This is a genomic window from Paracandidimonas lactea, assembly GCF_021653995.1.
GTDB classification, from domain to species: domain Bacteria; phylum Pseudomonadota; class Gammaproteobacteria; order Burkholderiales; family Burkholderiaceae_B; genus Allopusillimonas; species Allopusillimonas lactea.
Genome location: NZ_JAJJOZ010000005.1, coordinates 229,066 through 285,426 on the forward strand (window position 1 = coordinate 229,066; position 56,361 = coordinate 285,426).

At 59.7% G+C, this 56,361-nt stretch carries 50 protein-coding genes, 1 tRNA gene and 6 pseudogenes (2 of these 57 cut by a window edge); 29 read left to right on the top strand and 28 right to left on the bottom strand.

The features are described from left to right. Together fauA and LOL23_RS11275 are read left to right on the top strand one after the other, a co-directional pair. Positions 1-254, top strand: the 3' end of a protein-coding gene (gene fauA, locus LOL23_RS11270) for a TonB-dependent alcaligin siderophore receptor FauA (protein WP_202411792.1). 1,945 nt of this gene lie to the left of the window's left edge; only the last 254 of its 2,199 coding nucleotides appear in the window; the start codon falls outside the window, past its left edge; its stop codon occupies positions 252-254. A gap of 188 nt (positions 255-442) precedes the next feature. Next, positions 443-1,615, top strand: a complete 1,173-nt coding sequence (locus tag LOL23_RS11275) for an MFS transporter (RefSeq protein ID WP_255772751.1) — start codon at positions 443-445, stop codon at positions 1,613-1,615. A 379-nt stretch (positions 1,616-1,994) separates the two neighbouring features. Here the strand turns inward: LOL23_RS11275 and LOL23_RS11280 are convergent. Then, a tRNA-Gly gene (locus tag LOL23_RS11280) sits at positions 1,995-2,070 on the bottom strand. A 307-nt stretch (positions 2,071-2,377) separates the two neighbouring features. On the opposite strand from LOL23_RS11280, the gene murB reads away from it, so the two are divergent. Continuing rightward, positions 2,378-3,427, top strand: a complete 1,050-nt coding sequence (gene murB / locus LOL23_RS11285; RefSeq protein ID WP_439652096.1) for a UDP-N-acetylmuramate dehydrogenase — start codon at positions 2,378-2,380, stop codon at positions 3,425-3,427. Between the two features lie 136 nt (positions 3,428-3,563). Here murB and dapB read toward each other — a convergent pair whose 3' ends face one another. After that, positions 3,564-4,355 carry a 4-hydroxy-tetrahydrodipicolinate reductase gene (gene dapB / locus LOL23_RS11290; protein WP_160981300.1) on the bottom strand — a complete coding sequence of 264 codons (792 nt, stop codon included), beginning with the start codon at positions 4,353-4,355 and terminating at the stop codon, positions 3,564-3,566. A gap of 268 nt (positions 4,356-4,623) precedes the next feature. Beyond that, positions 4,624-5,022: pseudogene (locus tag LOL23_RS19155) on the bottom strand (outer membrane protein assembly factor BamE); the annotation flags it as partial. 160 nt (positions 5,023-5,182) lie between these two features. Here LOL23_RS19155 and fur point away from each other — a divergent pair. Beyond that, the gene (gene fur, locus LOL23_RS11300) at positions 5,183-5,623 is read left to right on the top strand and encodes a ferric iron uptake transcriptional regulator (RefSeq protein WP_160981295.1); all 441 of its coding nucleotides are present in this window, start codon (positions 5,183-5,185) and stop codon (positions 5,621-5,623) included. A 27-nt stretch (positions 5,624-5,650) separates the two neighbouring features. Here the strand turns inward: fur and recN are convergent, their stop codons facing one another. Next, the gene (gene recN / locus LOL23_RS11305; protein ID WP_160981293.1) at positions 5,651-7,294 is read right to left on the bottom strand and encodes a DNA repair protein RecN; all 1,644 of its coding nucleotides are present in this window, start codon (positions 7,292-7,294) and stop codon (positions 5,651-5,653) included. 3 nt (positions 7,295-7,297) lie between these two features. Further along, the gene (locus LOL23_RS11310) at positions 7,298-8,197 is read right to left on the bottom strand and encodes an NAD kinase (protein WP_160981291.1); all 900 of its coding nucleotides are present in this window, start codon (positions 8,195-8,197) and stop codon (positions 7,298-7,300) included. A 130-nt stretch (positions 8,198-8,327) separates the two neighbouring features. Between LOL23_RS11310 and hrcA the strand changes: the two genes are divergently transcribed. The 5 genes from hrcA (at position 8,328) to dnaJ (ending at position 14,611) form a co-directional block, all read left to right on the top strand. Beyond that, positions 8,328-9,335 (top strand): heat-inducible transcriptional repressor HrcA, encoded by a 1,008-nt coding sequence (gene hrcA / locus LOL23_RS11315; RefSeq protein WP_160981289.1) that lies wholly within the window; start codon positions 8,328-8,330, stop codon positions 9,333-9,335. Then, complete coding sequence (hemH, locus tag LOL23_RS11320) at positions 9,328-10,407, top strand: ferrochelatase (protein ID WP_237173602.1); 1,080 nt, start codon at positions 9,328-9,330, stop codon at positions 10,405-10,407. The genes hrcA and hemH overlap by 8 nt, the downstream gene beginning before the upstream one ends. A gap of 313 nt (positions 10,408-10,720) precedes the next feature. Then, the gene (grpE, locus tag LOL23_RS11325) at positions 10,721-11,299 is read left to right on the top strand and encodes a nucleotide exchange factor GrpE (protein WP_160981285.1); all 579 of its coding nucleotides are present in this window, start codon (positions 10,721-10,723) and stop codon (positions 11,297-11,299) included. A 122-nt stretch (positions 11,300-11,421) separates the two neighbouring features. Next, a complete protein-coding gene (gene dnaK / locus LOL23_RS11330; protein WP_160981283.1) occupies positions 11,422-13,344 on the top strand; it encodes a molecular chaperone DnaK in 1,923 nt (640 codons plus the stop codon). A 148-nt stretch (positions 13,345-13,492) separates the two neighbouring features. Next, positions 13,493-14,611, top strand: a complete 1,119-nt coding sequence (dnaJ, locus tag LOL23_RS11335; protein ID WP_160981281.1) for a molecular chaperone DnaJ — start codon at positions 13,493-13,495, stop codon at positions 14,609-14,611. 285 nt (positions 14,612-14,896) lie between these two features. On the opposite strand, the gene LOL23_RS11340 is transcribed toward dnaJ, so the two are convergent. The 4 genes from LOL23_RS11340 to LOL23_RS11355 form a co-directional block, all read right to left on the bottom strand. Next, positions 14,897-17,836, bottom strand: a complete 2,940-nt coding sequence (locus LOL23_RS11340) for a M16 family metallopeptidase (protein WP_160981279.1) — start codon at positions 17,834-17,836, stop codon at positions 14,897-14,899. Positions 17,837-17,931: 95 nt separating this feature from the next. Continuing rightward, entirely contained in the window at positions 17,932-19,104 is a 1,173-nt protein-coding gene (locus LOL23_RS11345) for a vWA domain-containing protein (RefSeq protein WP_160981277.1), read from the bottom strand. Continuing rightward, entirely contained in the window at positions 19,094-19,714 is a 621-nt protein-coding gene (locus LOL23_RS11350; protein WP_160981274.1) for a GNAT family N-acetyltransferase, read from the bottom strand. Before LOL23_RS11350 ends, LOL23_RS11345 begins: the two co-directional genes overlap by 11 nt. A 13-nt stretch (positions 19,715-19,727) precedes the next feature. Next, the gene (locus LOL23_RS11355) at positions 19,728-20,621 is read right to left on the bottom strand and encodes an AAA family ATPase (protein ID WP_160981272.1); all 894 of its coding nucleotides are present in this window, start codon (positions 20,619-20,621) and stop codon (positions 19,728-19,730) included. A 165-nt stretch (positions 20,622-20,786) separates the two neighbouring features. Here LOL23_RS11355 and LOL23_RS11360 point away from each other — a divergent pair, with 165 nt between their 5' ends. Together LOL23_RS11360 and LOL23_RS11365 are read left to right on the top strand one after the other, a co-directional pair. Beyond that, the gene (locus tag LOL23_RS11360; protein WP_160981270.1) at positions 20,787-21,146 is read left to right on the top strand and encodes a c-type cytochrome; all 360 of its coding nucleotides are present in this window, start codon (positions 20,787-20,789) and stop codon (positions 21,144-21,146) included. A 15-nt stretch (positions 21,147-21,161) separates the two neighbouring features. Then, a complete protein-coding gene (locus tag LOL23_RS11365) occupies positions 21,162-21,521 on the top strand; it encodes a c-type cytochrome (RefSeq protein WP_160981268.1) in 360 nt (119 codons plus the stop codon). A gap of 108 nt (positions 21,522-21,629) precedes the next feature. Here the strand turns inward: LOL23_RS11365 and LOL23_RS11370 are convergent, their stop codons facing one another. Continuing rightward, positions 21,630-22,058, bottom strand: coding sequence for a DUF1841 family protein (locus LOL23_RS11370; protein ID WP_160981266.1), 429 nt, complete (start codon positions 22,056-22,058; stop codon positions 21,630-21,632). A 299-nt stretch (positions 22,059-22,357) separates the two neighbouring features. Here LOL23_RS11370 and icd point away from each other — a divergent pair, with 299 nt between their 5' ends. Further along, on the top strand, positions 22,358-23,614 hold the full coding sequence (gene icd, locus LOL23_RS11375) for an NADP-dependent isocitrate dehydrogenase (RefSeq protein ID WP_160981264.1): 1,257 nt from the start codon (positions 22,358-22,360) through the stop codon (positions 23,612-23,614). 171 nt (positions 23,615-23,785) lie between these two features. Next, positions 23,786-24,997 (top strand): tyrosine-type recombinase/integrase, encoded by a 1,212-nt coding sequence (locus LOL23_RS11380; RefSeq protein ID WP_160981262.1) that lies wholly within the window; start codon positions 23,786-23,788, stop codon positions 24,995-24,997. Here the strand turns inward: LOL23_RS11380 and LOL23_RS11385 are convergent. The 3 genes from LOL23_RS11385 to LOL23_RS11395 all read right to left on the bottom strand — a co-directional run bounded on the left by LOL23_RS11385 (position 24,982) and on the right by LOL23_RS11395 (position 26,552). Then, positions 24,982-25,230 (bottom strand): helix-turn-helix transcriptional regulator, encoded by a 249-nt coding sequence (locus LOL23_RS11385; RefSeq protein WP_160981260.1) that lies wholly within the window; start codon positions 25,228-25,230, stop codon positions 24,982-24,984. The two genes, LOL23_RS11380 and LOL23_RS11385, sit on opposite strands and share 16 nt — an antisense overlap. A gap of 45 nt (positions 25,231-25,275) precedes the next feature. After that, positions 25,276-25,524, bottom strand: a complete 249-nt coding sequence (locus LOL23_RS11390) for a helix-turn-helix transcriptional regulator (RefSeq protein ID WP_160981258.1) — start codon at positions 25,522-25,524, stop codon at positions 25,276-25,278. A 671-nt stretch (positions 25,525-26,195) separates the two neighbouring features. Next, entirely contained in the window at positions 26,196-26,552 is a 357-nt protein-coding gene (locus LOL23_RS11395; RefSeq protein ID WP_160981256.1) for a helix-turn-helix domain-containing protein, read from the bottom strand. Between the two features lie 360 nt (positions 26,553-26,912). On the opposite strand from LOL23_RS11395, the pseudogene LOL23_RS11400 reads away from it, so the two are divergent. The 3 genes and pseudogenes from LOL23_RS11400 to LOL23_RS11410 all read left to right on the top strand — a co-directional run. Continuing rightward, positions 26,913-27,347 (top strand): annotated as a pseudogene (locus LOL23_RS11400) (transposase); the annotation flags it as partial. Positions 27,348-27,485: 138 nt separating this feature from the next. Further along, positions 27,486-27,824, top strand: a complete 339-nt coding sequence (locus LOL23_RS11405; protein WP_160982621.1) for a GntR family transcriptional regulator — start codon at positions 27,486-27,488, stop codon at positions 27,822-27,824. Continuing rightward, positions 27,821-28,147, top strand: coding sequence for an FCD domain-containing protein (locus LOL23_RS11410; RefSeq protein ID WP_160982622.1), 327 nt, complete (start codon positions 27,821-27,823; stop codon positions 28,145-28,147). The genes LOL23_RS11405 and LOL23_RS11410 overlap by 4 nt, the downstream gene beginning before the upstream one ends. Positions 28,148-28,223: 76 nt before the next feature. Here the strand turns inward: LOL23_RS11410 and LOL23_RS11415 are convergent, their stop codons facing one another. Together LOL23_RS11415 and LOL23_RS11420 are read right to left on the bottom strand one after the other, a co-directional pair. Continuing rightward, positions 28,224-28,859: a response regulator gene (locus LOL23_RS11415; RefSeq protein ID WP_160982623.1), complete on the bottom strand. Its 636-nt coding sequence runs from the start codon at positions 28,857-28,859 to the stop codon at positions 28,224-28,226. A gap of 13 nt (positions 28,860-28,872) precedes the next feature. Continuing rightward, entirely contained in the window at positions 28,873-29,865 is a 993-nt protein-coding gene (locus LOL23_RS11420) for a tripartite tricarboxylate transporter substrate binding protein (protein WP_237173603.1), read from the bottom strand. A 201-nt stretch (positions 29,866-30,066) separates the two neighbouring features. Here LOL23_RS11420 and LOL23_RS11425 point away from each other — a divergent pair, with 201 nt between their 5' ends. Further along, the gene (locus LOL23_RS11425; RefSeq protein WP_237173604.1) at positions 30,067-31,212 is read left to right on the top strand and encodes a PAS domain-containing sensor histidine kinase; all 1,146 of its coding nucleotides are present in this window, start codon (positions 30,067-30,069) and stop codon (positions 31,210-31,212) included. On the opposite strand, the gene LOL23_RS11430 is transcribed toward LOL23_RS11425, so the two are convergent. From LOL23_RS11430 to LOL23_RS11445, 4 genes are read right to left on the bottom strand one after another with little or no spacing between them, the layout of a single operon-like run. Next, positions 31,199-31,984, bottom strand: a complete 786-nt coding sequence (locus LOL23_RS11430) for a crotonase/enoyl-CoA hydratase family protein (RefSeq protein ID WP_160982626.1) — start codon at positions 31,982-31,984, stop codon at positions 31,199-31,201. The genes LOL23_RS11425 and LOL23_RS11430 overlap by 14 nt on opposite strands. A gap of 52 nt (positions 31,985-32,036) precedes the next feature. Next, complete coding sequence (locus LOL23_RS11435) at positions 32,037-32,834, bottom strand: enoyl-CoA hydratase (protein WP_160982627.1); 798 nt, start codon at positions 32,832-32,834, stop codon at positions 32,037-32,039. A 36-nt stretch (positions 32,835-32,870) separates the two neighbouring features. Continuing rightward, positions 32,871-34,751 carry an acyl-CoA synthetase gene (locus tag LOL23_RS11440; RefSeq protein ID WP_160982629.1) on the bottom strand — a complete coding sequence of 627 codons (1,881 nt, stop codon included), beginning with the start codon at positions 34,749-34,751 and terminating at the stop codon, positions 32,871-32,873. 28 nt (positions 34,752-34,779) lie between these two features. Beyond that, complete coding sequence (locus tag LOL23_RS11445; RefSeq protein ID WP_160982631.1) at positions 34,780-36,573, bottom strand: acyl-CoA dehydrogenase family protein; 1,794 nt, start codon at positions 36,571-36,573, stop codon at positions 34,780-34,782. A gap of 130 nt (positions 36,574-36,703) precedes the next feature. On the opposite strand from LOL23_RS11445, the pseudogene istB reads away from it, so the two are divergent. Then, positions 36,704-37,363 (top strand): annotated as a pseudogene (gene istB, locus LOL23_RS11450) (IS21-like element helper ATPase IstB); the annotation flags it as partial. 103 nt (positions 37,364-37,466) lie between these two features. Here the strand turns inward: istB and LOL23_RS11455 are convergent. Both LOL23_RS11455 and LOL23_RS11460 read right to left on the bottom strand, forming a co-directional pair. After that, positions 37,467-38,489 (bottom strand): annotated as a pseudogene (locus LOL23_RS11455) (IS256 family transposase); the annotation flags it as partial. A gap of 11 nt (positions 38,490-38,500) precedes the next feature. Continuing rightward, the gene (locus LOL23_RS11460) at positions 38,501-39,397 is read right to left on the bottom strand and encodes an HNH endonuclease (protein ID WP_237173619.1); all 897 of its coding nucleotides are present in this window, start codon (positions 39,395-39,397) and stop codon (positions 38,501-38,503) included. 638 nt (positions 39,398-40,035) lie between these two features. On the opposite strand from LOL23_RS11460, the gene LOL23_RS11465 reads away from it, so the two are divergent. Next, entirely contained in the window at positions 40,036-40,845 is an 810-nt protein-coding gene (locus LOL23_RS11465; protein WP_160982430.1) for a DUF3560 domain-containing protein, read from the top strand. A 66-nt stretch (positions 40,846-40,911) separates the two neighbouring features. Continuing rightward, positions 40,912-41,370 carry a single-stranded DNA-binding protein gene (gene ssb, locus LOL23_RS11470; protein WP_237173605.1) on the top strand — a complete coding sequence of 153 codons (459 nt, stop codon included), beginning with the start codon at positions 40,912-40,914 and terminating at the stop codon, positions 41,368-41,370. 116 nt (positions 41,371-41,486) lie between these two features. Here ssb and LOL23_RS11475 read toward each other — a convergent pair. After that, positions 41,487-41,900 (bottom strand): annotated as a pseudogene (locus tag LOL23_RS11475) (SOS response-associated peptidase family protein); the annotation flags it as partial. Further along, positions 41,878-42,363, bottom strand: a pseudogene (locus LOL23_RS11480) (GntP family permease); the annotation flags it as partial. The pseudogenes LOL23_RS11480 and LOL23_RS11475, both read right to left, overlap by 23 nt. Positions 42,364-42,760: 397 nt before the next feature. Between LOL23_RS11480 and LOL23_RS11485 the strand changes: the two are divergent. Both LOL23_RS11485 and LOL23_RS11490 read left to right on the top strand, forming a co-directional pair. After that, positions 42,761-43,684 (top strand): Bug family tripartite tricarboxylate transporter substrate binding protein, encoded by a 924-nt coding sequence (locus tag LOL23_RS11485; protein ID WP_160982424.1) that lies wholly within the window; start codon positions 42,761-42,763, stop codon positions 43,682-43,684. Between the two features lie 25 nt (positions 43,685-43,709). Next, positions 43,710-44,852 (top strand): CaiB/BaiF CoA transferase family protein, encoded by a 1,143-nt coding sequence (locus tag LOL23_RS11490; RefSeq protein WP_160982422.1) that lies wholly within the window; start codon positions 43,710-43,712, stop codon positions 44,850-44,852. 60 nt (positions 44,853-44,912) lie between these two features. Here the strand turns inward: LOL23_RS11490 and LOL23_RS11495 are convergent, their stop codons facing one another. From LOL23_RS11495 to LOL23_RS11510, 4 genes are read right to left on the bottom strand one after another with little or no spacing between them, the layout of a single operon-like run. Then, positions 44,913-45,719, bottom strand: coding sequence for an enoyl-CoA hydratase-related protein (locus LOL23_RS11495; RefSeq protein WP_160982420.1), 807 nt, complete (start codon positions 45,717-45,719; stop codon positions 44,913-44,915). Further along, the gene (locus LOL23_RS11500; protein WP_237173607.1) at positions 45,716-46,522 is read right to left on the bottom strand and encodes an enoyl-CoA hydratase/isomerase family protein; all 807 of its coding nucleotides are present in this window, start codon (positions 46,520-46,522) and stop codon (positions 45,716-45,718) included. Before LOL23_RS11500 ends, LOL23_RS11495 begins: the two co-directional genes overlap by 4 nt. Positions 46,523-46,540: 18 nt before the next feature. Continuing rightward, the gene (locus LOL23_RS11505) at positions 46,541-47,038 is read right to left on the bottom strand and encodes an FAS1-like dehydratase domain-containing protein (RefSeq protein ID WP_237173608.1); all 498 of its coding nucleotides are present in this window, start codon (positions 47,036-47,038) and stop codon (positions 46,541-46,543) included. Between the two features lie 42 nt (positions 47,039-47,080). Next, on the bottom strand, positions 47,081-48,301 hold the full coding sequence (locus tag LOL23_RS11510) for a CaiB/BaiF CoA transferase family protein (RefSeq protein WP_160982416.1): 1,221 nt from the start codon (positions 48,299-48,301) through the stop codon (positions 47,081-47,083). A gap of 577 nt (positions 48,302-48,878) precedes the next feature. Here LOL23_RS11510 and LOL23_RS11515 point away from each other — a divergent pair. The 7 genes from LOL23_RS11515 (at position 48,879) to LOL23_RS11545 (ending at position 55,995) form a co-directional block, all read left to right on the top strand. Continuing rightward, complete coding sequence (locus LOL23_RS11515) at positions 48,879-49,334, top strand: MaoC/PaaZ C-terminal domain-containing protein (RefSeq protein ID WP_160982414.1); 456 nt, start codon at positions 48,879-48,881, stop codon at positions 49,332-49,334. Positions 49,335-49,387: 53 nt separating this feature from the next. Next, positions 49,388-50,527 (top strand): acyl-CoA dehydrogenase family protein, encoded by a 1,140-nt coding sequence (locus tag LOL23_RS11520; RefSeq protein WP_160982412.1) that lies wholly within the window; start codon positions 49,388-49,390, stop codon positions 50,525-50,527. Between the two features lie 40 nt (positions 50,528-50,567). Then, positions 50,568-51,971 carry an MmgE/PrpD family protein gene (locus tag LOL23_RS11525; protein ID WP_160982410.1) on the top strand — a complete coding sequence of 468 codons (1,404 nt, stop codon included), beginning with the start codon at positions 50,568-50,570 and terminating at the stop codon, positions 51,969-51,971. Positions 51,972-52,037: 66 nt separating this feature from the next. After that, on the top strand, positions 52,038-53,021 hold the full coding sequence (locus tag LOL23_RS11530; RefSeq protein ID WP_160982408.1) for a Bug family tripartite tricarboxylate transporter substrate binding protein: 984 nt from the start codon (positions 52,038-52,040) through the stop codon (positions 53,019-53,021). A 20-nt stretch (positions 53,022-53,041) separates the two neighbouring features. Continuing rightward, positions 53,042-53,959 carry an alpha/beta fold hydrolase gene (locus LOL23_RS11535; RefSeq protein ID WP_160982406.1) on the top strand — a complete coding sequence of 306 codons (918 nt, stop codon included), beginning with the start codon at positions 53,042-53,044 and terminating at the stop codon, positions 53,957-53,959. Beyond that, positions 53,956-54,756: an enoyl-CoA hydratase/isomerase family protein gene (locus tag LOL23_RS11540; RefSeq protein ID WP_160982404.1), complete on the top strand. Its 801-nt coding sequence runs from the start codon at positions 53,956-53,958 to the stop codon at positions 54,754-54,756. The genes LOL23_RS11535 and LOL23_RS11540 overlap by 4 nt, the downstream gene beginning before the upstream one ends. Positions 54,757-54,828: 72 nt before the next feature. Further along, entirely contained in the window at positions 54,829-55,995 is a 1,167-nt protein-coding gene (locus tag LOL23_RS11545; RefSeq protein WP_160982402.1) for an acyl-CoA dehydrogenase family protein, read from the top strand. A gap of 4 nt (positions 55,996-55,999) precedes the next feature. On the opposite strand, the gene LOL23_RS11550 is transcribed toward LOL23_RS11545, so the two are convergent. Continuing rightward, positions 56,000-56,361: the 3' portion of an SDR family oxidoreductase gene (locus LOL23_RS11550; RefSeq protein WP_160982400.1), read on the bottom strand. Its footprint extends 451 nt past the window's final position; the window shows 362 of its 813 coding nt (coding positions 452-813); the start codon falls outside the window, past its right edge — the gene reads right to left on this strand; the stop codon is at positions 56,000-56,002.

Genomic DNA, 56,361 nt, shown 5'->3' on the forward strand with positions numbered 1-56,361 from the left:
GTGGCGGCGTGGATTGGCAGAACCGCATGTACCAGACTGCCACTGCGCCAGGCAATCGGACAGTGCAAGTCGAGCAAGGCAGCTACGCGATCGTCAATCTAATGGCCCGCTACGAATTCAACAAGCGCCTGACGGCGACACTGAACGTGAACAATCTGTTCGATAAAAAATACTACGCTCAAATCGGCTTCTACAACCAGGGATGGTACGGCGCCCCACGAAACGTGATGCTTGCGTTGAGAGCTCAGTATTGATCTCTGCATGCGGCACGCGTTGGCCCATGCCATCACACACTGCTGGCGCTCCACGTGCGATTGAATAGGCTGCTATAGTAGCCACGAGCTTGGTTGCTGGCTATTGCATGCGCGTTGAGCCGCCGTGTGGCGGTTAACGCAAGCTTGTACAAGATTTGCGCCAACACAAATAATTCAAAAGCAATGCCATGGTCAGCCCCTTCGCGTCCCATAAGATTGGAAAGCAATACGTCGTACTGTGTGTGGCGACATTTCTGTGTTTTCTTACAAGCTCTACGCTTACCCTGTTGAGCGTCATTCTCCACATGCGCAGTTTCAGTGCGAGCCAGATCGGTATCGTATTGTCCAGTCCTGGTGTTCCGCTCCTGGCGTCGCTTCTAGTGTCTGGCGTGCTCTCACGTAAATTCGGACCATTGCGAGTAATGCTCGCCGGGCAGGCCATAACAATAGTTTCGTTCGTATTGATGGAGTGGGGGCTGGCTTATTATGAATCCGCCATTTTGCTGCGGGCATCGATAGGGGTCGGATTTGGCCTGTACTTTACGGCGTCAATGATATATGCCCGGCAGTTGCTGAATGACTCCACTAATCTGCTTTATTATTTCGGCATATTCACCTCCATGATCCCGCTTCCAAATGCCCTGGGGCCTTTTGTTGCGGATGTATATCTCGATGCATTTGGATCGGGTGGTTTCTTTGCCATCATGTCCATCCCCTGCTTGCTGGGCATCGCGCTATTGATATGGTTGATCAACACAGAAGCGCCTTATACGCCTGCAGACACTGGGGTTGTTAGTGCTGGCAGCTACAAGAGAGTATTAGTGAGCCCGACCTTTCTGGTTCCCGGTGCAGCGATCTTCCTTGTAGGAATCATGTGGGGGTTCGCCGTTGCATACATGGCCTTATATCTCAAGCAGTTTGACATTGCGGTGGGGTTGTTTTTCTCGCCGCTGACCTTGCTGCTGTTTCTGTCCAGATTCGGGCTCATCCGCTACCTGCAGCGTTTATCCACAGCGCTCTTATCCTTCATTTCCTTTGGCTTGCTGGGGGTGTCCTATTTATTGATCGTCTTATCTATCGACGACACCACGGTTGTGCTGTCCGGTTTGACGTTCGGGCTGGGATACAGCCTCGCGTTTCCGCTCTTCAGCGTGTGGAGCACCCGCGGGGTTGAAGAGTCAGACCGCCCTGCAGCCATCGCATTGTTCAACGCATTCTTTCACGGCGGCATGTTTATGACGCCACTGCTCGTCGCGGTCACAACGGAGCTTGACCTTGGCAGTCATGTCCTGGCTTTGTTCATCGTTGCGGTTTTCGCTTCGATTGTATTTTTTATCGCGGGCAGAAAGGCAATGGGATGAAGAGGAGGGTGGTGTTATCGATGAACACCCGCGCAGTTTTTTGCTGGTGCGATAAAGGCCCATAGTCTAATCAGTTAAAACCCGCTGACGTTTTCTATCGCTCGGACGACAGCGCGGCTTGTTGCGGATTCAATGAGTTCTACACCATGCGGGTATTGGAGCGCTTGAGCTTCGTGCCCGAGGCCAGGACACGGATGTCGGAGGAAACGCGTGTCTTGCTCGTGGAGCGGTTCGATGCGGATGCGCAGGTTGTCGTCGCGCATGGGGCGAGGATGCTTGCGGCTAGCCGCCGCTGGACGAAAAAAAGGCCGAAACACAAAGTTTTCGGCCTTTTTTCAATCATCTATGGACGTTGGTGGATGTCCATGGATAAAAAATCTGGAGCGGGAAACGAGTCTCGAACTCGCGACCTCAACCTTGGCAAGGTTGCGCTCTACCAACTGAGCTATTCCCGCATTTTTACTGCACTTTCTCGTTGCTGGCATCGCCGTTGGGCGTTGCGTTTTCCGAAGAAGGCTCGCATTATATAGAGTTTTTTTTGGGTGTGCAACTTGGGGCATGATGGGCGCGCGACTTGGGTGGTAGGCCTTTTTCCGCGAGGCTTTTGCTGGTTTGTTCGCGTTGTTTTTGCGTGGTTGCCCGTTGCTGGTGGCTTACGGCGTAATGCGCGCACAGGCTGCGCATGGCACCTCCCGATCTTCAGCGTTATGCTTATGCCTTTTGCGGCGCGCGGTGGTGCGCTGTCTTGTACCGGGGCCCTTTATTTTGCTCGACGTTCGCGCTCAAGATCTCACTGCACTCAATACGCTGGGCCTGCGGGCGCGGGCATCTGCGCTGGTGGTGTATACCGGCCAGGCGCAGTTGCCCGCGCTGTCGGCGTTGGCGCAGCAGCACGGCCAGGTGTTTGTACTGGGGGGCGGCAGCAATGTGGTGCTGGGGCCGGTGATCGATGGGCTGGTCATCAAGGTGGCGTCGCGCGGCATACGCTTGCTGGAGGCGCGGGACGACTGTTGGATCGTCGAAGCGCAGGGAGGCGTGGTCTGGCACGATTTTGTCGCGCATTGCCTGGAAAATGGCTGGGCAGGGCTGGAAAACCTTGCGCTGATACCGGGCACGGTGGGGGCGGCGCCGGTGCAAAATATCGGTGCTTATGGTGTGGAATTCGATCAGCGCTTTCATAGCCTGGATGCCTGGGATCTAAAGCACGCCCGCATGGTCACCATGTCGGCGCGGGACTGCGGGTTTTCATATCGGCATAGTGTTTTCAAGGAAGGCGAGCCCGGCAGATGGCTGATTACGGCGGTGCGTTTCCGCCTGCCCAGGCCATGGCGGCCGGTGCTGGATTATCCCGATCTGCAGCGTCACACTTCGGTGGCCGAGGCGGGGCAGGGCATAGGGCCGCGCGATATCTTCGATGCCGTGTGTGATATCCGCCGCCGCAAGCTGCCAGATCCGGCCGTACTGGGCAATGCGGGCAGCTTCTTCAAGAATCCGATTGTCAATAATGCCGCAGCGGATGCGCTGCAGCAACGCTACCCTGATCTGGTGAGGTATCCGCAGGCCGATGGCCAGCACAGCAAGCTGGCGGCGGGCTGGATGATAGACCGTGCAGGCTGGAAGGGCCGGCGGGTCGGGCCGGTGGGCACGCATGACCGCCAGGCGCTGGTGTTGGTGAACCACGGCGGCGCCACAGCGGCTGACGTCGCCCGGCTGGCAGATGCCATCAGGGCGGACGTACAGCGGATGTTTGGCGTGAACCTGGAGCAGGAGCCGGTGGCCGTGCCAGCCAGCGCGCCTGCCCACCGGCAATAAATAGGGCAAAGCGCAGGGGCAGGGTGCCGTTTGCCCATTGCTGCTGACATCGCGCGGCTGGCCAAGCAGCCCGTCTGAATGTGAATTGGCCACCCTCGGGTGGCCAATGTTTATTGCACCATGAATGCCGCCGGGCTCAGGTGGCCAGCACGTCTTGCATATCGAACAGGCCGAACTGTTTGCGGGCCAGGTAGCGCGCGGCGCGCAGGCTGCCTTGCGCATAGGTGGCGCGGCTGCTGGAACGGTGCGTGATCTCAATGCGCTCGCCAGTGCCACAGAAGTAGACGGTGTGGTCGCCAATGATGTCGCCGCCGCGCACCACCGAGAACCCGATGCGGCCGCTTTCACGCGGGCCGGTGACACCGTGACGCGCCCAGTCGGCAACGTCGTCGAGCTTTTTACCCCACGCGTGTGCCACAGTGTCGCCCATGGCCAGCGCGGTGCCCGACGGTGCATCGACCTTGTTGCGGTGATGAGCCTCGAAGACTTCGACGTCATAGCCTTCGTTGAGCAGGCGCGCAGCCATGTCGAGCAGTTTGAGGGTGGCGTTGACGCCGACGCTCATATTGGGAGCAAAGACGACCGCGATCTGCTTGCTGGCGGCCTGGATAGCCTGCTTGCCCTTGTCGTCGAAGCCGGTAGTGCCGATGACGCACTTGGTGCCATGCTGGACGCAGGCCTGCAGATGGACCAGTGTGCCCTCGGGCCGGGTGAAGTCGATCAGGCAGTCTGCGTTGGCCAGTTGGCCGAGATCTTCGCTGATCAGCACGCCGGTTTCACGGCCCAGAAAGGCACCCGCATCCTGGCCAATCGCGGCAGTGCCGGGACGGTCCAGCGCCACGGTGAGGGTGAGATCCGGGCTTTGCAGCACGGCTTCGATCAGCATGCGACCCATGCGCCCATCGGCGCCCGCAATTGCAATACGCATTGTTTCTCCTTGCTAAGACGTAGCTTCAGCGCAACGGCTCGCTGGTGCTGCGACCGGCCGACGGTGCGCCGGGTTGTGTGTGTTGCGACGACGAATTGTTCAGTATGCCGCTGGTGGGCTGCTGGGTATTGCCTTCCGCAGTGCCAGTAGTGTGCGTGCCGGTGCCCGTGCCGTCGCGGAGCTCGCTGGTGGTGCTGCCTCCAGTCTGTACGGGTTGCGTCTGGGCGGCGCCCGTCTCAGTGCCGGTAGGCTGGGCGCTCGTCGTGGATTCTGCCTTGGCGCCTTTGGCGTCGGCCCCGGTGTCCGCCTTCTGGAAGGGCTGCCGATCAGGCTGCTCGTCGCCTTCCCAGCGTACCAGCGTATCGCCCTCGAACCATACCGTGAAGTTGCGCTGCTGCGATTTGCCGTAGCCTGGATTGTTGTAATAGGGATAATCCCAGCGGTCGGCGTGGAAGATATCCTGCAGTGTGGGTGTGCCCAGGATGAAGCGCACCTGTTCGCGCGTCATGCCCGGCTGCAGGCGGGCCACCTGCTCGGATGTGATCCAGTTGCCTTGCTGGATAGTGGGGCGGTACGGGAACCCCCAATTGGTGGAGCCGCAAGCCGCAAGGGCGGTGACGATGACGCCAGCCGCAAGGCCGGCGCGCAGCGCGCGGGTAAATGATATTGCAGTAGTCAGCACAAAACGCCCCTGTGTTATCCAGAACGAACTAAAACCGTTATCATAAAGGGTAAGTATATGAACGCATAAGCGTCGAGTGTTCCCGCAGCCGCAGTCGATCGCGCCGTCGGTCTGTTTTTTCACCCGCCAAAGCATTTTATTAGTTATGAACGATCAAAGTGAATTGAAGAACATGGGCCTGAAGGCAACGTTTCCGCGCCTGAAGATCCTTGATATCTTTCGTCGCGCGGATCAGCGCCATCAAAGCGCCGAAGACATCTACCGCGCCCTGATTGCCGAGCAGGTCGATATCGGCCTCGCCACCGTCTATCGTGTACTTACACAGTTCGAGCAGGCAGGCATTCTGGTGCGTAGCCAATTCGACGGCGGCAAGGCCGTGTTCGAACTGAATGATGGCGATCACCATGATCACCTCATCTGCACCACTTGCGGCAAGGTCGAGGAGTTTACCGACCACGAAATCGAAAAGCGCCAGCACAAAATCGCCAAAGAGCACAATTTTGTACTAGAAAGCCACACCATGATGCTGTACGGCATCTGCCCCGAATGCCATGCCAAAGGGGCAGGCAAAGGGCCGGTTGCGTAAGCGCCGGCTGCCCAGGCGTGCTGGCCGCTAGCTGGCCAGCATCTCCCGCGCATGCTTGCGGGTGGTGTCGGTGATCTTCAACCCACCCAGCATGCGCGCCACTTCATTTTCCCTGCCTGCGTCATCCAGCGACACGATGCTGGACAGCGTGCGTTCGCCCTCTGTGGCTTTGCGCACTTCGTAGTGGTGTATGCCCCGCGCGGCCACTTGCGGCAGGTGTGTTACGCACAATACCTGGTGCCGCTCGCCCAGTTCGCGCAACAGGCGGCCCACCACATCGGCCACGGCGCCGCCGATGCCAGTGTCGACTTCGTCGAAAATGAGCGTCGGCACCCGCGCCGCCTGGCTGGCGATGACGGACAATGCGAGCGAAATACGCGCGAGCTCCCCGCCCGACGCCACCTTGGCCAGCGGCCGTGGTGTCGTGCCGGCATGGCCCGCCACCAGGAACTCGACCGCTTCGGTGCCATGCGGCCCAGGCGAGCAGGCAGACAGTGCAACATCGAACCGACCGCCCTGCATGGCCAGCGTCTGCATGGCCTCGGAAACGCGTTTGGCAAGGGATTTACCCGTTTTACGGCGGGCGGCGCCCAGTTTCTCAGCAAGATCGGTATAGTGTTTCCGAGCGTCGTCGGCCTTGTGCCGCAGCGCCTCAGTATCGGCCGCCGCCTGGCTGGCGTCGAGCTTTTCCACCAGTGATTGCTGCAGGGCGGGTAACTCTGCCGGCTCAACGCTGAACTTGCGGGCCAGCTCAAAGACCGCCCCAAGCCGTTGTTCGGCCTGGGCAAGGCGGTCGGGCTCGGGCTCTAGCCGATCTACGTAGCTGTTTAGGTCCGACACGGCCTCGTCGGCCGAGATGCGCGCCGATTCGATGGCATCGTATATGCCTTGCAGTTGGGGATCGTGGCGTAACAGAGCATGCAGGCTGTGTGCCGCTGTGGTGAGCGCGTGGCGTGCCGAACCGTCTTCGCCGTCCAGCGCGACCAGCGCCGCAGCAGCGCCATCGAGCAGCGACTGGGCGTGAGCCAGGCGGCTGTGTTCGGTGTTGAGGGTATCCCATTCGCCGGGAGCCAGGCCCAGGCGGTCGAGCTCGCCCAGGCGCCATTCGAGGCGTTCGCGCTCTTCCTGCAGTGCGGCTGCATTGAGCCGTGCGTCTTCGAGCTGCCGCTGCAGGGTTTGCCACGCCTGCCAGGCCAGTTGCACTTGCCGTGCCAGCTCGGTGTGGCCGCCTTGCGCATCGAGCAAGTCGCGCTGGCTGGCTGCCTTGAGCAGGCTTTGGTGGGCATGTTGGCCGTGGATGTCGACCAGGAGCTCGCCCAGCTCGCGCAGTTGCGTCAGGGCGACGGGCAAGCCGTTGATGAAGGCGCGGCTGCGACCCTGGGCGTCGATTACCCGCCGCAACAAGAGGGCATCGTCGGCGTCGAGCTCGCGAGCGGAGAGCCATTCGCGCACATTGGCAGGCGGGTCGAAGACGGCGGTGATGTCGGCGCGAGAAGCGCCTTCACGCAGCATGCTTGCGTCGCCGCGCGCGCCCAGCGCCAGCGACAGCGCATCGACCAATATGGATTTGCCGGCGCCTGTTTCACCTGAAAATACGGTGAAGCCCGCTTCGAAATGCAGCTCGGCCTCGTCGACAATGACGAAATCGCGGATATGAAGCGTGCGCAGCATGGCTTATTCGGCCTCGTCCGAAAGTTGCGGTATATGGTTCCAGTACAGCTTGCGGCGTAGCGTGGAAAAGAAACTGTAGCCTGTGGGGTGGATGAAACGGACAGTGTTCTGGGCACGCTTTACCTGCACGCGATCACCCGGCTGGCAGTCTGACCATGTCTGCATGTCGAAGTGAACGCTGGCGCCGGATTCTACACGGCCCAGCGCCGTTACGGTAAGCGTGAGCACGCCCGTATCGGGCAGCACAATGGGCCGGTTGGACAAGGTTTGTGGGGCCACTGGCACCAGCAGCATGGCATTCAGGTCGGGGTGTACCACCGGGCCCGATGCGGAGAGCGAATAGGCGGTGGAGCCGGTGGGCGTGGCAACGATCAGGCCGTCTGCGCGCTGGCTGTACATGAAGGTGCCATCGAATTCGACGCGCACCTCGATCATGCCGCCCCGGCCGGCGCGGTTCAGCACCACGTCGTTCAGGGCCAGCCCCGAAAACAGGATTTCGTCGCCGCGCGTTACCGAGCCTTCCAGCATGACGCGGTCTTCGGTATCGAAGTTGCCATGAATAACGCTGGCCAGCGCATCATTGGCGCTTTGCAGCGGAATATCGGTAATGAAGCCCAGGCGCCCGTGATTGATGCCGATGACGGGCACGCCGCTGGATGCCAGTTGGCGGGCGGCGCCCAGCATGGTGCCGTCCCCACCCATCACCACGGCTAGATCGGCCCGGCTGCCGATTTCCGCATAGCTGGCGGCCGGGTGTTCGGTGATGCCTGTATTGCGGGCCGTATCTGCCTCGACAAGGACCGTGCAGCCGGCGGCCTCGAGGGTGGCGGCCAGCTTGCGCAGCGGCGCGTCCAGGCCCGTGTCCTGGTAGCGCCCAATGATGGCAACGGTCTTGAAATGCATGAGGTGGATACCTTGTCTGGGGTGGTGTAACGGGGAGCGTGCTTTGATTATAGAATCCCGCAAGCGGTGCGGTGTGCGGGCGGCATGGCCGATGCGCGCCCGATTTCCCAATATCTCATAAAATAGGGTCATGGATGACCGAGCCAATGCGCTGCTCAAGGCGCTCATAGAACGTTACATTGCTGATGGCCAGCCAGTCGGCTCGCGCACGCTTTCGAAGATGTTCGATCTTTCGCCGGCCACCATCCGCAATGTAATGGCCGATCTCGAAGATCTAGGCCTGATACACAGCCCGCACACATCCGCAGGCCGCGTACCCACGCCCAAGGGGTATCGCATATTCGTCGATCGCTTGTTGGCGGTGCAGCGTTTCGAGGTGCTGCCGTCCACGCAGATCCGCGAGATGCTGCCGGCGGCCGAGCCCAGCCGGGCTGTCAACGCGGCGGCGGCGCTGCTGTCCAACCTTACGCAGTTTGCCGGCGTGGTGCTGGCCCCCAAGCGCGCGCAGGTCTTCCGCCAGATCGAATTCATTCGTCTATCGGGGCGCCGCGTGCTGCTCATCATCGTCACCCCTGACGGCGACGTGCAAAACCGCATCCTGTTTGTGCAGCGCGATTACCCCGAGCAGGAACTGCTCGAGGCCAGCAATTTCTTCAATCAGCACTTTTCGGGCAAATCGTTCTCCGAGGTGCGGGCCATGCTCACGCAAGAGCTCTCTTCTCTGCAGGCTGATATCTCCCGGCTGATGCAAGCGGCTGTCGAGGCCGGCACCGCCGAAGACGATGATGACGATGCGCTGGTTATCTCGGGCGAAAGCAAACTGCTCGATGTGTCGGAAATCGCATCAGACATGACACGCCTGCGCAATATGTTCTCGATGTTCGAGAAAAAAACCGAATTGCTTCAGCTTCTGGATGTGTCCAGCCGTGCGCAGGGTGTACAAATCTACATCGGCGGCGATTCCCGACTGGTGCCGATGGAAGACGTATCCGTCATCACTGCCCCGTACGGGGTGGATGGCAACATCGTTGGCACATTGGGCGTTATCGGCCCCTCGCGGATGGCATACGAGCGTGTCATTCCCATCGTAGATATCACTGCCCGCTTGCTTTCCAACGCACTCAGCCACAATGCTTAAATCCCGTTTTCTCCCCGAGGCCGCTGATCCACATGCATTCAGCGACGCGCCGCCGCCGCATGCGCCAGGCCCCATTGGTGTCCTGCTCATCAACCTGGGCACGCCTGATGCGCCCACGCCCAAGGCAATCCGGCGCTATCTGGCCGAGTTTCTGTCCGATCCACGCGTCATCGAGATCCCCCAGTGGATATGGCAGATTATTCTGCGTGGCATCATCCTTGTGCGGCGGCCCACGGCGCTGGCCCCGCGTTATCGCGAAATCTGGCTAGAGCAGGGCTCGCCTCTGCTGGTCTGGAGTGAGGCCTTGGCCAGCCAGGTGCGTATGAATCTTGCGGGCCAAGGCCTAGACGCCTGCGTGGCCCTGGGCATGCGCTATGGCTCCCCCTCGGTGGCTTCGGCCATGGACGAGCTTCGTGCGCAAGGCTGCGAGCGTATGCTGGTCGTTCCGATGTATCCCCAGTATGCGGCCAGCACCACAGCTACCGCCGTAGACAAGGTAGCCGAGTATGCAGCCAGGCTGCGCAACCAGCCCGAGCTGCGCTTCATCAAGCGCTATAACGTGCTGCCTGGCTACATACAGGCGCTGGCGCAATCCGTGCGCGCGCATTGGCAGGCCAATGGCGTGCCCGACCGCCTGCTGCTCAGTTTTCATGGTCTGCCGCGTGTCACGGTAGAGCAGGGCGATCCTTATCGCCGCGATTGCCTCGAGACCGCGCAGCACTTGCGCCAAGCACTGGGGGCAGACGGCGAGCGGGTGCACGTGGCGTTCCAGAGCCGCTTCGGAGCGCAGGAATGGCTGCAGCCATATACCGAACCTACGTTGCGCCAGTGGGCGAGGCAGGGTGTGCGGCGTGTAGACGTCATGTGCCCGGGCTTCTTGGCTGATTGCATCGAAACACTCGAAGAAATCCAGATGCAGTGTCGCGACGCATTCATACACGAAGGTGGCAGCGAGTTCCGCTATATCCCATGCCTGAATGGCGACCCGACCTGGGGCGCCAGCCTGGCCGGGTTGATCCGTCAGCATTTGGGCGGCTGGCTGCCCACGTCCGCATCATCCCCCCAACAGTAGGCGCGAAGCTTGCCCCGTGGTAAAGGGCAGCCCCGCGATATTGGATGTTGTGCCGGATGTCGTATATAAGGCGGTGCTGGGGTGGTGCGCAGGTAGTGCATACCTGCAGCGTCCGGCCGCCAGGCCCTGCCAGTGCCTCGGCAGCGGCGCAGGCGAACAAAATTTCCCCTTTCGGGGCTTGAAAGTGTCTACTTTGTCCCCATCATGATGACATTGTGATCCATCACATGGCAGTCTGAACCGGGGGCATAGCCCCCATTGTTCTGTCAGATCAAATAGTTACAACATCATTTCGCAGATTCCGGAGATTTATATGCCGTCACCCAACGAACCCGTCGATCCCAAGCAGCAGGAGCCGTCCGTAGATACGTCCGAGCAGCTTGAAGTCAACGAAGGCGCAGCGGGCGACCAATCGGAAGCCCCCCAGGAAGATTTGGCCGCCCTGCTGGCGGAAGCCCAGGAACAGGTGGCCCGCTACCACGACGATCTGCTGCGTGCTCGCGCCGAAGTCGAGAACATCCGCCGCCGCGCACAAGACGACGTGTCCAAGGCGCGCAAGTTCGGCACCGAATCCTTCGCCGAAAGCCTGATTCCGGTCAAAGACAGCCTCGAGGCGGCGCTGGCCTTGTCTGGTCAGACGGCCGAGGCGTGGAAGGAAGGCGTGGAAGCCACACTGCGCCAGTTGGTAAGCGCTTTCGAGCGCAATGCCATGAAAGAGGTCGCGCCGGCGCCCGGTGACCGCTTCGACCCGCACATGCACCAGGCCATTTCGTCGGTGCCATCTGAGCAACCCGAGGGCGCCGTGGCTCAGACGCTGCAAAAGGGCTACACCATCGCCGACCGTGTGCTGCGGCCCGCGCTGGTCACTGTGTCGTCAGGCCAGCCCGAATGACTGCGGCGGCCGCGCGGTATGCAAATTGCGCGGCCCGGGCCTTGAAATCAGCAACGATGGGCCCCACATAGCATTCATCAGGGTTTTAACGAATCAAGAATATTTTTTAAGGTTACATCACTATGGGCAAGATTATTGGTATTGACCTTGGCACCACCAACAGCTGTGTCGCCATCATGGACGGCGGCAACGTCAAGATCATCGAAAACGCCGAAGGTGCGCGTACTACGCCTTCCATCGTCGCCTACATGCAGGACGGCGAAATCCTCGTTGGCGCGCCCGCCAAGCGCCAGGCGGTCACCAACCCCAAGAACACGCTGTTCGCCGTCAAGCGCCTGATCGGCCGCAAGTTCGACGAGAAAGCGGTGCAAAAAGACATCCACCTGATGCCCTATAGCATCATCAAGGCCGACAATGGCGACGCCTGGGTTGAAGCGCAAGGCAAGAAGCTCGCGCCTCCGCAGGTGTCTGCCGACGTGCTGCGCAAGATGAAGAAAACGGCGGAAGACTACCTGGGTGAAGAAGTCACCGAGGCGGTCATCACCGTACCCGCCTACTTCAACGACAGCCAGCGCCAGGCCACCAAAGACGCCGGCCGCATCGCGGGCCTGGACGTCAAGCGCATTATCAACGAGCCCACGGCTGCTGCACTGGCCTTCGGCCTCGATAAATCCGAGAAGGGCGACCGCAAGATCGTGGTGTATGACCTCGGCGGCGGCACGTTCGACGTTTCCATCATCGAGATCGCCGACGTAGACGGCGAGAAGCAATTCGAGGTGCTGTCGACCAACGGCGACACTTTCCTGGGTGGCGAAGACTTCGACCAGCGCATCATCGACTACATCATTGCCGAATTCAAGAAGGAAAGCGGCGTCGACCTGTCGAAAGACGTACTGGCCCTGCAGCGCCTGAAAGAAGCCGCCGAGAAAGCCAAGATCGAACTCTCGTCCACGCAGCAGACCGAGATCAACCTGCCGTACATCACGGCCGATGCATCCGGTCCGAAGCACCTGAACCTCAAGATCACGCGCGCCAAGCTGGAAGCGCTGGTCGAGGAACTGATCGAGCGCACCATCGAGCCCTGCCGCATCGCCATCAAGGATGCGGGCGTCAAGGTTTCCGAGATCGACGATGTAATCCTGGTCGGCGGGATGACCCGCATGCCCAAGGTGCAGGAAAAGGTCAAGGAGTTCTTCGGCCGCGATCCGCGTAAAGACATCAACCCCGACGAAGCAGTTGCCGCGGGTGCCGCGATCCAGGGTTCTGTGCTGTCCGGCGAACGCAAAGACGTCCTGCTGCTCGACGTCACCCCGCTTTCCCTGGGTATCGAAACCCTGGGCGGCGTGATGACCAAGATGATCCAGAAGAACACCACGATCCCTACCCGGTTCTCGCAAGTGTTCTCCACGGCCGACGACAACCAGCCTGCAGTGACCATCAAGGTGTTCCAGGGCGAGCGTGAAATCGCCGCCGGCAACAAGGGCCTGGGTGAGTTCAACCTCGAAGGCATTCCCCCTGCAGGCCGCGGCGTGCCCCAGATCGAAGTCACGTTCGACATCGACGCCAACGGCATCCTGCACGTGTCCGCCAAAGACAAGGGTACGGGCAAAGAAAACAAGATCACTATCAAGGCGAACTCCGGGCTGACCGACGACGAGATCGAGCGCATGGTGAAGGACGCCGAGGCGAACGCCGAGGAAGACCACCGTCTGGCCGAACTGGCGCTTACGCGCAACCAGGCCGACGCACTGATGCACTCCACCCGCAAGTCGCTGGAAGAGCACGGCGACAAGCTGGAGGCGTCCGAGAAGGAAGCCATCGAAAACGCCCTGAAAGACCTCGAAGCGACGTTGAAGGACGGTGACAAGGCGGCTATCGATGCCAAGGTCGAGGCGCTGACGAACGCGGCGCAGAAGCTGGGCGAGAAGATGTATGCCGATATGCAGGCTCAGGCGGCGGCGCAGCAGGCTGCGCCGGAGCAGGCCAAGCCCGCTGACGACGATGTGGTTGATGCGGACTTCAAAGAAGTCAAGCGCGACCAGTAAGAAAGCCGGCAATTAGCGGTTTTCGGGCCCGGTTTCTGGCATTGCGCCGGAAATCGGGCATTCTTGTTCCGACGAAGCGCGGCGACATACCGCAGCGCGGGCGGGCTGTTCCACAGGCCCGGCAACGCCCTAGACACAAGCACGACTCATGGCAAAACGCGATTATTACGAAGTCCTCGGGGTGGCAAAGAACGCCTCCGATGACGAACTCAAGAAAGCCTACCGCAAGCTCGCAATGAAGTATCACCCGGACCGCAACCCGGGCAGCAAAGAGGCGGAAGAGAAATTCAAAGAGGCCAAAGAAGCCTACGAGATGCTGTCCGATGAGGAAAAGCGCGGGGCCTATGACCGCTTCGGCCATGCGGGCGTTGACCCCAATGCAGGCATGGGCGCCGGCATGGGCGGTGCTGGGTTCGCGGATGCTTTCGGCGATATTTTTGGCGAAATCTTCGGTGGAGGCCGCCGTGGCGGCGGGCCGCAGGTATATCGCGGCGCCGATCTCAAATACTCGCTCGATATTTCTCTGGAACAGGCAGCGCATGGTTTCGATACCGAGATCCGTGTGCCCAGTTGGGAAAACTGTGAGGTCTGTCACGGTTCGGGCGCCAAGCCCGGTACTCAGCCCAAAACCTGCCATACCTGCGGTGGTTCGGGCGCGGTTCGTATGCAGCAAGGCTTTTTTAGCGTGCAGCAAACATGCCCCACCTGCCACGGTACGGGCAAAGAGATCACGGATCCTTGCAATGCATGCGATGGCGTGGGCCGTGTACGCAAAAACAAAACGCTGCAGGTCAAGATCCCGGCTGGCATTGACGACGGCATGCGCATCCGCTCCAGCGGCAATGGCGAACCGGGTCTGAACGGCGGGCCACCGGGGGATCTCTATGTCGAGATCCACATCAAGCGACATGCTATTTTCCAGCGGGACGGTGACGATCTGCATTGCGAGTTGACGATACCGTTCACTACCGCGGCGCTCGGTGGTGAGCTTGAGGTGCCTACGCTGGCTGGCAAAGGGGCAATCACGATCCCCGAGGGCACGCAGTCGGGCAAGACGTTCCGCCTGCGCGGCAAGGGTATCAAGGGGGTGCGTGGCAGCTATCCGGGCGATCTCTATTGCCATGTTTCCGTCGAGACACCGGTCAGGCTGTCCGAAGACCAGAAAAAGCTGTTGCGCCAGTTCGAGACATCGTTGGAACAGGGCGGCGACAAGCACTCGCCTGGCAGCAAGTCCTGGAAGGACAGGGTGAAGGATTTCTTCGCCTGAGAAAAACCTGGCCCGGGATTGCCGGGCTTAGGGGGCGTTGAGAAGTAATGCGTTATCTGCTGTATGCAAAAGGCCGCGCCAATGAGCGCGGCCTTTTGACGTGCGTAGTCTTGCTTGCAGCCTGCCTTGTTTCTTGCCCCTTGGCTTGCTTCATACCGCCCAGCGCGTGGTATTTGGCTTTAGCGGCCCTGGTGATCGCCGATGCCGCATGCGGGTAGTGTGGACAGCGACAGGCGGGACTGAACTGCTTGGGGTGGCCCGCCTGTAAATGTATGACGCCCGCTGTTATTTGGCAGCGGAAGGTTGGGCGGTGCCGGTTGGCGCGGGCGGGGCCGTTGGCCCCGGCGTGGGAGCGGCCGCGGGCGCGGGGCCAGGCGCAGGTTCGGGGGCCCGCCCAGGCTCGGCCGGCACAGGAGGCGCCTTTTCGCCCTGCTTGGAGGCATCTGCCGCCAGCGCCACGCTGAATGCGTTGGGTTGCAGCCAGCGCCGTATCGTATCGTTGACTTGTTTTGCCGTGAGGGACAGCAGGGCTTTGTCGATATCAGCAGACCACTGGAAGGTGCGCCCAAGCTCGAGGTAATTGAGCCACACCGCCGATAGGGTGGCATCATTGGCGCGGGCGAGCTTGCGATAGTTGAGCAGCGCTCGCACGCCTTCTTTGACCTCGTCGTCTGTGAACCCTTGGTCGAGCAAGCGCTGCAACTCTTCGTTGACAGCCGTGGTGACTTGCCTGCTGTTCTGCGGTGCGAGGATGGCGTAAATAACCCAACTACCCGAGGGCTCGAACGAAGATGCAGTCAATTGGCTGCGCACGTCGTAGGAAAGGCCTTCCTTGACGCGGATGCGTTCCCACAGACGCGACGTTTCGGACGAGCCGAGCAGGTAGTTTGCAAGGTAAAGCGCTGGGAAGTCCGGATCGGTATCCTGTAGCTTTACGGGCATCTTGGCCAAGTAGAAGGCATTGGCTTTGTCTGGTGTGTTGATATGGAAACGCTCCGCGGGCACCGCGTGGTAGGGGTTGTCAAGGCGGGTGTAGGCTGGGGCTTTCTGCCAGCCTTTCAGGCCCTTGGTCAGCGCCTCGCGGATAGCGTCAGGCTCGAAAGCGCCGACGGCTGAGAACTCGATATTGCCCGCGCCGTAGAAGGTGCTGTGGAAGCTTTGCAGTCGCTGGCGGGTAAGCGCGGCAATCTGGTTGCGCTCTTCTTCGAAGGTGGGGGTATAGCGGACATCGTCGGGCGCCCAGGGGTTGTCGTGCCGCGCCAGGGCGCGGGAAGCCAGGGCGCTGGGTTCGGACATGGCCGTGCTGATTGCTGTGCTGGCTTGGCGCTGGTATTCAATGAGCTCTTGCTTGGGGAAGTCGGCCTCGCGCAGCAGGTTCAACACCACGGAAACGAGCTCGGGAAGGTGGGCTTTGACGGTGGACATGTTCACCGAGACAATGCCGCCGGTACCCGAGAAGCTGACTTGCGCCTGCAGGGCGTCGAATTTGTCCTGAATCTGTTGGCGAGTCAGGGATGGGGTGCCTTGGTCGAGCAGCGCGGCAACTGCGCCTGCGACTTCGCGTTGGCCTTTCAGGCTGTCGGCGTTGCCGAAATGCAGCTCGAGGTTGGCCTCGACACGGTCGCCGCGTGTAGGCTTGGGCAGTAATGCCAGCTTGACCTCGCCGTTGGGTAGTACCAGCGGCTGGCGATCTGTGGCCGCATCGATATGCTCGGGCGTGGCCTCGAAGGCCGCCTTGGCCGGGCCCGTCTGTTTGCCGGTGTAGCCCTTGAACAACGCCTGGAAATCGGGTGGGGCGGAGGCCGGTGCGCGCTCGGGTTTATCGGTGGGGATGTATTCGCCGGCAGTACGATTGCTGGCCACTAGGTATGCTTGGGTGACGCGCTGAACCGTCTCCAGCTTCATATCCTCGACCTGGTCGCGCTGCAGGAAGAACAGGCGCCAGTCACCGTCTGCGGATGTCTCGGACAGGACGCTGGCGAGCTTGGCGGGGTTGGCATAGAGCTGGTTCCAGTTCGAGAGCCATTTGTTGCGGATACGATCGAGGTCTTCTTGTGTAAAAGGCTTCTCGGCCACCGATTCAAGTGTGGCCGTAAGCGTGGCCAATGCCTTGGCCTGGTCCATGCCTGGTTCGAGTTCGGCGCCGAACAACGCATACCCCGGCTGCTTCATATCGGACGCAAAACCGAACACGCTGGCCGCGAGGTTTTCGCGCACCAACGCATGGTACAGCCGGCCTGATGGTGTGTCGGCAATGATGTTTACGCCCAGGTCGAGCGCCGTGTAGTCGGGGCTGCCGGCTGCGGGGATATGGTACAGGGCTGCAACCAACGGCGTGCCGCCGTGGCGGCGCAGCGCTACCAGGCGCTCGCCGTCTTGTATGGGCTCTACCGTGTATTCGGGCGGCAACGTGCGGGTGGGGCGAGGGATTTTGCCAAACACTGTCGCGATGGTCTTGAGGGTCGCCGCGGCATCGAACCGGCCGGTCACGATCAATATCGCATTATCCGGTTGATAGTATTTTTTGTAGAAGGCGCGCAATTGGCCGACGTCTACGTTTTCAACGTCGGAGCGAGCGCCGATAGTACTGTGGCCGTAGTTGTGCCACTGATAGGCCGTGGCCTGCATCTTTTGCAGCAGGATCTGGAACGGGTTGTTTTCGCCGCGCTCCATCTCGTTGCGCACCACCGTCATTTCGGCGTCCAGGTCTTCTTTCGCAATCAACGAGTTGACCATGGCGTCGGCCTGCCAGCCAAGATACCAGTTGAGCGTTTCGGGGTTGGAGGCGAAGCTGGCATAGTAATTGGTGCGGTCGCCAGACGTGGAGCCATTGGCCGCCAGGCCGCGGCGAGAGAACTCGGCCAGTGCATTGCGCAGCGTCGGTGTGCCGCGAAAAAGCATATGTTCGAGCAGGTGCGCCATACCTGTCTGCCCGTAGTTTTCCTGGCGGGCACCTACCAGGTAGGTCATGTTCACTGTGGTGCTGGGCTTGGAGGCATCAGGCGCCAGCAGCACGCGCAGGCCATTGGGCAGGCTGTATTCAGTAACCCCTTCGACCGTGTGCAGCTGCTGGACGCCCGCTGGAAGGGCTGCGTTGGCCTTCTGCCCGGATGGGGCGGGCGCCGTCGGAGGCGTGCCTGTTTTGGCCTGGACTGGTGCGGCCAGAACGACAATGATCGCAAGTGCCGCGGCGCGGACGAGCGTAGGTGCCGAGAAGGAGAACATGCGCAATATCCGAGTAAGAAGCGTGCTCCCGTTTTACCATAGCCGCGCCGCTTCGTGAGGCTGCGCGCGCGCCCCATCATGAAACAATAGGTGTGTTATCGAGACAGCACGCGCATGGCGTCTTCGAGGCCGCTAACGGTGACGCCGTACATGCGATTGCCCATGAGGTTCTGGATAATGGAAATGGACTGCCTGTATTGCCAGTATCCGGCGGGCTCGGGATTAAGCCAGACCGCCTTGGGCCAGTTATCCAGCAAGCGCTGCAGCCATGCCGCGCCCGATTCCTTGTTGTAATGCTCGACTGAGCCGCCCGGTTGCAGGATTTCGTAGGGGCTCATGGTGGCGTCGCCCACAATGATCAGGCGCCAGTCGTCGTTGTAGGTGCGCAGGATGTCCCAGGTGTCGAAGCGTTCGGCGCTGCGGCGGCGGTTGTTGCGCCACAGTGATTCGTAGGGGCAGTTGTGGAAGTAAAAAACTTCCAGGTGCCGGAATTCGCTGCGCGCGGCTGAGAACAGCTCTTCGACGCGGGCAATGTGGTCGTCCATGCTGCCGCCGACATCCAGGAGCATCAGCACCTTTACCATGTTGTGGCGCTCTGGCACCATCTGCAGGTCGAGCAGGCCAGCGTTGCGGGCTGTGCTGCGTATCGTGTCGTCCAGGTCGAGTTCAAGCTCGGCGCCCTCGCGCGCGAACCGACGCAGGCGCCGCAGGGCCATCTTGAAATTGCGCGTGCCCAGCGTTTGTTGATCGTCATAGTCGCGGTATTCGCGTTTTTCCCATACTTTTATCGCGGTGCGGTTGCCCGCGGACGGCCCGCCAATGCGTATGCCCTCGGGATGGTAGCCACCATGCCCGAAGGGCGAAGAGCCGCCGGTGCCTATCCATTTATTGCCGCCGGCATGGCGCTCTTTCTGTTCTTCAAGCCGCTGGCGGAACAGTTCCATCAGCTTGTCCCAGCCGTGCTTTTCGATGGCCGCTTTTTCTTCGGGCGTGAGGTTTTTTTGAAACTGCTTGAGCAGCCAGTCCAGCGGTATTTCTTTTCCTTCGGGCAGGGCGGCTTCCAGCTTTCCGTAGAACTCGCCGAAAGCCTGGTCGTAGCGGTCGAACAGGGTTTCGTCCTTGACCAGCGTCATACGGGCAAGATGATAGAAATCGTCGATGGACGGAAGCATGACGCCTGCGCGCAGCGCTTCGAGTAGCGTGAGGTACTCCTGCACGGAAACGGGCAGCTTGCGGGCGCGCAGGTGGTAGAAAAAATCAAGCAGCATGATGACGCCCAAGCTGATATTCGAGGTGTGCGCGCACTTCGGGCCATTCGCCGGCCAACAGGCTATACATCACAGTATCGCGCACCGTGCCGTCGCGGCGTAGTGCATGATGGCGGATCACGCCGTCGCGCCGGGCGCCCAGGCGTTCGATGGCGCGCTGCGAGGCGTGGTTGAAGTTGTCGGTGCGCCACCCGACCACCTCCGCGCCCAATGTGTCAAAGGCATGTTGCAGCAGCAACAGCTTGCACGTGGTGTTGACATGGGTGCGTTGCCAGTGGCGGGCATACCAGGTGTAGCCGATCTCCAGGCGAGCGATCGAGGCCACGATGTCGTGGTAGCGGGTGGTGCCAATGATGGCGCCGCTGTCCTCGTCCATAACCGCGAATGGGAGCATGGTGCCGGTTGCCTGGCCTTGCAGGGCCTGCTCGATGTATGCCGCGGCGTCGCCCGGGGCCGGCACGGACGTGACGCGCAGCGTCCAGAGCTGGCCGTCGGCGGCGGCCGCTTCCAGCGCTGGCGCATGCTCGCGGGCAAGCGGAAGAAGGCGTACGCCATCGCGTGCCAGGGTGACTGGAGCCGGGGCGTGGTGAAACTGCCTGACGGTTTGCATCGCGTACCCTCAGTTAGCGCCGGCCGGCGCGCGTCATGGCTGCCAGGCGCTGCAGCAGGGTGATGTCCTGCTCGTTCTTGAGCAGCGCGCCAGCCATCACCGGAACATCGCCGTTGGTGCTGGCGATCGCGTCGGCGCTGATCGACTCACCCATCAACAGGCGCAGCCAGTCAAGGAATTCAGAGGTGGAGGGCTTCTTTTTCAGGCCGGGCGCATCGCGCAGGGCGAAGAAGGTGTCCATGGCGGCGCGCAGTACGTCTTCGCGGATGCCAGGGTAATGCACAGCCACGATATCGCGCATGGTGTCGCGGTCGGGGAAGTCGATGTAATGAAAAAAACAGCGGCGCAAGAATGCGTCGGGCAAGTCTTTTTCGTTGTTGGAGGTGATGATGATCAGCGGCCGATGGCGCGCGGCGATGGTTTGGCGGGTTTCGTATACATGGAATTCCATGCGGTCGAGTTCACGCAGCAGATCGTTGGGGAACTCGATATCAGCCTTGTCGACTTCGTCAATCAGCACAACGGACGGCGCGTTCGATTCAAATGCCTGCCACAGCACACCTTTAACGATGTAGTTGCCGATGTCGCGCACCTTTTCATCACCGAGCTGCGAATCGCGCAACCGTGAGACGGCGTCGTACTCGTACAGGCCCTGGTGCGCCTTCGTGGTTGACTTGATATGCCATTGCAGCAGCGGCCTGCCCAGGGATGCCGCTACTTCTTCAGCGAGCATCGTCTTGCCGGTGCCTGGTTCGCCTTTGATCAGCAGCGGGCGCTGTAGCGCGAGCGCCGCATTGACGGCCATCTTCAGGCCCTCGGTGGCGACATAGCGTTCGGTGCCGGTAAAGCGTTCGTTGCGGTGGTGATTGTCCTGGTTGCTAGGGTTGTTTGCGGAGGCTGCTGACATGATGATGGGTTCCGTAGGATATGCTGCGGGATTCGTTGCGCGTTGCTTCTAGGCAAAGACCATAATGGGATACGTGGGTCAAGTATCGTACAATCGGCATTTTTAGGCGGTCTATTGACATAGATCAATTTACTTCAATCTAATCTACACGCAAAACAATAGCTCATGAAGTCGCCTTATTCCCTGAAGCGCACCTTGCCTGCGCTGGCCGTGATGGCCTCCTGTGTAATCTTTGGGTCTGCCCATGCTGCCGATGCGGCGCCCAAGGGCGACGCCGAAGCTGCGAAGTCCAAAATCTCCATGTGCATTGGCTGCCATGGGATCGAAGGCTACAAGGCCAGTTTCCCCGAGGTGTACCACGTGCCGATGATCGCCGGACAAAACGCTGAATACATTGTGGCGGCGTTGAAGGAGTATGCCAGCGGCGCGCGTACTTTCCCCACCATGGAGGCCATCGCCAAAAGCCTCTCCGACCAGGACATGGCTGATCTGGCCGCGTATTACGCTGGCTTCGCGAAAAAATAAGGGGGAGGAAGACTCATGAAATCGCTGACTATCGCATTGGCGGGTGCTGCACTGTTCGCCATGGGCGGCGCGGCCGCCGCCGCCGACCTTGCCGCAGGCAAGGCCACGTACGAAAAAACCTGTGCCGCATGCCACGGCGCCGATGGCAAGACGCCTATCATGGCTACCTATCCCATCTTGGCAGGCCAGCATCGCGACTACCTCGAGCATGCTCTCAAGGCATACCAGCGCGGTGCAAAAGGTGCGCCCGCCTCGGCCAATATTCGCAAAAATGCCATTATGGCACCCATGGCGGCCTCGCTGTCACCGACCGACATCCAGAACGTGGCCGCCTGGCTCGCCAGCCAGCCTTCGCCGCTGGCAGTCGAAAAGTAAAAAGTAAGAAGTATGTTTGTGCACCCGTGCACCCGCGTTCGCGCGGGTGCACGGGTGCCTGCGTTATGCTCGTATGTTGGCTACGCTGCCAGGCGACGTGCGCGCCGCTCAGTGGCGTGAGGCGCGGCGGCGGATGAGGTCGATGTATTTGTCGGAATCCAGCGGCTGTCCCAGCCGCTGGGCCTCCCATACCACTTCGCCCAAGGCTTCCATGATGATGTGTGCGGCGTCGTGGGGGTCGTGCGTGGCGACAAGTTCCTGGTAGGCTTTTTTGATGCCTGGCGGGTGATCTATGGACAACTGTTCGTCGATAGCCAGGTGCATGGACAGGTGAAGGAAGGGGTTGGTTTTGCCTTCTTCGACGGAGTAGTCGGCTTGCACACGCTCGGGGTTTTCGAGATCGGCCTGGTATTCAGGGTGCTGCCTGATCAGGTCGACAGCCATGGTTTCGAGCGGTGTCAGGATACCGGCGGCGCAGTGTTTGCGCCAAGCATCGGTAAAAAACTGCCTGACTTGTTCGCGGGTGGGGTTGAACATGAAATACTGTGCTGCCTTGCTTTTGAAATCAATATTTTAGCTGTACCTGACGCCGCTGCAGGTGCGGCTATATTTACATCAGGGCGATGCTCGTCATGTTTGCGGAGCGCTTAGCCTCTTAGCCTTATAGAATAAGCGGTGCTGGAACAAACCTTGCTGCCCAACCCCCCGATTCCGCTGAAAACACAAGCCGAAATACGATACACTATTCTTCTACTCTTATATAAGACTTGCTGTTTTTGGTTACCTAGACTTTTATCCCGCAGGCGCCGCGTCTGCGGAGCACAACTGGAGCATTCATGTCCTATCAACACATCAAAGTCCCCGGCGAGGGTCAGAAGATTACGGTTAACGCCGATTTTTCCCTGAACGTACCGGATGAGCCTATTATTCCCTTCATCGAAGGCGACGGCACCGGCGCGGATATTACCCCCGTCATGCTCAAGGTTGTCGACGCGGCGGTGAAGAAAGCCTACAACGGCAAGCGCAAGATCCACTGGATGGAAGTGTACGCCGGTGAAAAATCCACCAAGGTATACGGCCCCGACGTCTGGCTGCCCGACGAGACCCTGGAAGCGGTCAAGGATTACGTCGTGTCCATCAAGGGCCCGCTCACCACGCCCGTCGGCGGCGGCATCCGTTCGCTGAACGTCGCATTGCGCCAGCAGCTCGACCTGTATGTCTGCCTGCGCCCGATCCAGTATTTCAAGGGTGTGCCTTCACCCGTGCGCGAACCCGAAAAAACCAATATGGTTATCTTCCGTGAAAACTCGGAAGACATCTATGCCGGCATCGAATTCGAAGCCGAAAGCGCCAACGCCAAGAAGCTCATCGACTTCCTGCGCAACGAACTTGGCGTTACCAAGATTCGCTTCCCCGAAACGTCGGGCATCGGTGTCAAGCCTGTTTCGCGCGAAGGTACGCAGCGCCTGGTTCGCAAGGCCATCCAGTACGCCATCGACAACGACCGCGCTTCGGTCACGCTGGTGCACAAGGGCAACATCATGAAGTTCACCGAAGGTGGCTTCCGCGACTGGGGCTACGAACTGGCCCAGAAAGAATTCGGCGCCCAACTCATCGACGGCGGCCCGTGGTGCAAGTTCAAGAATCCCAAGACGGGTCGCGAGATCACGGTCAAGGATTCGATCGCTGACGCGTTCCTGCAACAGATCCTGCTGCGCCCGGCCGAATACGACGTCATTGCAACGCTCAACCTGAACGGCGACTACGTCTCCGACGCACTGGCCGCGCAAGTGGGCGGCATCGGTATCGCCCCCGGCGCGAACCTGTCCGACTCCGTCGCCATGTTCGAAGCCACCCACGGCACCGCACCCAAGTACGCTGGCAAAGATTACGTGAACCCCGGTTCCGAGATCCTGTCCGCCGAGATGATGCTGCGCCACATGGGCTGGACCGAAGCAGCCGACTTGATCATCTCCAGCATGGAAAAATCCATCCTGTCCAAGAAGGTCACCTACGACTTCGCCCGCCTGCTCGAAGGCGCGACGCAAGTATCGTGCTCGGGCTTTGGCCAGGTGATGATCGACAACATGTAATCGGTTCTGATCTGATACATTGAAGTCCAGAAAAGCCCCGTTCTCATAGGAGGATGGGGCTTTTTTCTGTCCGTATCAATCTGGGTTGATCGAGATGGGTCAACTTGTTTTGGGGCCATGGTTTGGTGCCACAGGTGGTAATATGGCCCCAAAATTTTTTCACATGGCCCCATGCCCCGTACATTCACATATTCTCTCCGTGTAGCCGCCATTGAGGCGGCAAAACCCAAAGACAAAACCTATGTGTTGACCGACGGCGGCGGCCTTCATATTGATGTGCTGCCTTCTGGCACGAAGGTGTGGCGCTATAAATATCACTTTGGCGGCCGGCGCGACAAAATCACTATCGGTCGCTATCCGGCTATTTCGTTGAAGCAGGCCAGGCAGATTCACGAGGCTTTGCAGGCTGCTGTGGAGCAGGGCGGCGATCCCAAGGAACTTGAATTTGCCGGTTTTGTCGGAACGCGTGTCAAACCCGCCGGGCCAACGTTTAAGGCGTATGCCCGGCAATGGGTGGACGAAACACTGTTTTACCGTTCAGCGGCTTATCGTGTTCAGCAATTGCGCTGGCTGGAGTCCTATGTTTTCGGCAAGATCGGCGCTATGCCCTTGAGCTCGGTGCAGCCTAAGCAAATTCTTGAAATTCTGGATGAGCTGCGGCCGACGCCTACCACTGCTGAAGGCGTGCGATCCCTGATCCAGAGAATTTACAATTACGCGATTCGCAATCTGCAGGCTGAATCCAACCCGGCCTTGATGGTGCGTGGTGCGGTGTCAGTGCCGAAGCGCACCCATCATCGCCACCTGTTGGAACCGGAGCTTGCCCGATTCTGGCGCTTGATTCCTCGCCAAGGCGCTCATTTCACCACTCAGGCAGCTACGCAGCTGCTGGTATATACGATGGTTCGTAAAGGCGAGCTGATCCGCAGCCGTTGGGGTGAGTACGACCTTGATGCTGCTATTTGGGATATCCCAGCTGAGCGCATGAAGATGCGCAAACGCCATCGCGTATTTCTGTCGCGTCAGGCGGTGGAGTTGCTGCGCCTTGTGCATACCATGACAGGACATCAGGAATACGTTTTTCCATCTATCTTCACGGCGAGTGGCCGTGTGGCGCCGATGAGTGACGTCAGTCTGAACCATTTCTTCAAGCGCATGGACTTTGGTGTGCCTGACTTTTCTCCGCATGGTATTCGCGGAACAACTGCTACCTTGCTGCGCGAGCATGGCATCCGTTCGGAGGTGGTGGAATTGCTCCTGTCTCACGCGCCCAGAGGGCAGGTTGAAACGGCCTACAATCATGCGGAGTTGGCTGAGGAGCGTAAACAAGCATTGCAGTTTCTGGCGGACTATCTGGATAAGCTCTCTCAGATTCCGGACTGATCCCTGGCGAGGGCCTGTATATCAGCAAGTCGCCAAACGACGGTTCGGCCGCCTATCTTGATGCCAGGAGGCACTAAGCCTCGTTTGACCCATTCGTACCATGTCGATCTACTGATTGGCAGAATTCCGGGGCGTCCTGTTCTCGGGTCACGGCAGATTTCTGGTACTCGAACCATCGTGTCGGCAGAGTAATTAGCACTTGCCTGCGGGGTGGTGGGTTGGAGAGTGGTCATGAGCAATCCTTTGGCAGAGCGGGAACTCAGTTTGATTCAAGTTGGTCAGCTGGCTGTTGCCTGATTGCGTTCAATCAGCGCATGCACGCTTTCTGCCGTGATCCCGCTGGAGCGTTTTCCTATCTTGATAAGGACAAGCTGGCCTTCTTTGGCCAGCCGGTAGATGGTGGAGCGCGATACACCCAGCTTCGCCTCAGCGGTAGGGATTCGATAGAGAAGCGCGTCGTCGGCTTGTTGTTCTTGTTGTCCGGCTGGCCGGTGGCCGAAGACAGTGGGTGTTGCCTGTTCCTTCATGTGTTCCTCCGTTAGACCTTGGGAAGCACCCTGGGTGCCAGGATGCTTTCCAAAGCCGGCGCTGTCTGCGCCGTTGAGTCCTGCCCGCCAAGATGCCACGATGGGGGCCGGGTGCTTTGATCGTTCCCGGCAGCGCCCGCCGCTGGCTCCGCTGCCGCTGCTGCGGTTCGTCGGGATGCTGGGAACTGCGGTCTTTGCCGCTGTCATCGACGGATTACGCGCCATCCATCGAATGTGGCCTGCCTTTGGCAGAGCCGGCGTCCGTGTGAACGGATCGTCATTCACGCCTTCCGGTTAGCACCAGTCGCTACCGGCCCGGAAGGGGAATGGTTTTTCACCTGCTTTACTCCTACCCAGGTGCTTGTCGCCCCGCACGAAGCTGACGACACGGGTAGCCGCGCACTCGCACCGTTCACGGAGAACAGGGCGCGGTATTTATCGGTGTTTTGTTGTTAAAGAGCAGGGTTGTTGTAATCATTACGCATGTATTGCGCGGGGTCAATACGCAAGTAATAATTAAAAGTCATATGGTCATGGAATTTATTGCCAATATGGCCCATGGTTATGTGAAATGACACGACAAGATGCACTCTGGCCCGTTGGGAGAGAGTGTGTGGTGGCGCAAAATTTGTTGTTTTTTTCTTGTCCTGGCAAGGGTAGGAGATCAGGCTTCAGACTTCCGTGTCAGGATCGTTGCCTGTCTTCACCTGATGCTTGGAGACTTTCATTTGTATATAGTCGCCAATGTCTTCAAGCACGAGTGGGGGTAGCGTGGCCACCTCGCTCATTGGGGTAGTCCATGGCCACTGAACCTCAAACATTTCCCCTTGGCCTGTCAAAAGCCATTCGATCCGCAGCCCGAGTACGAGAGCAAGCCAGATGATATGGCGCGAGGTTTCGCTACGACCGTTCTCTATATGGGCAATGGTGCCTTGAGTCAGGGGCGGATCGAGCAAGTTGGCAAGGGCCTCTTGCGTGAGGCCGCGTTGAATACGCGCAGTACGGAGGCGTTTGCCTATGCTGCTCATGATTTGCCAGGGCCCAGAGATTTTTCAGCGGTTAGATACATTATGACAGAGGCCTGATTCGAAGTATGACAGAACATAATAATACCTGACTATTATTTTAAGGGCGAAGGAATCGGCCGTTGCTCCATTGTGGCAGGTGTTGATACGTAGTGGAACGCATGTTTACCATGCTTTGACATTGTTAAGCACGATTGAGGCCTGACCATCTCACACACCAGCGTGATTATTTGGGCGTTATTGAGTCTCTGCTGGGCAGTCGATGCAGTTCACGGTTCGCCGATCACTCATCCCTAACGGAGCGGTTGAGCCTATCCGTAATTTTGTGGGTGAGGCATATCATAGGGGTTAAAAACCATGGATATGCCAATGAAGAAGAAGCGTACTGTTGCCGCTCAGGCAGCTGCCCGTGGGCCGTTGCCTGATCTACCCACAGAGCTGCTCGATGAGCTGGTCAAGGGGCCGATGACGGCTTCGGAAGTCCAGGATCTCATGCTGGCGTTCAACAAGGCGATCATCGAACGGGCCATGGGTGCAGAGATGAACATGCACCTTGGCTACCGGCCCGGTGAAGCCAAGCCACCAGAACAGGCCAACGAGCGCAACGGTGCCAGCGGCAAAACGATCATTACGGATCGCGGCCCCGTGCGGGTGGATATTCCCCGAGACCGCGATGGCAGCTTTGAACCCGTTCTGATCCCGAAGCACGAGCGCCGATTTACCGGCTTTGATGAACGCATCATCGCTATGTATGCCCGGGGCATGAGCGTGCGCGAGATTCAGGGATTCCTGGCCGAGACCTCAATGAGAAAATTCTACTTCTGAATGCACCGCTTTTGCGGGGGGATTACCCTATTTGCCGCTTCAACGATTTGCCTGGCGTTCGCCTGGCCGGGTGGCGGCTGGTGCAGCACAAACCGTAAACTTACGATCGCTATGGCAGAACTACAAAGCACAGAAAATCACATTCAATCCCTCCCGGAGATGGTGTATCAACGGTTGCGTAGCGGTGTCCTGAAGGGCGAGTTCCCGCCCGGCCAGATCCTGCGCCAGGAAGAGCTTGCACAACGTTTCGGCTCCAGCAGGGTCCCTTTACGGGAAGCCATGACCAGGCTGGAAACGGAAGGCTTGCTTGAGTTGAGGCCGCGGCGAGGCTATGCGGTCATTTCCCTTGAGCCAGAGGAGATACAGGAAATCTTTGCCCTTCTCGCGATTGTCGAGGGACACGCGGGGGCGGCTGCCGCGCTCGCGCGGACAAAGACATCAAGGCGGTGAAAGCCTTGTTGCTCAAGATGGAGAAGGTAAGCATTTCAACTCCGGAAAAGGCCAATCAATGGCTGGAGCTGAATTCCGCATTCCACGAAAGAATTTTTTCTTGCGCGGGCTTGCGGCATGTGTCGCGTGTTGCCTTCATGCTGCGCGATATGGTCGAGCCCTACATCCGCATCGAGATAAGCCTGACCATGGATGTCGCCGAAGCGGAAGTGGAGCATTGCCAGATATTCGATGCCTTGGTGGATGGCGATTCGGAACGCCTTGGCGATCTCAGCAAAATCCATTGTGAATATACCGCTGCGCGACTGATCAAGATGTTGTAGCAGGGGGGTCGGACCCCAGGGTCTGATGTTTCGGGGTCAGACCTCGCATGGGGTCTGACCCCATCGCGGATGAACCTCAATCGATCAGCTTGTGCCTGAGCGCATACTGCACAAGCTCCGCGTTGTTGCCGAGGTTGAGCTTTTGCATGATGCGGCTGCGGTAGGTGCTTACAGTCTTGACGCTCAGGAACAGCTGCGTGCCGATGTCGGTAAGCCGTTGGCCTTTTACGATGAGCATCATGATCTCGAACTCGCGAGAAGACAGCTTGGCCTGGGGCGCCTCTTCGGCATCGTCGGATCGGCTGTGCCGAAGGACCCGATCGAGTATCTCGGCGGGAAAATACTTGCTGCCCGCTGCCACCCTGCGTATGCACGTAACCAATTCGTGGAAGTCCATGTCCTTGGCGATGTAGCCGCTGGCGCCCGCGTCGAGGGCGCGTAAAGCATAGGTTTCGGCCGGATACATGCTCAGGATGATGACGGGAAGGGCGGGCTTTTCAGCCTTGATGGAAGGAAGGATATCCAGCCCGCTCCTGCCTTTCATGTTGATGTCCAGCAGCACCACGTCGATAGGCGTGGTGCGCAGGCACAGCAGGGCCTCGCCCGCGTCAGCGGTTTCCGCGGCGACGCGCAGGTCGTTTTCCTCGTGAAGCAGGCGCTTCAAGCCATCGCGGAAAATAGTGTGATCGTCAACGAGGAGTATGCTTACCATGGTGTCCCAGAGGCTAACCCGCGCGCGGCACGTCGAGCGCTTTGAGAATACGGGCTTCACTATCGACGGATTCCGTTGCGAACTGGCGGAATTGTTCGCCGTTCATATACTGCGGAGTCATGTCGAACTTCTTCAGATTTTCGAGGAAAGCGGCTTGCTGCATGGCCTTTTGGAAGCCGTCGTGCAATGCTTGAACCACTTGCTGCGGTGTTCCTTTGGGGGCGGCGAGGCCCCACGGCGACGTTTGTACCATATCGATACCGACTTCGCGCAATGTCGGTACGCTGGGAAAACGCTCGACCCGCTTGTCCGACCAGATCACCAGCAAGCGCATCTTGCCCGACTCGACATACGGTACCCAGGATGAGGCATCCGCGACCGACATTATATGGCCTCCCAACAGCGCTGGAATGGCGTCCGCCACACCCTTGTAAGGCACATGCGTCAATTGAATGCCCAGCTGGCGGGAAATCTGCTCCATGGTCAGGTGTTGAGTCGTCAGGGTGCCTACTGTGCCGTAGGTGAGTTCGCCAGGATGCTTTTTCGCATACTCGACATACTGTTCGAAGGTTTGGATCGGGGACGATTCCGGAACGACCAAGCCCCAGGTGAACCCGGTAATCCGGATGACATATTCCAGATCCTTCACCGGATCCCAGTTGATCTTGGTCGTGTAGGGCAACCGGTATACACTCATTGGAATGATTCCGATCGTGTACCCATCGGGCCGAGCATTTTGCAATTGATGCCCGGGAAGAACGCCGCCGGCTCCGGGCTTGTTCTCGACAATGACGGGCTGACCGAAAATCTTGGATGCTTCCTCTGCCAGTGAACGGACCACCACATCAGTAACGCCGCCCGCGGTGAATCCGACCAGGATCCGGATGGGCTGTTGCGGAAAGGCCTCGGCGGCCAAGGCGTTGCTCAACATGCCGGGTATCGAGGAAGCGGCGAGAGCCGCGCCCAGGCTCAGGCTGCTCTTGCTAAGAAAATCGCGTCGGTTCAAGGTAGTCTCCTGCTTAAAGATGAAAGGCGGATCGCCGGTTCTTTTATTGCCAAGGGGTTATGGATTACTCTATGGCAGTGTAGACAAGGTCCCGCGCCGAACGCAGTCAGAAGGCGCTGAATGCGAAGTCAGTTTATTCCTACACCGATGCGTTCTTTTCGACATTCGGTGTTCACTCTTTCCATGCTTCCAGAAGGTCCCATGAGCCCGGTTGATCCTTCCAGTCCTGCCGAACTGGCGAATTATCGTTTTCTGTTCGAGGGCCTGATCGAGCAGTCGGTCGCGGGTATTTACCTGTTGCAGAACGACAAGCTCATCTACGTGAACGACGCATTTGCCAAAATGTGCGGCACTTCTCGCGAGAACCTCTCGGGAAAATCACTTGCGGCGGTTGCTCCCCCGGACCAGCGTGAAGAGCTGCTGCGTCAATACGCGCGTCGCCTGCGCGGCGAGTCGCCCGAAAACACCTTTATCGTCCGGATCAAACGCCCGGACGAGGAAACGCTGCGGGCGATCGAGATCCATGGGCGGCTCATTTCGTATCGCGGCGAGCCGGCGGTGATTGGTGTGGGAATAGACGCGACCTCGCGCTTGCTGCGGCACCAAGAGCTGGAGGACTCCAAGGCCAGGCTCAGCGAGTTGCTGACCTATATACAGCAGATTCGCGACGAGGAACGGCTCGATATCTCAATGGAGCTGCATGATGCGGTGGGCGGAATGCTGTCGGCATTGCGCTTCGACCTCATACGCATCAGCAAGAAAATCGGCAAGCTCACGCCCTTGCAGGAGAACCGCGATGCGCGAGTACAGTTGGGCGAGCTCGAGGATACCGCTGAACAGGCCATGCAGTTGGTTCAGGACACCATCAAGGTGGTGCGGCAGATTTCCGAAGATCTGCACCCGAGCGCGTTGCCGCATCTTGGCATAGCCGAAGCCATCAAAAACGATCTCAAGAAGTTCGAAGCCCGCTACGGTATCAAGAGCGAATTCCATTCTACCGAAGTGCCGCTCGGATTCCCCGATGAAACGGTTCGCGATCTTTACCGTATCTTCCAGGAAGGGCTCAACAATGTGGCCAAGCACGCCCAGGCGACGAAGGTGACCGTATCCATTACTCACGCCGATCAGCGCTTCGTTCTCGGTCTGGAGGACGATGGGGTCGGAATGGCGGGCCAGGAGCCGCAGCCGGGAAAATACGGCTTGTCCAGCATGCGTGAGCGCGTGCGCCGGTACGGCGGCACGCTGGATATTGCATCGGGCCCGCAAGGCGGCATCCGGCTGACGGTCGGGATTCCCCTCCTTGCCCAGAACCCAGGGGCACCGCCGGGGGCTGCTAGCGGCCGGTGAAGACGGCCGCGCGCCGTTCTACGAAGGACTGTATGCCCTCCTTGAAATCATCCGATGCGAACACTTTGGAGCGGATGTCGGGGATGCATTCGATGGCTGCCTGCTCGGCGGCGTCGATGAACTTCATGGCGGCTTGCTTGGTTGCGCGCAGGCCCAATGGCGCGCTCGTGCAGATTCTAGCTGCCAGGTCCTTTGCACGGTTGAGCTGCTCGCCGAAGGGAACGACCTCTTGGACGAAACCCAGTTCGCATGCGCGCTGGGCGTCGAACTCTTCGCACAGGAATAAATGGTACATCGCGTTGCCCCAGCCGGTACGCGTCAGATAGCGAAAGTGCGCGCCGCCCAACGGGGCGATTCCGCGCTTGGCTTCGAGTTGTCCGAAGCGGGCCGTGTCGGCCGCCACAACGATGTCGCAAGCGAGCATGATCTCGATGCCGACGGTGTAGGTAATACCCTGGACGACGGCGATCAAGGGCTTGGTGCAGCGGCGCTTCAGGCCGAAGGGGTCCACCCACTCGTCCGGCCGTGGCTTGGCGGTTGCGGCGGGCCCGAAGAACTTGGGCATGTCGAGGCCGGCGGTGGTGTGCTCGCCCGCCGAGCAGAGTATTCCGACCCATAAATCGTCGTTTTCTTCGAACGCGGTGAGGTGCTGCGCGAGCTGCTCCATCATTTCCGGGGAGTAGGCGTTCTTCTTTTTTATGTTGTCAACGGTGATGATGCAGACATGGCCGTCCACTTTCATCGTTACTTCACCTGTTTTTTCCGCTTGCATAGTCGCTCCTTGCCTTGTTGCCTATTGATTTCCATTCGATGGTGACCGGGTGTCACACCACTTTCTTTGCGCGCGCTATCGTGGAATCAAGCCCTTTCTTGAGATGCGACTGGAACTCTTCGGTGACGTGAGAAAGTTGATGCACATCGAAGTGAGCCGTGATCGCCGAGCGGAAGCCCTGCGCATCCCACGTCCGGTTCAGGGAGCGCTTGGTAAAGCGGATACCGTAGGGGGGCGCTTCCGCCACGGTATTGGCCAAAGCCAGTGTTGCCTCTTCGAGTTGCTCTACGGGCACCACCCTGTTGATCATGCCGATCTGCAAGGCTTCCTGAGCGGGAATGCGGGCGCCGGTGAATATCATTTCCTTCGCCTTGCGCATGCTCATTACCCAGGGATGTATCAACACTTCCAGACTTGCTGTTCCCATCGAGTGGGCGACGGGATCGGAGAAGAAGGCGTTATCGGCACAAACGATGAGATCGCACATGTTGGCGACCATGAAGCCGCCGGCAATGCACGCGCCTTGAACTTGTGCGATGGTGGGCTTTTTTAGATCATGGAGGCGCAGGCAGTATTCAAGAAAATGCTCTTCTTCGTATTCCCAGCGTTGTTCAACTGTGGGATTGGGGCGCTCGATCGTGGCGGACTTCAGGTCATGGCCCGCGGAGAAATGGTCTCCCGTGGCACCGATGATGACGACGCGCACTTCGTCGTCCGCTTCCGCCGCGCGCAGTGCGTGATCGAGTTCGCGCAGTAATGAACGGTCCTGTGCGTTTCGCACGGCGGGGCGGTTCAGCCGGATGCGGGCAACGGCGCCGATCCGTTCGCTAACTATATTCTGATAGTCCATGTTGATTCTCCAATAATCGATGTGATGCTGGTCAGATCACGTCCGTAAAATGTCGATTTCCAGCGACAAGCCGCTCAGGGCCCGGCGCGCGAGCGCTTCGTCGATGTCGCTGGATTCCAGATACACGCGAGCCTTGAGGCTCCCGGCAGGCCCATCCATGGCCTCGGCGCGGAAACCGCCCGCGATGCCCGCCTTGTTCAAAATGAGGCGTATGCCGTCTTCCAGCGCCGAGCGCCGCAGCGGCTGCCGCAAAATCTTTCCCATCGGTGATTTTGGGATCTCTTGCGCTATGCAACAGGACTTCGGAATGGCGGCGCGCTCGTGCACATGCGCGGCGACGAACTCCAGTATGTCTTGCGTGCTTGCGCTCGCGCCGCTCTTGAGCTGCACATAGGCGACGGGGACTTCGCCGGCATGGGCATCGGGCCGGCCCACCACCACGGCTTCCACGACATCGGGATGCCGATACAGTATTTCCTCGACCGCCTTCGGATCGATGTTGTGGCCGCCGCGTATGATCACGTCCTTGGCGCGGCCGACGATCCATACATAGCCGTCTTGATCGACGCGTGCGATATCGCCTGTATTGAGCCACGAGCCATGTTCCAGCCAGATGTCATCGTCCAGGACGGAGTCGGAGTAGCCGGCGAACATCGTAGGACCGTTGACCAAGAGGATGCCGGCCTCGCCAACGGGACAGTCTGCAAACGTGCCATCGGCGTCCCGGCGTACGATCCGCACTCGATGATAGGGAAAGGGCAGGCCGACGGATCCGGTCTTCACCTGGCCGTTGCGTGGATTCATCATGATGACGGACGTAGTTTCCGTCATGCCGTAGCCTTCCCTGACGTCAAACCCCGACATCTGCAGAAAGGTCTGAGCAACATGCTCGGACAAGGGGGCGGAGCCCGACAGCACACTCTTCAGGGACACGAGATCGTTGCGGTCCATGGGGCGCTGGACGAGCTGATTCATGATCGTGGGCACGATCGTCAGATAGGCAATGGAAAACCGCCGTACGACGGACCAGATGTGGTTGACGAGCTCCGGATGGCGCCAGCCGGCCGATGTTGCGAGCACGAGGCGCCCGCCGCGCGCGAGTGTGGCGAGACTGCCGGCATAGGCGCCCACCACATGAAACAGCGGCGTAGCCGAGAGACGGGCTTCTCCCGCCTGGATGCCCGCCACCGCCGCGCTCAGCCAGGCGCTCGTGACCACGCCGGCATGTGTATGGCGTGCCAGCTTTGGCAGGCCCGTCGTTCCTCCTGTGGGGAACAGCGCGGCAATGGCGTCGCCTTGGGGCAGTCCCGCGGGGTCCAGCTGCGATGAAAATGTATCGATGACCTGTTCATACTCGATGAACCGTACACCGTGTGGAGGCGTGCCGTTGGAGTCGCCGCCTATCCGTATGACGGTGCGAAGCTGGGGGCATGATGCGACGATGCCCTCGACTTTCTTCCAGCAGTCCACGAGCGCGTCCCCACCGTAGACGAAAAGCACCGTTGAACCGGACGCCTTCATTATTTCGGCGATTGCTTCCGGCTCCATCATCCAATTCACCGGGTTGGCGACGCATACCGCCTGTGTCCCCCAAAGGGCGAATTGCGCTTCGGGGGTGTTTGCCAACAACAGGGAAACCACGTCTTGAGAATCGATGCCCAGCGAACGCAAAAGGTTGCCCGTTTGGTTGATTCGGTCCAACAGCATGCGATAGCTGATCGAGCGCCTCGTTTGCTCGCATCGGGCCGGGTCGCTGAAGAAATCAATGGCGATGGCCTCGGGCTCGTGCCGGCAACTGGCATGCAGCAGGCCATAGGTCGATTTGGGCAGAGCCCATGCGTCCAGGGCCTGCTGCTCGAACAGTTCCAGTCGATTGGCGCTCGTCAGGTCGGCATCGAGCCAGTAGCTGGGTGGCATGGCGGATTTCACTTTGATTTGGCCGTGCTCAACGGCATTCGAGTGCGGAGGGTTCCATTATCGAGTCGGCGGACGCCGAGAGGCGCGCGATTCGCATTTCCACTTCGACGAAAAGATGCTCGAAATAGAATCGAGCGGCCGCAAGTTTCTCGCTGCGGAGCGCATCGTGCTCGGGCAGCTTGGTCAAGGCGGCATGTGCGGCCCGGCACCAGAAGTAACCGTAGACCAAGTGACCCACAATACGCAGGAAGTCGGTTGCGGATGATGAAAATTGCAGAGGATCGTGAGATGCGGAGTCCAGAAGCCCGGGCAGGAGCTCTTCTGTCCGGTTTGCCAGCGATGACAATGGTGTCAGGAACGCGGACATTCCGGGAACGCCCGTGCAGGCGGCGGCTTGCTGTCCGATCAGCGCGAGCAGGAGCTGCAGGCGCGCTCCGGCGTCAGGCAGGACCTTGCGGGCGAGCAAGTCGTGCGCCTGCACTCCGTTGGTCCCCTCGTAGATGGGCAGGATCCGGACATCGCGGAAGGTCTGCTCTATGCCCGTGTCGGTCACGTATCCACTGCCGCCGTGAACCTGCATTGCCAGGCTGACGGCTTCCACGGAATTGTCGGAGACAAAGGCCTTGGCCACGGGCGTCAACAGCGCAAGGAGATCCTGCGCCTGTTTCCGGACGCCGGGATCAGCGCCATGTTGGTCGAGGTCGATCTGGAGCGCAATCCAGTAAAGGAACATGCGCGCGCTTTCCGCCCAGACTTTCTGGGTAAGCAGCATACGGCGCACGTCGGGCTGGCACAGGATCGGATCTGGTCCGAACCCTGCGCTTCTGGGCTTGACGGGTGATCGCGATTGGAGGCGTTCCTGTGCATAGGCGAGCGATTTCTGATACCCCCATTCGTTCAGGCCAAGCGCTTGGGCACCGGTGCCAAGGCGTGCGGAATTCATCATCACGAACATCGCGGCCAGGCCTTTGTCGGCCTCGCCGAGCAAATAACCGCGCGCTCCTTCGAAGCGCAGGACACACGTGGCATTGCCGTGCAGGCCCAGCTTGTCCTCGATGGCATCGCAAAACACATTGTTGAACTGATCCGGGCGTCCTTCCGCGTCGGGCAGCAGCTTCGGGACAAGGAAAAGCGAAACGCCCTTGGTGCCGGCCGGTGCGCCCGGCAGGCGGGCCAGGACCAGATGCACGATATTCTCCGTCAGGTCGTGCTCTCCCGACGAAATGAAGATCTTTGTTCCGCTGATCATGTAACCGCCGTCGTCGGCGGGCGATGCCTGTGTGCGCAGCAGACCCAAGTCGGTGCCGGCGCCGGGCTCGGTGAGACACATCGTGCCTGTCCACGCTCCGGTCGCCAGTTTGGGGGCGTAGAGCTTGCGCAACTCAGGCGGTGCGTTGGCCACGATGCATCGATAGGCGCCTTCCGAAAGTCGCGGATACAGCGCCCACGAAATGTTGCTGCCGGCCAGCATTTCACCGAGAATCGCGGAGGTCACCATGGGCAAGGCCTGGCCGCCGTCTTCCTCTTTGGCGCAAAGACCCGGCCACCCGCTTTCTGTATAGATTTCGTATGCGTTCCGGAATCCGTCGGGCGTACGCACGTTGCCTTGTTCCAGCACGCAGCCTTGTTGGTCGCCGCGCGCGTTCAAGGGTGCAAGCTCACCGTGGCAGAACCGATCGGCCCCTTCGATGATCTGATCCAGTGTCTCGTTATCGATCGCTATCGCGGGCGCATGGCGGGCGAGCGTCTGCTCGACCTCGAGCACTTCGTTCAGCACGAATTTAATATCCTTTTGTGGAGCGGAATACAGACCGTCTTTCATTCGTCTACACCATCAAGCCTTGAGTGAACATGGCGCCAGTGTAGAGAGACGGCCTTTGTTTCTCTGTCAGAAGCCTGCTTGAGCTTGTGTAGGAATTATCTGATGCCGCAGGTCGGGGGTCAGACCCCTCATCTGCCTCGAAGACGAGATTGCCCGGCGCGAACAGAAGAAATACAGCACCCGGCTGCGCCGGGCGGCGTTCCGCACCACCAAGACGCTGGACGTCTTCGACTTTAACCCGTTGCCCAACGTGAACCGCGCGCTCGTGCACGAGTTGGCCACCGGCCGGTACATCACGGAATACGCGCCCGTGCTCATCGTCGGCCCCTGCGGCACCGGAAAAAGCCATCTTGCACAGGCCCTGGGCCACTGCGCCGTTCGCCAGGGCATTGACGTGCTCTTTACCACCTGCGCCAACCTGGTGACCAGCCTGAATGCGGCCCGGGCCGTTGGCGGGTATGAGCGGCGCCTGGCGACGCTGGCGCGTGTGCCGCTGCTGATCATCGATGACTTTGGCCTGAAACCGCTACGGCCGCCCGCCGATGAAGACCTGCACGAGCTGGTGGCCGAACGCTACGAGAAAGCGGCCACCGTCGTGACCAGCAACCTGGACTTGCCCGAATGGGATCAGGCCTTCCCGGCGAACCGCCTGTTGGCCTCGGCCACGCTCGATCGCCTGCGGCATAACGCCTACTGCCTGGTGCTCGATGGCAAGTCTTACCGCAGCCCCAGGCTCGGCCCGACCACCACCCTTGACAAGGAGGAGAAAAATGACGTAAAAAACACCTGATTCCACCCCAAATGACGTAAAAAACACCTGATTCCACCCCTTCAGTCATGCGTTCAGAACTGGCGTTTTAATGGCTCCTAAATGCCGAAAAATGCTGGCTCCTATACGGTGAAAGGTGACACCAGGCTCGTTGCCAGGCCTGAACGATGGTCGGGTACTTCGCGCCCAATTGCCCGTCGGCAAACGCCTGCAAAGCTATTTCGGCCTCTTGCTCGCTGGCGGCGGCATAGATGGGCCGTAGCGCCTGGGCAACCGCTTTGCGGTCGCGCCAGCCCGCGTAGTCCAAACTGTTTCGGATTAGGTGCACAATGCAGGTTTGCACGGCGGTTTTCGGATAGGCGGTATTGATCGCCTCTGCCAACCCCTTCAGGCCGTCCACGACGGCGATCAGGATGTCCTGAACCCCACGGGTCTTCAGCTCGTTGAAGACCTTGAGCCAGAACTTGGCACCTTCGGTCTGCTCAATCCACAGGCCCAATACATCAAGCTGACCGTCGGCCTGGATGCCAAGCGCCAGATAAACGGCTTTGTTGCTGACCATGCCATCGCTGCGGATCTTGACGCGCAGCGCATCGAAGAAAACGACTGGATACATCGCTTCCAGCGGACGGCTCTGCCAGGCAATAGCCTCGGCCATGACTTCGTCGGTCACCGAGCTGATGAAGTCCGGCGACACTTCGGTGCCGTAGCTCTCGGCCAGGAATCCCTGAATCTCGCGCACGCTCATGCCCCGGGCATACATGGCGATGATGCGTTCATCAAAGCCGGTAAATCGGCGCTCGTGCTTCGGGATCAGAGCGGGTTCAAAGCTGCCATCGCGGTCTCGGGGAATATCCACCCGCACGGGGCCGCGATCCGTAATGATCGTTTTGCCGCTGGCACCGTTGCGCTCGTTGGCCTGTTCTGGTGGCTTGGCTTCACCGGGCCGGTAGCCAAGGTGCATGTTCATCTCTGCACCCATGGCCCGTTCGATGATCGCCTTGTTGAACGCCAGCATGAGATCCTGGACTTCCGAAGCCGTCATCGGCCCCTTGACCAGCTCATCGAGCAGCTCTGTGGGTAGATCAGGCAACGGCCCACGGGCAGCTGCCTGAGCGGCAACAGTACGCTTCTTCTTCATTGGCATATCCATGGTTTTTAACCCCTATGATATGCCTCACCCACAAAATTACGGATAGGCTCCGCCAAGGCCTCTCTACTTGGCCTCAGAATGACGTTATCAGGTAGGCCCAGCGGCTTGCCATGCCATTGGCCGTATTCAGAGTGTCGAAGATTATGATGCACGGAAACCGTGTAATCATCAGCGTTAATCGTGATCCAGCCCAAATCGAATAAGGTATGTATATCGGCGCGCAACAGCAATCCGTTTGCGACGACGTTGGTCTCCGCGCCCTGATACGGATAGATATGCGCAGCCTCCAGCACGTCAATGACATTGCATCCGGTGACCGCACAGCGGCCACCGTACGCCGTCAATAACTGCTGCCGAAAAGCGGGCTGCCCTCGGCGACGTAGGATGTTTGCGGCGATGCGTTTTCGCCCGTCCTCGATGCTTTGCGGATCGAACATATCACTGTGCTGGGCCTCGTCCTCTGCCGCCGACATAAGGTCAGTGTGCTCACGTTTCAACACAAAGGACGCTGGATTCTTTCCTTCGTCGCTGACATAGGAAAACGGCCCTTCGTAACGGAACGCGGCACCAGGGTGCTCGTACTTAGCGTGACGGTAGAACAAGAGTAGTTCCAGCCCGCGGAGGTGGTGCTCACGGATCAAGTCATCTGTTCTACCGGAAGTCTGGCCTTGCCAATAAAGCGTGTCATGGTCCAGAACGTCCTCATACTGTGTTCGATCTGGAGTCTTTCGTTCCGTCACGAACAGCCAGACCGAATCATGTTCCTTCGGTCGGAACACGCCGGTATTAATCGTTGCGTCCGAAATATTAAACATCTCCCGCAGTTGCGCCCGACTATAGATGCCGCCGGGCGTTAGCATGTCAGACGTTTTGACTGGCCCCGATTGCACGTCCTGCAGCATGGTCACCCTTTATCTCTTTATTCGTTGGCCATATTGTAGGCAGCCAATCCTCATGGTGAAGATGTCGTTCTCGACGGTCTTTCCAGTGAAGTAATACAAATTTTCCAGGGCGTGTCCCTCCGCCTGACGGCTCCAGGCCGGGCTGTCGTGCTTCGCATCAAGCCGCCTGCGGCGTCTTGCCCCTTCGGGCTTCCATCCCTCACGTCTTCGCGCCTGCCGGCGCTGCGCGCTGCGCTTGCCCCGGGCCGCTGGCCCAAGTAAGAGCCGCGCCGGGCGCGGCTGTGGGCGCTCGCCGCGCGGCTGCCGTGCGGGGTCATCGCTCGGGCGGGCCGTTTTTCCGTCTTCCGTGAGTTCTGTCGCCAAAACCGCCGACTGTATCACTGCGCTTCTCCCTCCAAGGGATTCGCTTCGCCGGGTACTCACCCGGTCCCTCCGCTTCGCTTCGGGCTGCGGCTTCTGTTCCCGCCCCTTTCCGGTCGGCGCTACATGATCCAGATCGGCACGGCGACGGAACTCACGGAAGACGGCGGCAAGACCGGAGAGCCAGCGTAAACCCCATACGGCGGATTTACGTTCCGGCTCAAGAATCTTCGGATTCGGTCAGCTGAAAACCCGAAACCTCATTTGGAGATCAGATCATGAACACCTATGAAGCGAAGCAAGCAGCACGGAAAGCAGGGTATCAGGCCAAGGCCGCACAGGCCGAACGACAGGCAGACGCGGCACACGCCCAGGCGCACGACATGGCACAGGCCATTGTCTTTGGTCAACCAATTCTGGTGGGCCATCACTCCGAACGTGGCGACCGCCGCTATCGGGAGCGCATCCAGCAGGGCTATGAAAAATCCTTTGAGTTGCAGAAGAAGGCCGAACACTATGCAGACAAGGCCGCAGCAGTAGGCAAGGGCGGCATCTCCAGCGATGACCCGCAGGCCATCGAAAAGCTGAAAACCAGGCTGGCATCGTTGCAGGCATGGCAGGACGCTATGAAGAAATTGAATGGGGTTCTTCGCCGCCATGCCAAGGCCGAGCCGGAAACCTGCATCAGCGCCCTCGTAGCCAGCGGTCTGGTGGACGATACTCGCGCCCGCGAACTGGTCAAGCCCGATTTTATGGGTCGTATCGGTTTTGCACCGTACCAACTGCAGAACAACAACGCCAATATTCGCCGCATTGCCCAACGCATCAAAGACCTGGAGAAAGTGGCTGACCGGCCCGAGTTTGAACGCAGCGGCCCCGGCTACACCTACCGCGAGGATCCGCAGGAAAACCGCGCCATGTTCTTGTTTGACGGCAAACCCGCCAAGGAAACGCGCGACTTGCTCAAGCGCTACGGATTCCGCTGGAGTCCCACACGCAGCGCCTGGGTGCGGCAACTGACCGGCAACGCCCAATGGGCCGCCATGGATTTCATGCGCGCCCTGGAACTCGCCCAGCGACAGCAATAAGCCTTTCCTGTCTGGGCGGAGGGTCGCCCAGACATTCCCCCCGACTGACACAAAGGAGAAGTCACCATGGCATCGTTGAACCGCGCCACTCTGATCGGCAACCTTGGCAAAGACCCCGAAGTCCGCTACACCGCAGAAGGTGCAGCCGTCTGCTCAGCGTCGATTGCTACGACTCACCAATGGAAGGACAAGGCCACAGGCGAGCGCCGCGAAGAAACCGAATGGCACCGCGTCGTTTTCTATGGCCGACTGGCTGAAATTGCCGGTGAATATCTGCGCAAAGGCCGCACGGTATTCGTGGAAGGCCGCCTGAAAACCCGCAAGTGGCATGACGCAGACACGGGCACGGACCGCTACACCATGGAAATCATTGCAGACCAAATGCAGATGTTGGGCGGCAGGGAAACGGCCCAGGCTCACACCGCCCAGCCTGGGCCGGCAGCCCGCCCGAAAGGCCGCAGCAGCAAGGCGAAGGCACCCACTGCAACGCCTGACGAAATCGATACATCAGATATTCCATTCTAATCGACAGCCCACCACAGGCCGGGTAACACCGGCCTGGCGAAAACCGCGACTGGCCCGGCTTTGCCGGGCTTTGTTGCGTGTGTCGCCGGAATCCTCGCGCTGACCGACACAGATCATTAAATCAGGCTGGACTGTCGCGGCGGTTCCAGCGGGATGGCATCGAATGCCGCAGCGGGCGGCAGAGTAAACAGCGCCTGCGCGTCGTCCTGGCTGCCGTTCAGCCATTGATCGACATCGGCCAGCTCAATCGGAATCACCGAGCGCTTATCTTGCGCGTCGACAGGCCTGGAAGGATCAGGCTTGTGCATCCTGTTCATCAGGGGGTGAGCGTCCGCGTTCAGTGTGAGCATGGTATAGCTTTCCACCACTTCGCCGGTTTCCCGGCTGACCCAGGTATTCCACAAACCGGCCAGCCCCCAGGGCGCACCATCGGCGCGCCGGAACCGCCACCATACATTGCTGCCGCTTTCCCAACAGGGTTCATCGAAGGATTCCGCCGGAATGATGCAATACGAGCGGCAGCAGCGCCAATGGCAGCGGCATGACGGACAAGGCTCCTTCCTGGCCCGCGTCGGCCGCGGAGGCGTCGCTGTCGTCTTCGTGCGTGCCGTAGCCTTCGCCGACGGCATGGGCGTGCGCAGCTCTGCCGCGCAGCCACCACAGCCCCCCAAGAAACATGATGGCGCCCGCAATCAGTCCCAGTCCTGGGGCCGCGAAGACATTGGTGCCATAGTAGGGAATCGGAATCGCATTCTGTATGGCAGGTGTGCCGGGCAGCGCGGTCATGGTGAAGGTGAACGAGCCGAGGGCGATCGTTGCGGGGATCAGCCGTTTCGGAATGTCCGCGCTGCGGAAGAGATCCTTGGCGATCGGATAGATGGCAAATGCCACGACGAAGAGCGACACGCCTCCGTAGGTCAAGATGCCGCAAGCCAGCACGACGGTGACAATAGCGTGCCGGTCGCCGAGCTTTTCGACGATCCAGCGGGAAATCGTATGGGAATTCCTTTGACGAATAGAAAGCCGTCAGTTTATCAGGCGGTGGGGTCAGACCCCGTACGGGGTCTGACCCTCCTTTCGTCCGGGGTCCGACCCTGCAGGGGCGGGCCTCCAGGAAATTGGCATTTCGACATCAGATCAAAACGAAATTAACAATAAAATTACAGAAATAGTTGGTGTGTTATTAATATTACGCAAGTAAATAGCTGTTAATCCTATTAAAACTCAATAAATTAAATTGAAATAACTATTGACTTAATGAACTACTCTGTCTATTCTTCGCTGTATCAACATAATTCATACAGGAGAAGACATGACGATCGGCAGGTTGCTTCGTAAAGCGCAAAGGTTGATAACGGCAGTTTCAGCTGCGGCCCTTGGCATATCCTGCTTGCCCCAGGTTGCCGCCGCGTCGGCTGCCTATCCAGACAAGCCCATACGCCTCATCGTGCCCTATGCCACGGGCGGCGCTACCGACGTCACGGCACGCGTGCTTGCTAACGAAATGTCGGCCAGGCTGGGCCAGCAGGTCGTGGTCGAGAACAAGCCCGGCGTGGCGGGCGCCATTGGCGCCGCATATGTGGCCAGCCAGCCCGCGGATGGGTATACCCTGCTGTTCGGAGGCGCCGGCAACGTGACACTGCGCCCCTTGATGGATCCCAATCTTTCCTACAAGCCCGAGCGCGATCTGGCGACGGTCAATCATGTCGTGACTTATGACCATCTGCTGGTCGTGCGTTCCGACCTGGGAGTCAACTCGGTCGCCGAGTTGGTGCAAATGGCGAAGGCGAATCCGGGCAAAATGAGCTTCGGCTCCTCCGGCAGCGGCGGGCCTCAGCATTTGGCCATGGAGCTCTTCAAGCAAATGGCGGGAGTGGACATCCTGCATATTCCATACAAAGGGGAGGCTCCTGCCGCGACAGACCTGGCGGGCGGGCGGATAGACATGAGCATCAGCTCGGCCACTGCAGTCGCCTCTCATATTGCCGCTGGACGAATCAAGGCGCTGGCAACGACCAACCAATATCGTTCGCCCGCATTTCCGGATCTTCCCACCGTATCGGAAGCAGGCGTCAAGGGATACGAAGTCGACATCTATGGCGGCGTGATGGCCCCCGCGGGCACGCCACCCGCGATTATCGACAAGCTAAACAAAGCCATTGTTGAAATTGTCACTTCGCCCGAAATCCAGCAGAAGTTTCACGATGCCAAGCTGATCCCCGTAGGACGAGGCCCAGCGGAGTTCGCCGACTTTCTCGCCAAGGAACGGGAAAAGTGGGGGCCGGTCATAAAAAGCTCCGGTGCGCAACTGTAGCGCCAAGTCTTTAGCAGGTAGAGCGATGGAAACGCAGGGTGCTTCGGCATGCGGACCCTTGACGGGAATTCGGGTGGTGGACATGACCACCGTGGGAATGGGACCCTACGCCACCCAGATTCTCGGCGACATGGGCGCAGAGGTCATCAAGATAGAGTCGCCGGGGGGTGATGTCCTGCGTTATACGGAACCGGTGCGCAATGCGGGAATGAGCGCCTGCTTTCTCAACCTGAATCGAAACAAGAGCTTCCTGGTTCTGGATATCAGGCGCGACGAAGATCTGGTTCGCCTTAAGTCCCTTATCGCTGACGCCGACGTATTTGTGTCCAACGTCCGGCCGGCATCGTTGCGTCGGCACGGGCTGGATTACGAGTCCTTGCGACCCGGCAACCCTCGGCTCATCTATTGCGGCGCATATGGCTATTCCGAATCGGGACCCTATGCAGGCTTGCCCGCGTTCGACGACATCATACAAGCCAAGAGCGGCATGGCACATTTCCAGGGAGCGAACGACGATCAAGGCCCCCGGTACGTCAATACGATCCTGGTCGATAAAGTCGTGGGCCTGACGGCGGCATATGCGATTCCGATGGCTTTGTACGAAAGAGAGCGTTCCGGGCTTGGCCAGGCCATCGAGGTTCCGATGTTCGAGACCATGGTTTCCTTTCTTGCGGTCGAGCATCTGGCGGGCAAGACGTTCGTATCGGGCGACGGCTCGTCCGGATACCCTCGGGTCATGTCCCCGCACCGGAAGCCTTATGCGACGAAGGACGGGCATATCGCCCTGATGCCATATACCACCGAGCAGTGGATGCGTTTCTTCATCGTCGCGGGGCGGCGGGACTTGGCGCAAGAGTCCAAGTACGTGGATGCCGCCGCACGGAACGCGAATATCGACGAGCTTTATGCCGTGGTGGCCGGCATCCTCGAGGGCAAATCAACGGCCGATTGGCTCGGCTTGCTGGCCGAGGCCGATATCCCGCATAGCGTGGTGCAGGCGTTCGATGCGCTGCTGGACGATCCCCACATACAGGCTACGGGCACATTATTCGAATACGATCATCCAACGCAAGGCCGCTTGCGCGCCGCAGGCATCCCCACGCGGTTTTCCCGGACTCCGGGCGGAATCCGGTCATGGGCGAGCGAATTGCCCAAGCATGAGGGTTGAGTGTAGGGGTCAGACCCCGTACGGGGTCTGACCCCCGGCAATCCGGCCCCGGCCGGCGCATCAGGTCGATTTGTTCTGAAGTCGTTGGATCAAGCGGTTGACGGCTGCAATGTGTTCTTCCGAGGTGTGGGCGATGGCCTGCAGCGCGGCAGCCATGTCCAGGTGATCGGGAAGGCTGGTGTGTTCCGCGCTGCGCAGCAGGCGCTTGGCCATGCGTATGGTGTTCCTTGGGTGGCGGGCGATTCTGTCCGCGAGCGCCAGCGCGCTTTCCAGCAGTTGTCCGGGTTCTGCAAGCTGTGTCACCAGCCCGCATCGCAACGCTTCGACGGCGTCGATGGGACTGGCGGTGAAGGTCATGGCCATTGCGGTGGATCGTCCGACCAGACGTGGAAGAATCCATGAGCCGCCGTCTCCGGATATGATGCCGAGTTCCGCAAAGCTGACACAGAAGGTCGCATCGGGGGACGCAATGCGGATGTCGCACATGCAGGCGAGATCGCATCCGGCGCCGTAGGCAGGCCCGTTGACTGCCGCGATGGTGGGGATATCGACGTCGTTCAGCGCAAGAGGCACCTGATGGATGGTTTCCTTGTAGCGCATGCGGATGTCTTGGGGTGTTCCCGCCGAGAACCCTTCCCGGTTCGCCATCTTGTGCAAATCGCCGCCCGCGCAAAATGCCTTCCCTTTCCCGGTGATGATCAAGGCGCGCGCGGTAGGATCAAGATTGGCTTGCCGGATCTTGTCGGCAAGCTCGAGGAATTGGCCTTCGGTCGACAGCCGGTTCAGTTCTTCCGGCCTGTTCAGCCAAAGGATGATCGTGTCCCCGCGCCTCTCGGTTTGCACCAGGCCGCCCGCATCTTTCGTCATGTGCCGCTCCATCGGGGGGCGCGCTTTTCCGCAAAGGCGCGCGGGCCTTCGATCGCATCCTGGCTGTGATAGACGCGTTCGTGTATGCGTTTGGCCGCCTCGAAGCCTTCTTTGCAGCCCAGGTCCATGGCGGCGCCTATGCTTTGCTTTGCAGCCCATACGGTCAGCGGGGCATTGTCGCGTATGCTTTTGGCGAGCTTTCGGGCGCGCTCGCGTACGGCGTCGGGCGTGGCTTCAACATGGTTGATGAAGCCAAACTCATGGAATCTTTCGATGGGCTGCAGCTCGGCGGACATCATGAGCTCCATCAAGAACGGTTGGGGGAGCATCCACAGCATGGGCACGGCCCAGGGCGCGCCCCTGCCCACCTTTGCTTCGGATATGCCGCCCAGCGTGCCCGCGGTGCCGATGCGCAAGTCGCAGTTGGCCGCCAGCACCATGCCGCCCGCCGTGAAATGCCCGGTCATGGCTGCAATGATCGGTTTTTCGACGGCGCGCATGCGCTGATGGAAAGGATCGCGGAACAGGTCCAGGATATCTACATTGGATTCGGCCTTGACTCTCGACGCTTCCTTGAGGTCCATGCCGGCGCAAAACGTGCCGCAATCCGAAGAGGTCAGGATCGCCACCCGTATGCTGGGATCTGAATCGACCTGTTCCCAGAGATCGAGCAGGCGGTTGCCGACTTCTATGGACAGCGCATTGCGCTGTTTGGGACGGTTGATGGTAATGGTCGCAATGCCGTCGTCGGCATCGAAAAGTACCGCATCGGTCTGGACCATGGATTTTGCTCCGATTGACATCTTTCTTCCGGCGAGGCTTTACTGTTGCGGACGGCTCTTGACCATGCGCAGCGGGTTGTAGCTTGCTACGATTTCGCCCCGCTGGTTGACGACCTTGTTGGCAGTGCGCATGAGGCCCCGGCCGGCTTTGCTGGTTGCGCGCGCTTCCACGACCTCGCATTCCACGTGGATGGTGTCGCCTGCCGTGGTGGGGCGATGAATCTTTAGGTCGGCCTCGAGGAAAGCCATGCCCGTGCGTTGCATGGTGCTTTGCATCAGCAGGCCTTCCGCGATGCAAAACACGAGCGAACCGGGGGCGGGGCGAGAGCCGATCACCGACACCTCGGAAATGTATTCCACGTTCGTGAACATTTCTTCGACCATCCCGGTTGCACCCACGAACATGGTGATGTCGGCCTCTGTTATGGTGCGTCCCAGTGTGCGGAAACGATAGCCGACTTCGACGTCGTCCCAGTAAAGGCCGATGCCGTAGATGTCCAGGCCGTTCTTGTCTTTTGAGATGGGCAGGTATTTCATGTAGATGTCTCTTTCTGTTGATGTGTGCTATGTGTGATGTGCTCAGACGATGCCGGCCTGTTGAAGTTTTTCAAGTTCATCGTCGCTCAATCCGAGGCGCGCCAGGACCTGGTGGGTATGCTGCCCGAGCACGGGCGGCGGTTCGGTCAGCTTCAGCGGTGTTTCGGAAAAGCGTATCGGGCTGTTGATGAGTGGGACTTGCCCATACAGGGGATGGGCAAGATCCAGGCGCATGCCCCGTTCCACGACATGAGGATCGTTGAATACGCGGTCTATCGTATTGATCGGCCCGCAAGGCACCTGCGCCTCTTCCAGAAGCGCCACCCAGTCTTCGACGCTGCGCGTGCGCGTGATGGCCTCCAGCCGCTCGTTCATCGCAGCGCGGTTGGCGACCCGGTCGCGGATCGTCTTGAATCTGGGGTCGCTAGCGAAATCGGGATCGCCAACCGCATTGCAGAAGCGTTGAAACTGCGTATCGTTGCCGACCGTCAGGATGATGTGGCCGTCCAGCGCCGGGTACACCTGATAGGGGGCGATGTTGGGATGGCCGGTGCCCATGCGGACCGGAGCAACGCCGCTGGTGAGGTAATTCATTCCCTGGTTGACCAGCGAGCCGACCATGCAGTCGAGCAGGCTGATGTCGATATGCTGGCCGCCGCCGCCTTGATCGCGGTGGCGCAGTGCCGCCAGAATCGCCACGGTCGCGTACATGCCCGTCAGGATGTCGGCCACGGCCACGCCCACGCGCTGAGGGCCGCCGCCGGGCAGGTCGTCCCGTTCGCCCGTGACGCTCATGAGGCCGGCCATTCCCTGGATCAGGAAGTCATAGCCCGCCCGGTCTTTGTACGGCCCTGTCTGTCCGAAGCCGGTGACCGAGCAGTACACCAGCCCGGGATTGAGCTCGCGCAAGGAGTTGTAGTCCAGGCCATATTTCTTCAGCGCCCCGACCTTGTAGTTCTCGACCAGTACGTCGGCGTCGGCAACAAGGGCGCGCACGAGCGCCTGGCCTTCTGGCTTGCTGAAGTCGATGGTGACGGACTGCTTGCCGCGGTTGCAACACATGAAATAAGCGGCATCGCCCGGCTCGTCCGTTTCGGCGGCATGCAGGAATGGCGGGCCCATGTGCCGGGTGTCGTCTCCGCTGCCGGGTCGTTCGACCTTGATGACCTCCGCGCCCAGGTCGGCGAGGTTTTGAGTCGCCCAGGGACCCGCGAGAATGCGTGATAAATCCAGAACCCGTATGTTGGACAGCGTTTTTGCCATGGCGAATGCGTAGATGGAATGTGATCGACAAGAACAGACGATATCTTGAATGTTCTGTTATGTCAATTTAAATTTCGTTATCTAATGAGTAGAAATGAGGGATTGATTTTTAAAACCAGAATCAATCGAATGCATAAGAACGTTATAGGGAAGATGGCGCTGTATGCTTGGGCGGGAAATTGTCGTTTCTCAAGCAGAAATTTATTCAAATTCTATTTTTATATTAGTCATTTCATTTTATAGATAGAAGTATGATTTCAAATGAAGCTTCCTTCGCAACGGCCGGCGTGCATGCGTTGAGCATCTGTCTACCGGCCTGCGGCGGACAGGCGCGTCCGCAGCAGGCAAAACTTGAATGGCTGTAGAATAAAACGAAATCAAAAAAATCTAAATGGAATGATTAGGGCGGTTGTGCAGCGATCTTAGCATCTATTGCTATAGGGTACATTATGGAGTGCTATGGCGTTATGGGTTTATAATGAAATTGATGTTGACATATCGAAATTCATTCCTTACCATTTCAACTCATATGACTTGCTCGTCCCAGGTGGACGGCCTTCCAACTTGAGAATTCGCCATGATGAATCTGCCGTACGGTGAACTCGTGATCGGTCAGCGCGCCCGGTCTCGGGGGCGCACGATCACTGAAACAGACGTTGTCAACTTTTGCATGCTGACCGGCAATTGGCTCGAAATCCACGCCAATGCGGAATTCAGCTCCAAATCGATGTACAGGCAGCGGGTCGTGCAGGGCGGCTTGGTCTTCGTCATCAGCAACGCCTTGCTCGGCTTCGACTCAGAAGTGGTGGAAGCCTTCTATGGCGTCGACAAGCTGCGGTTCCTGAAGCCGACCTTCATCGGTGACACCTTGTATGCCGAAAGCGAAGTGATCGCGCTTCGCGACAAGGGGGAAAACCACGGGGTCGCCACGGCGTTGTTGACGGCGGTAAATCAGCGGCATGAACGGGTAATGAGCTGTGAATTCAGTCTGTTGCTTCGCCGCGAGCGCCTGATCGTATCCCCGCAAGAATAGACATCGTCGCCTTCTGTGGGCGAAGTAAGGAAATTTTGATTCACGGAGCCTTTATGAATTTCTTGACAGAAGAACAAACGCTTTGGCATGAAACCGTTGCGCGGGTGATGGAGAAGGAAGTAACGCGCGAGTACGTGCGCCAGTGCGATATCGACCGCCAGTATCCTTACGAGGCCTACGAAAAGATTGCCCGCATGGGATGGCTGCGCTTGCTTATTCCAGAAGAGCAGGGCGGCGACGGCGGCACCATTTTCGATTACGCGCTCATGTGCGAAGGGCTGGCTCGCTATGGCTTCGATTTCGCGACCGCATTCATGGTTTCCACCTTTACTGCCATGAACATCGTCAAGTACGGCACGCCCGAACAGCGTGAAAAATACCTGGTGCCGTTCATGAAGGGCGAAGTCCGCTTCTCCATTTCCATTTCGGAGCCTTCGGCGGGGTCGGACGCAGCGAACACCAAGACGCGGGCCGAGGCCGATGGCGACCATTGGACGATACGCGGGCAAAAGCTGTGGTGCTCCGGCGCCGCGGCGAAAGATGCCGTCATCGCCATGCTGGTCAGGACCGATAAAGAGGCAACGAAGCATCGTGGACTGAGCGTGCTGCTGGTGCCCAACGACACACCGGGCGTCGACATCCGCAAGCTGCCAACCATGGCAAGGCGGGCGACCGGCACGACGGAAATCTTCCTCGATGGCGCCAAGGTGCCGGCCGGCAATATGCTCGGTGCGCCAGGCATGGGCTGGAGCATCATCACGGATCACCTCGAGCTCGAGCGTATCGCCGTTGCGGCCGCCTACGTCGGCAATGCACAGCAAGCCGTCACCGATGCTTTGCGCTACGCCCACGAGCGCGTCCAGTTCGATAAGTCGATTTTCGAGTTTCAGGTGCTGCGCCACATGCTCGCCGATATGCAAACCAGCGTCGATGCGGCGCGCCTCCTGGTGTATCGGGCAGCCGATATGGCCACGCGCGGCGAGGCCTGCAGCCGCGAAGTCAGCATGGCCAAGTTGTTCGCGTCCGAAACGCTGCAGACCGTGACGCGTAACGGCATGCAGATTCTCGGCGGCCATAGCATGCTGCCCGAAGCCGACATGGAGCGCTACTTCCGCGAAGGAATGCAATCCACCATAGGCGGAGGTACCTCGCAGATACAACGGACGATCATCGCCAAATCCCTGCGTCTTTAAACCGCTATCCCCGCTTAACGCACCGCCCACAGGAGGTCTCATGACAACTTCGTCCGTTCCCGAATGCGATCTGACCGCGAGCCTCGCGGATCAGATCGTCGAAATCGTAAACCGGGGCTTGGCCGACCCGGACATCGAGCAAGTCAGACGGCTCATGCTGGACTCGCTTGGCGTGACGCTGCGCGGAGCCGCCCTGCCATGGGCCCGCGATATCGCGAAATGGTCCCAGCGTTTTTTCGGCACGGGCACCGCTCCGGTCATCGGGACCGACGCTTCGGCGGCCGCATCGGTCGCTGCGCTGGTTCACGGCACCGCGGCGCACGGCTACGAGCTCGACGACACGCACGATGAAACAATGAGCCATCCCGCATGTACCGTGCTTCCCGCGGCGCTTGCAGTCGCGGCTGAAACGGGAGCATCTCAGCGCCACCTGTTCGTCGCCATCGCAGCCGGCTACGAAGCCATGGCGCGCGTCGGCATCATGGCGCACGGGCTGCATGTGATCGAAGGCGGCTTTCATCCCACGCCGATCTTCGGCTCGTTCGGCGCCGCGACGGCTTGCGTGGTGCTGCTGCATGGCGAAGGCCGCCCGATCGATGCGGATCGGCTCATCACCGCTTGGGGGCACGCATTGTCCCAGACGAGCGGAACCATGCAGTTCTCCGTGGATCCCACCGGCGGCGCCGTGAAGCGGCTGCATGCCGGGTACGCGGCGCGTAACGGCGTGATCGCCGCCGAATTGGCCATGGAGTCCGGAATCGGCACGCCGCGGCGCTCGCTGGACGGACGCTATGGCCTTGCCAAGATGTTCGGCGGTGAAATCCATGCGGCGGCGGTGTCGCGTGCGGCGCAGGATCCCTTACAAATACACTGCATCAGTCTCAAGCCTTATTCCTGCTGCCGGATCTTCCATTCCACCATAGACGCCCTGGGCGAGGTAACCGAAAAGTACAGTACATCGGTGGAGCAGATTCGCCGCATCGTTGTGCGCGGCCCGCAATTGATCGAGGATCAGCACATGATGCGCCGGCCCCGCTCCGTCATGGCGGCCCAATACAGCTGCCCCTATCTGATCGGCGCGTCGCTGGCTTACGGCCCCTCGCGCTACGACGCATACAGTGAAGCGCATCTCGACGATCCGCGCATACTCGAAATCGCCGATCTCGTGCATTTCGAGTATGACGCCGAGCTGGAAGCCATGTATCCGAAGCAGTTCCCCACAGCGGTCACCATCACGTTCGCCGACGGCTCGATCAAAACTTCATTGGTGAAAGACAGTTTTGGTACGCCGGCCAAACCCATGACGGCCGACCAGATCGCCGAAAAAGCCCGGAATCTGCTTATGGAAATCGAGTCGAAGGTCGATGTGGACGCATGCAGAAGAAAGATCTGGAACGACGGCACCGATGCTCGCACGCTCGCGGCCATCATGGCGGGAAGATGACGCCATGCTGAAGCAAGCGCAGTAATTACACAGTCATATGACGATACCTCGAAGGAGACACGCAACATGAACACGAACCGCAGAAGTTTTCTAGCCGCCAGCGCAGCGCTACTCGGCTCCACGTTGCTTGGTACGCAGGCCCATGCTCAATCGAGCGGCTATCCCAACAAACCCATAACCATCGTTGTGCCCTTCGGTGCGGGCACCACCACCGATCAAGTTGCGCGCTTCCTCAGTCCCTACTTGTCCACCGAACTCAAACAGCCGGTGGTCATTGACAATAAGGCCGGGGCCAGCGGTTCGATCGGCATGCAGTTCGCGGCACGGCAGCCCGCTGACGGATATACGTTCGTGCTTGGCACGAATACCACGCATGCGGCCAACGTCAGCCTGTTCAAGCAACTGCCGTACGATCCGGTCAAGGATTTCACGCCGATCAGCAATCTGATCATTGGCGGGGTCGTTCTGGTGGTAAGGGCGGACCACCCCGCAAAGAACGTCCAGGAACTCGTTGCCATGATGAAGAAGAAACCGGGCGGCATGACGTTCGGTGCCGGTAACTCCTCTTCGCGCGCAGGTGGCGAGGTCATGCGCGAACTCGCGGGCGTCGACATCCTGCATGTTCCCTACAAGACGCTTCCTGTCGCGCTCACCGACCTGATCGGTGGTCAGATCGACATGGTATTCGGCGATGCCCCCGCCGTCATGCCCTTGGTGGAAAGCGGCAAATTGAAAGCGCTCGGTGTGTCCACGGGCAAACGTATCGCGAAGTACGCCGACATCCCAACGATCGCGGAGCAGGGAGTGAAAGGGTATGAAGTCACGGGTTGGATCGCTGCTTTCGGCCTTAATGGCACGCCTCCGGAAATCATAAGCCGCCTCAATGAGATCATCGTTCGCGCCATGAAGTCGGACGAGGCGGAAAAGCAGTTCGGTTCCCAGGGGTGGACCCCGGTTGCCGGCTCGCCGGAAGACCTCGCGAAATTCCAGGCGATCGAGATCGATCGGTGGGCGCGTCTGGTCAAGGCGGCCGGCATCCAGCCCACCTAAACGACACGCAGGAGGCAGAAGTGGCAGAAGGACACGGCAATATGGTGCAGCTATCGATTCCGGAATGGGCCCAGACGGCTCTCGCGATGCCCAATGAATCCCGGTATGTTGATGTCGACGGCTGCCGTGTTCATTACCTGAGTTGGGGCGATCCCGGTCTGCCCCCCTTGATGCTGGTGCATGGCAATGCCGCTCATGCCGAATGGTGGCGCTTCATCGCGCCGCTGTTGGCCGATCAGTACTACGTGCTGGCCATCGACCTGGGCGGCATGGGCGACAGTAGCCATTGCGGCCGCTACGAGCGGGAACGCTATGCTGAACAAGTCATGGCGGTGCTGGATTCCGCTGCGCCGGGACGCCCGGCATTCATCGTCGGGCACAGCTTGGGAGGCTTCGTCACCATCATGGCGGGCGCCGCGCACGGCGACCGCCTTGCCGGCATCATCGTCATTGATTCCCCGATCGAGCCGCCTGAAAAGCATAGCCCCCCGTATTCGGTTCAGGTCAAGACGCCGGGCGATATCTATGCGGACCGGGCCGAGGCCTTGCGACGGTTTCGCCTGATCCCCCAGCAGCGGGTCGGGTGCCAGTTCTATCTGGACCATATCGCCTTTCATTCCGTCGTCGAAACGACGGGCGGGTGGCGATGGAAATTCGACCCGGCCGCCGTCGGGTATCCGCGGCCCACGGAGTTCACCCAGGCGCTGCTCGATATGCGCTGCAATGTTGCGTTGTTCGTCGGCGAGCATAGCGAGCGGGTCGATGGCGAGACTCGGGCCTACATGCGCAGCCGCTTTGGCAGGCTTATGCCTGTCATAGAGCTGGCCAACTGCCGTCATCACGTCATGCTCGACGAGCCTTTGGCCCTGGCCGCTGCCCTGCGTACCCAGTTGGCCAATTGGTCTCTTGAAGAAAATGGCTCCGGGAACGACGCATGACGGATTCCATGATTGAATATTCCCTGGCACAAGGGGTTGGCCATATCAGGCTCAACCGCCCGGCAAAGCGGAATGCCTTGAGCCTGGATATGCGGACCGCGCTATGGGAGGCAATAGCGCGGGCCGGCAAGGACGACGAGGTCCGTGTCGTATTGCTGTCGGGCGCGGGAGAACATTTTTGCGCGGGGGGCGATATCGGCGAGATGCGTCCCGGCGAACTGGATGCCGAGGCGGGCCGTGACCGCATTGCCCCTGTGAGCAAGGGGGCTCAAAGCCTGTTGGAAACGACGAAGCCCGTCGTGGTGGCGGTCGACGGATGCGCCTATGGCGCCGGATGCAGCCTGGCGCTGGCGGCCGATTTCGTCGTCGCTACGGAGCGCGCGCGTTTCTGCATGTCCTTCCTCCGCCTGGGGTTGATCCCGGACGCATGTGGTTTGTTTACCTTGCCACGAGTGGTGGGATGGCTCCGTGCCAAGGACATGTTGTATTCGACCCGGGCTGTCGGTGGCAGCGAAGCGCTGGAATACGGAATGGTCAACGAACTGGCGGCGCCCGAGGCGCTGCAGGCGCGTGCCCGGGAAATTGCCTTGGCCATGACGAACTTGCCGCGAACGGCTTTTGCCCTGATGAAGACCGCCATGCTGCGGTCCATGTCATCGGACCTGGGAGCCATGGCCGATACCGAGATGGCGGGCCAGGCCATAGCGTACTCGACGGCCTACCACGAAGACGCCGTCAAGCGCCTGCGGTCGGGGTCCCCGTCTCTTTACTCATGGCCGGTGAAGAACGCCGGCTGATTCACCCATCGGACCACGCCCAGCCGGGCGCTTGTTGGCAAGCGCCGCGCATGGACATGAAACAGGAAAAACATGGACTTTCAACTCAGTTCACAACAGCAGCAACTGCGGGCCGCCATAGTGGATCTGTGCCGGCGCTTCGATGACCAGTACTGGTTGGACAAGGATCGCGATGGGGGCTTCCCCGAGGAGTTCTATCGTGCAGTCGCCGATGCCGGCTGGCTGGGCATTGCAATGCCCGAGGCCTATGGCGGGGCCGGGCTGGGCATCCTGGATGCGGCGCTGATGATGCAGGCGATTGCGGAGTCGGGCGGCGGCATGTCGGCGGCATCTTCGGTGCACATGAATATCTTCGGCCTGAACCCGGTGGTGGTGTTCGGCACGGAAGAGCAGAAAGCCCGTGCGTTGCCGCCCCTGATCAGGGGTGAGTCCAAGGCTTGTTTTGCCGTAACGGAGCCCGATGCGGGCTTGAACACCACCAAGCTGACCACGCGCGCGGTCCGCAATGGCGATCACTATCTGGTCACCGGCCGGAAAGTATGGATTTCCACCGCGCAGGTGGCGGACCACATGCTGCTTCTTGCGCGGACCACTCCTATAGAAGACGTGCAATCTCCGACCAAGGGCTTGAGCCTGTTCTATACGCGCCTGGACCGGAGCCATGTAGAGGTGCGAGAAATTGAGAAAATGGGCCGCAAGGCGGTCGACTCCAACGAGCTCTTCATCGACGCATTGCCGGTGCCGGTCGAGGACCGCATCGGTGAGGAAGGTGAGGGCTTTCGTTATATCTTGCACGGCATGAACCCCGAACGGATCCTGGTTGCAGCCGAGGCGGTGGGCATCGGGCGGCTTGCCTTGGCACGCGCGGCCGACTACGCGCGTGAGCGGGTCGTGTTCGGCAGGCCTATCGGTCAAAACCAGGGAATACAGCATCCGCTCGCACAATGCTGGGCGGAACTCGAGGCCGCGGAGTTGATGACGCAGCGTGCCGCCAGCCTGTATGACAGTGGATTGCCTTGCGGCCCCCAGGCCAACGCGGCCAAATATCTGGCGGCGGAGGCCGCCGTCAGGTCATCCGAGACGGCGATCCTGACGCATGGTGGATTCGGATACGCCAAGGAATATCATGTCGAGCGATATCTGAGAGAAGCCATGATCATGCGCATAGCGCCGGTCAGCCCGCATCTGATTCTGTGCAATATCGCGGAGAAGGTGCTGGGCCTGCCGAAATCGTACTAGGTCATCAAACCTTATCGTAGCGATGTCCTGGCTCGGGAAGCACGAAAGCGCCTTTGTTCAGCCATTGCCCGCCGTCTATGACCAGCACTTCGCCATTGATGTAGTCCGCCGCCGGGCTGCACAGGAACAAGCCGGCTTCAATGGTTTCTTCGATGGTGCCGAAGCGCCCGGCGGGGATCGAACCCAGTATGTGTTGCCGGCCTTCGGCGGTCGGCCAAAGCGCCGTGCGCGACTGCGGGGTATCCACGAAGCCCGGACAAAGGCAATTGACCTGCACGTTGCGCGGTCCCCATTCCACTGCCAGCGATTTAGACATGGCGATTACGCCGGCCTTGGCGGCAGCCGAATGAGCCGTTCCCGGACCGC

Excerpts from the sequence above, each read along its gene's own strand:
- LOL23_RS11275 (WP_255772751.1), top strand. The coding sequence starts at position 443 with ATGGTCAGCCCCTTCGCGTCCCATAAGATTGGAAAGCAATACGTCGTA.
- dapB (WP_160981300.1), bottom strand. The coding sequence starts at position 4,355 with ATGCGTATTGCAATTGCGGGCGCCGATGGGCGCATGGGTCGCATGCTG.
- fur (WP_160981295.1), top strand. The coding sequence starts at position 5,183 with ATGAACGATCAAAGTGAATTGAAGAACATGGGCCTGAAGGCAACGTTT.
- recN (WP_160981293.1), bottom strand. The coding sequence starts at position 7,294 with ATGCTGCGCACGCTTCATATCCGCGATTTCGTCATTGTCGACGAGGCC.
- LOL23_RS11310 (WP_160981291.1), bottom strand. The coding sequence starts at position 8,197 with ATGCATTTCAAGACCGTTGCCATCATTGGGCGCTACCAGGACACGGGC.
- hrcA (WP_160981289.1), top strand. The coding sequence starts at position 8,328 with ATGGATGACCGAGCCAATGCGCTGCTCAAGGCGCTCATAGAACGTTAC.
- hemH (WP_237173602.1), top strand. The coding sequence starts at position 9,328 with ATGCTTAAATCCCGTTTTCTCCCCGAGGCCGCTGATCCACATGCATTC.
- grpE (WP_160981285.1), top strand. The coding sequence starts at position 10,721 with ATGCCGTCACCCAACGAACCCGTCGATCCCAAGCAGCAGGAGCCGTCC.
- dnaK (WP_160981283.1), top strand. The coding sequence starts at position 11,422 with ATGGGCAAGATTATTGGTATTGACCTTGGCACCACCAACAGCTGTGTC.
- dnaJ (WP_160981281.1), top strand. The coding sequence starts at position 13,493 with ATGGCAAAACGCGATTATTACGAAGTCCTCGGGGTGGCAAAGAACGCC.
- LOL23_RS11340 (WP_160981279.1), bottom strand. The coding sequence starts at position 17,836 with ATGTTCTCCTTCTCGGCACCTACGCTCGTCCGCGCCGCGGCACTTGCG.
- LOL23_RS11345 (WP_160981277.1), bottom strand. The coding sequence starts at position 19,104 with ATGCTGCTTGATTTTTTCTACCACCTGCGCGCCCGCAAGCTGCCCGTT.
- LOL23_RS11350 (WP_160981274.1), bottom strand. The coding sequence starts at position 19,714 with ATGCAAACCGTCAGGCAGTTTCACCACGCCCCGGCTCCAGTCACCCTG.
- LOL23_RS11355 (WP_160981272.1), bottom strand. The coding sequence starts at position 20,621 with ATGTCAGCAGCCTCCGCAAACAACCCTAGCAACCAGGACAATCACCAC.
- LOL23_RS11360 (WP_160981270.1), top strand. The coding sequence starts at position 20,787 with ATGAAGTCGCCTTATTCCCTGAAGCGCACCTTGCCTGCGCTGGCCGTG.
- LOL23_RS11365 (WP_160981268.1), top strand. The coding sequence starts at position 21,162 with ATGAAATCGCTGACTATCGCATTGGCGGGTGCTGCACTGTTCGCCATG.
- LOL23_RS11370 (WP_160981266.1), bottom strand. The coding sequence starts at position 22,058 with ATGTTCAACCCCACCCGCGAACAAGTCAGGCAGTTTTTTACCGATGCT.
- icd (WP_160981264.1), top strand. The coding sequence starts at position 22,358 with ATGTCCTATCAACACATCAAAGTCCCCGGCGAGGGTCAGAAGATTACG.
- LOL23_RS11380 (WP_160981262.1), top strand. The coding sequence starts at position 23,786 with ATGCCCCGTACATTCACATATTCTCTCCGTGTAGCCGCCATTGAGGCG.
- LOL23_RS11385 (WP_160981260.1), bottom strand. The coding sequence starts at position 25,230 with ATGACCACTCTCCAACCCACCACCCCGCAGGCAAGTGCTAATTACTCT.
- LOL23_RS11390 (WP_160981258.1), bottom strand. The coding sequence starts at position 25,524 with ATGAAGGAACAGGCAACACCCACTGTCTTCGGCCACCGGCCAGCCGGA.
- LOL23_RS11395 (WP_160981256.1), bottom strand. The coding sequence starts at position 26,552 with ATGAGCAGCATAGGCAAACGCCTCCGTACTGCGCGTATTCAACGCGGC.
- LOL23_RS11405 (WP_160982621.1), top strand. The coding sequence starts at position 27,486 with ATGGCAGAACTACAAAGCACAGAAAATCACATTCAATCCCTCCCGGAG.
- LOL23_RS11415 (WP_160982623.1), bottom strand. The coding sequence starts at position 28,859 with ATGGTAAGCATACTCCTCGTTGACGATCACACTATTTTCCGCGATGGC.
- LOL23_RS11425 (WP_237173604.1), top strand. The coding sequence starts at position 30,067 with ATGAGCCCGGTTGATCCTTCCAGTCCTGCCGAACTGGCGAATTATCGT.
- LOL23_RS11430 (WP_160982626.1), bottom strand. The coding sequence starts at position 31,984 with ATGCAAGCGGAAAAAACAGGTGAAGTAACGATGAAAGTGGACGGCCAT.
- LOL23_RS11435 (WP_160982627.1), bottom strand. The coding sequence starts at position 32,834 with ATGGACTATCAGAATATAGTTAGCGAACGGATCGGCGCCGTTGCCCGC.
- LOL23_RS11440 (WP_160982629.1), bottom strand. The coding sequence starts at position 34,751 with ATGCCACCCAGCTACTGGCTCGATGCCGACCTGACGAGCGCCAATCGA.
- LOL23_RS11445 (WP_160982631.1), bottom strand. The coding sequence starts at position 36,573 with ATGAAAGACGGTCTGTATTCCGCTCCACAAAAGGATATTAAATTCGTG.
- LOL23_RS11460 (WP_237173619.1), bottom strand. The coding sequence starts at position 39,397 with ATGCTGCAGGACGTGCAATCGGGGCCAGTCAAAACGTCTGACATGCTA.
- LOL23_RS11465 (WP_160982430.1), top strand. The coding sequence starts at position 40,036 with ATGAACACCTATGAAGCGAAGCAAGCAGCACGGAAAGCAGGGTATCAG.
- ssb (WP_237173605.1), top strand. The coding sequence starts at position 40,912 with ATGGCATCGTTGAACCGCGCCACTCTGATCGGCAACCTTGGCAAAGAC.
- LOL23_RS11490 (WP_160982422.1), top strand. The coding sequence starts at position 43,710 with ATGGAAACGCAGGGTGCTTCGGCATGCGGACCCTTGACGGGAATTCGG.
- LOL23_RS11495 (WP_160982420.1), bottom strand. The coding sequence starts at position 45,719 with ATGACGAAAGATGCGGGCGGCCTGGTGCAAACCGAGAGGCGCGGGGAC.
- LOL23_RS11500 (WP_237173607.1), bottom strand. The coding sequence starts at position 46,522 with ATGTCAATCGGAGCAAAATCCATGGTCCAGACCGATGCGGTACTTTTC.
- LOL23_RS11505 (WP_237173608.1), bottom strand. The coding sequence starts at position 47,038 with ATGAAATACCTGCCCATCTCAAAAGACAAGAACGGCCTGGACATCTAC.
- LOL23_RS11510 (WP_160982416.1), bottom strand. The coding sequence starts at position 48,301 with ATGGCAAAAACGCTGTCCAACATACGGGTTCTGGATTTATCACGCATT.
- LOL23_RS11515 (WP_160982414.1), top strand. The coding sequence starts at position 48,879 with ATGATGAATCTGCCGTACGGTGAACTCGTGATCGGTCAGCGCGCCCGG.
- LOL23_RS11520 (WP_160982412.1), top strand. The coding sequence starts at position 49,388 with ATGAATTTCTTGACAGAAGAACAAACGCTTTGGCATGAAACCGTTGCG.
- LOL23_RS11525 (WP_160982410.1), top strand. The coding sequence starts at position 50,568 with ATGACAACTTCGTCCGTTCCCGAATGCGATCTGACCGCGAGCCTCGCG.
- LOL23_RS11530 (WP_160982408.1), top strand. The coding sequence starts at position 52,038 with ATGAACACGAACCGCAGAAGTTTTCTAGCCGCCAGCGCAGCGCTACTC.
- LOL23_RS11540 (WP_160982404.1), top strand. The coding sequence starts at position 53,956 with ATGACGGATTCCATGATTGAATATTCCCTGGCACAAGGGGTTGGCCAT.
- LOL23_RS11545 (WP_160982402.1), top strand. The coding sequence starts at position 54,829 with ATGGACTTTCAACTCAGTTCACAACAGCAGCAACTGCGGGCCGCCATA.